At 31.7% G+C, this 43,771-nt stretch carries 32 protein-coding genes and 1 pseudogene; 5 read left to right on the forward strand and 28 right to left on the reverse strand.

The genetic code is table 11. From position 1 onward, the window contains the following. Positions 1–196, reverse strand: a pseudogene (locus tag RBH29_RS12145) (glycoside hydrolase family 11 protein); the annotation flags it as partial. 754 nt (positions 197–950) lie between these two features. On the opposite strand from RBH29_RS12145, the gene arfA reads away from it, so the two are divergent. The 3 genes from arfA (at position 951) to RBH29_RS12160 (ending at position 4,853) form a co-directional block, all read left to right on the forward strand. Next, positions 951–2,453: an arabinosylfuranosidase ArfA gene (gene arfA, locus RBH29_RS12150; RefSeq protein ID WP_306697138.1), complete on the forward strand. Its 1,503-nt coding sequence runs from the start codon at positions 951–953 to the stop codon at positions 2,451–2,453. An 89-nt stretch (positions 2,454–2,542) separates the two neighbouring features. Next, entirely contained in the window at positions 2,543–4,162 is a 1,620-nt protein-coding gene (locus tag RBH29_RS12155) for a xylulokinase (protein WP_306697140.1), read from the forward strand. Further along, positions 4,155–4,853, forward strand: coding sequence for an L-ribulose-5-phosphate 4-epimerase (locus RBH29_RS12160; protein ID WP_306697142.1), 699 nt, complete (start codon positions 4,155–4,157; stop codon positions 4,851–4,853). The genes RBH29_RS12155 and RBH29_RS12160 overlap by 8 nt, the downstream gene beginning before the upstream one ends. A 169-nt stretch (positions 4,854–5,022) precedes the next feature. Here the strand turns inward: RBH29_RS12160 and RBH29_RS12165 are convergent, their stop codons facing one another. The 3 genes from RBH29_RS12165 to RBH29_RS12175 all read right to left on the reverse strand — a co-directional run bounded on the left by RBH29_RS12165 (position 5,023) and on the right by RBH29_RS12175 (position 8,859). Continuing rightward, on the reverse strand, positions 5,023–5,796 hold the full coding sequence (locus RBH29_RS12165; protein WP_306697143.1) for a helix-turn-helix transcriptional regulator: 774 nt from the start codon (positions 5,794–5,796) through the stop codon (positions 5,023–5,025). A 243-nt stretch (positions 5,797–6,039) separates the two neighbouring features. Next, a complete protein-coding gene (locus RBH29_RS12170; protein WP_306697144.1) occupies positions 6,040–8,043 on the reverse strand; it encodes a glycoside hydrolase family 11 protein in 2,004 nt (667 codons plus the stop codon). A 267-nt stretch (positions 8,044–8,310) separates the two neighbouring features. Further along, positions 8,311–8,859 (reverse strand): host-nuclease inhibitor Gam family protein, encoded by a 549-nt coding sequence (locus RBH29_RS12175; RefSeq protein ID WP_306697145.1) that lies wholly within the window; start codon positions 8,857–8,859, stop codon positions 8,311–8,313. A gap of 279 nt (positions 8,860–9,138) precedes the next feature. Between RBH29_RS12175 and RBH29_RS12180 the strand changes: the two genes are divergently transcribed. Next, the gene (locus tag RBH29_RS12180) at positions 9,139–10,527 is read left to right on the forward strand and encodes an MATE family efflux transporter (protein WP_306697146.1); all 1,389 of its coding nucleotides are present in this window, start codon (positions 9,139–9,141) and stop codon (positions 10,525–10,527) included. Positions 10,528–10,699: 172 nt separating this feature from the next. On the opposite strand, the gene RBH29_RS12185 is transcribed toward RBH29_RS12180, so the two are convergent. The 16 genes from RBH29_RS12185 to RBH29_RS12260 form a co-directional block, all read right to left on the reverse strand. Continuing rightward, positions 10,700–12,250, reverse strand: a complete 1,551-nt coding sequence (locus RBH29_RS12185) for a response regulator (protein ID WP_306697147.1) — start codon at positions 12,248–12,250, stop codon at positions 10,700–10,702. Positions 12,251–12,252: 2 nt separating this feature from the next. Continuing rightward, on the reverse strand, positions 12,253–14,385 hold the full coding sequence (locus tag RBH29_RS12190; protein ID WP_306697148.1) for a substrate-binding domain-containing protein: 2,133 nt from the start codon (positions 14,383–14,385) through the stop codon (positions 12,253–12,255). A 104-nt stretch (positions 14,386–14,489) separates the two neighbouring features. After that, positions 14,490–17,273: a VWA domain-containing protein gene (locus RBH29_RS12195; RefSeq protein WP_306697150.1), complete on the reverse strand. Its 2,784-nt coding sequence runs from the start codon at positions 17,271–17,273 to the stop codon at positions 14,490–14,492. After that, positions 17,263–19,074, reverse strand: coding sequence for a vWA domain-containing protein (locus tag RBH29_RS12200; protein ID WP_306697151.1), 1,812 nt, complete (start codon positions 19,072–19,074; stop codon positions 17,263–17,265). Before RBH29_RS12200 ends, RBH29_RS12195 begins: the two co-directional genes overlap by 11 nt. Next, positions 19,071–19,934, reverse strand: coding sequence for a DUF58 domain-containing protein (locus RBH29_RS12205; protein ID WP_306697152.1), 864 nt, complete (start codon positions 19,932–19,934; stop codon positions 19,071–19,073). The genes RBH29_RS12200 and RBH29_RS12205 overlap by 4 nt, the downstream gene beginning before the upstream one ends. Before the next feature lie 26 nt (positions 19,935–19,960). Continuing rightward, on the reverse strand, positions 19,961–20,944 hold the full coding sequence (locus RBH29_RS12210) for an AAA family ATPase (RefSeq protein ID WP_306697153.1): 984 nt from the start codon (positions 20,942–20,944) through the stop codon (positions 19,961–19,963). A gap of 9 nt (positions 20,945–20,953) precedes the next feature. After that, positions 20,954–22,609 carry a hypothetical protein gene (locus RBH29_RS12215; protein WP_306697154.1) on the reverse strand — a complete coding sequence of 552 codons (1,656 nt, stop codon included), beginning with the start codon at positions 22,607–22,609 and terminating at the stop codon, positions 20,954–20,956. 51 nt (positions 22,610–22,660) lie between these two features. Further along, complete coding sequence (locus tag RBH29_RS12220) at positions 22,661–23,509, reverse strand: ABC transporter permease (protein WP_306697155.1); 849 nt, start codon at positions 23,507–23,509, stop codon at positions 22,661–22,663. Next, positions 23,499–24,437 (reverse strand): ABC transporter ATP-binding protein, encoded by a 939-nt coding sequence (locus tag RBH29_RS12225; RefSeq protein ID WP_306697157.1) that lies wholly within the window; start codon positions 24,435–24,437, stop codon positions 23,499–23,501. Before RBH29_RS12225 ends, RBH29_RS12220 begins: the two co-directional genes overlap by 11 nt. Beyond that, the gene (locus RBH29_RS12230; RefSeq protein WP_306697159.1) at positions 24,437–26,944 is read right to left on the reverse strand and encodes a hypothetical protein; all 2,508 of its coding nucleotides are present in this window, start codon (positions 26,942–26,944) and stop codon (positions 24,437–24,439) included. The genes RBH29_RS12225 and RBH29_RS12230 overlap by 1 nt, the downstream gene beginning before the upstream one ends. Positions 26,945–27,143: 199 nt before the next feature. Further along, positions 27,144–29,081, reverse strand: a complete 1,938-nt coding sequence (locus RBH29_RS12235; RefSeq protein ID WP_306697160.1) for a serine hydrolase — start codon at positions 29,079–29,081, stop codon at positions 27,144–27,146. Positions 29,082–29,178: 97 nt separating this feature from the next. After that, a complete protein-coding gene (locus tag RBH29_RS12240; protein ID WP_306697161.1) occupies positions 29,179–30,066 on the reverse strand; it encodes a DUF1848 family protein in 888 nt (295 codons plus the stop codon). Positions 30,067–30,353: 287 nt separating this feature from the next. Further along, positions 30,354–31,094: a GntR family transcriptional regulator gene (locus tag RBH29_RS12245; RefSeq protein WP_306697162.1), complete on the reverse strand. Its 741-nt coding sequence runs from the start codon at positions 31,092–31,094 to the stop codon at positions 30,354–30,356. A gap of 231 nt (positions 31,095–31,325) precedes the next feature. Next, positions 31,326–32,756, reverse strand: coding sequence for an adenylosuccinate lyase (purB, locus tag RBH29_RS12250; RefSeq protein ID WP_306697164.1), 1,431 nt, complete (start codon positions 32,754–32,756; stop codon positions 31,326–31,328). 413 nt (positions 32,757–33,169) lie between these two features. Next, entirely contained in the window at positions 33,170–34,354 is a 1,185-nt protein-coding gene (locus RBH29_RS12255) for a pyridoxal phosphate-dependent aminotransferase (RefSeq protein WP_306697165.1), read from the reverse strand. 710 nt (positions 34,355–35,064) lie between these two features. Further along, positions 35,065–36,000 carry a dipeptidase gene (locus tag RBH29_RS12260; RefSeq protein ID WP_306697167.1) on the reverse strand — a complete coding sequence of 312 codons (936 nt, stop codon included), beginning with the start codon at positions 35,998–36,000 and terminating at the stop codon, positions 35,065–35,067. Between the two features lie 402 nt (positions 36,001–36,402). Here RBH29_RS12260 and RBH29_RS12265 point away from each other — a divergent pair, with 402 nt between their 5' ends. After that, positions 36,403–37,527, forward strand: a complete 1,125-nt coding sequence (locus RBH29_RS12265) for an AI-2E family transporter (RefSeq protein ID WP_306697168.1) — start codon at positions 36,403–36,405, stop codon at positions 37,525–37,527. Here RBH29_RS12265 and radC read toward each other — a convergent pair. From radC to rplS, 8 genes are all read right to left on the reverse strand, one after another. Further along, the gene (radC, locus tag RBH29_RS12270) at positions 37,524–38,195 is read right to left on the reverse strand and encodes a RadC family protein (protein ID WP_306697169.1); all 672 of its coding nucleotides are present in this window, start codon (positions 38,193–38,195) and stop codon (positions 37,524–37,526) included. The two genes, RBH29_RS12265 and radC, sit on opposite strands and share 4 nt — an antisense overlap. Before the next feature lie 14 nt (positions 38,196–38,209). Next, the gene (locus tag RBH29_RS12275; RefSeq protein WP_306697170.1) at positions 38,210–38,581 is read right to left on the reverse strand and encodes a YraN family protein; all 372 of its coding nucleotides are present in this window, start codon (positions 38,579–38,581) and stop codon (positions 38,210–38,212) included. Beyond that, complete coding sequence (locus RBH29_RS12280) at positions 38,578–38,859, reverse strand: EscU/YscU/HrcU family type III secretion system export apparatus switch protein (protein WP_306697171.1); 282 nt, start codon at positions 38,857–38,859, stop codon at positions 38,578–38,580. Before RBH29_RS12280 ends, RBH29_RS12275 begins: the two co-directional genes overlap by 4 nt. 18 nt (positions 38,860–38,877) lie before the next feature. Then, entirely contained in the window at positions 38,878–40,467 is a 1,590-nt protein-coding gene (gene fliK / locus RBH29_RS12285; protein WP_306697172.1) for a flagellar hook-length control protein FliK, read from the reverse strand. 151 nt (positions 40,468–40,618) lie between these two features. Further along, positions 40,619–41,386 carry a ribonuclease HII gene (locus tag RBH29_RS12290; RefSeq protein WP_306697173.1) on the reverse strand — a complete coding sequence of 256 codons (768 nt, stop codon included), beginning with the start codon at positions 41,384–41,386 and terminating at the stop codon, positions 40,619–40,621. Between the two features lie 103 nt (positions 41,387–41,489). Further along, on the reverse strand, positions 41,490–42,344 hold the full coding sequence (ylqF, locus tag RBH29_RS12295; RefSeq protein ID WP_306697174.1) for a ribosome biogenesis GTPase YlqF: 855 nt from the start codon (positions 42,342–42,344) through the stop codon (positions 41,490–41,492). A 19-nt stretch (positions 42,345–42,363) separates the two neighbouring features. Then, positions 42,364–43,047, reverse strand: coding sequence for a signal peptidase I (gene lepB / locus RBH29_RS12300; RefSeq protein WP_306697175.1), 684 nt, complete (start codon positions 43,045–43,047; stop codon positions 42,364–42,366). A gap of 230 nt (positions 43,048–43,277) precedes the next feature. Continuing rightward, positions 43,278–43,646 carry a 50S ribosomal protein L19 gene (rplS, locus tag RBH29_RS12305; protein WP_306697176.1) on the reverse strand — a complete coding sequence of 123 codons (369 nt, stop codon included), beginning with the start codon at positions 43,644–43,646 and terminating at the stop codon, positions 43,278–43,280. Positions 43,647–43,771: the final 125 nt, after the last annotated feature.

Consider the following 43,771-nt stretch of genomic DNA (forward strand, 5'->3'; position numbering starts at 1 on the left):
TTCCGCCATCAGTTAAAGTCATAGTTCCATTTCCTTCGTCTACCCAATACTCAAAGTCATATCCTCCATGGGTGCCAATTTCATTACTGGTTACAGTTCTTGCCTCTACCTCCGTACCTAAAAACATAAAAAATGATAATGTTAGAGCTACTGCCAATAAGCAAATAACTGCTTTCATGGTTCTTACCACATACATAATATGTCCTCCCTTAAAATTATATTATATTTACTAAACACAAAAAATACATTAGAATGTACATTCTGTATAATAGTTCAGTTTCAGTTTTACTTTTAGATTAGTAATGTAACTGTTTTTATAAATTTCACATCTTAATTTTTAAAATAAAAATACACACACGCACATTGACTTGCATTAACTTACATTAATTTGCATTAGTATTTGTTTATTTGCTTGTAATACATGTTAATTATGAAGGGATTTTGAATTTTAATTGTTAAGGAGTTCCGAATTCTAATTTGACGTAAATTACTTGTTTAACTTTTATGGTTTTATAATTATTTTATACAATTTTCTTTTCAATATTTTGAGTTTCATAGGTTTACATATTTATAATATTACTTATGTTAATAAATTTCTATGATTTTTTTTAAATATAAATTGACCTTTCTTATGGTTTGTGTTTCAAATTTATTAACCATTACTTTTGAGTCTCCACCTGAAGCCTCGATGTTTAGCTTTAGCTAAACGAGTTCACTGTTTAAAAAAAGATTTCAGTCTAGAAATTAGCATAAAAAGAATCATGTTTACATTCTTAAAAAAACAACACAAGTATCAAGTATAAAAAAAATCAATTATTGTTCAAAGAAAATCATAGGATTTAATTTTTGACAAAGGTATAATAATGTATGTATATTCGTAAAACAAACTACATTTTATATACACAAAAAATATTTATTTTAAAAATATTGAGGAAAGGAATTAAAATTAAATGAAAAAGTCAAAGCTAATTATTGATAAACATTTTATTATAGACAAAGTTGATAGACATATTTATGGATCCTTTGTTGAGCAATTGGGACGTGCAGTTTATGAAGGCATATATCAACCTGACAGCCCCTTTGCAAATGAACTTGGTTTACGAGAAGATGTTATGAAGTTGGTTTCAGAATTAAACGTTCCCATTGTAAGGTATCCTGGAGGAAATTTTGTCTCTGGCTTTAAATGGGAAGACAGTATTGGTCCTAAAGATCAACGTCCCTATAGAGTAGAAGAAGCTTGGAGTACAATAGAATCTAATCAATTTGGTCTAAATGAATTTATAGAATGGTGTAATAAGGCAAATACAGAACCTATGATGGCTGTAAACCTTGGAACACGAGGTGTGTCAGATGCGAAAAATATACTGGAATACTGTAATTTCAAAGGTGGCACCTACTGGAGTGATTTGAGAAAAAAACACGGTTATGAAAACCCACATGACATAAAGGTATGGTGTTTAGGAAATGAAATGGATGGTGACTGGCAAATTGGCAGTAAGACTGCTTATGAATATGGACGTATTGCAAATGAAACAGCCAAGGTTATGAAAATGATTGATCCAGATCTCCAATTGGTAGCATGCGGAAGTTCTGGACGTGGAATGCCTACTTTTGGGGAATGGGAGATGAAAGTCCTTGAATTAAGTTATGACAATGTAGACTTTATATCCCTTCATTCTTATTACGGAAATCAAGCAAATGATACAGCTGATTTTCTTGCTAATACCATGGATATGGATGATTATATTTCTTCTGTTATAGCAATATGTGATGCTGTAAAGGCAAAGAAAAAGTCTAAAAAACAAATTAAACTTTCTTTTGATGAATGGAATGTATGGTATCACACACTTGAATCTGATGAAAAATTAGAAAAATGGATACATGCCCCTCACCGTTTAGAGGATATATATAATTTTGAAGATGCTTTACTTGTAGGAAGCATGATGATAACTCTTTTAAAACACTGTGATCGTATTAAGATGGCTTGCCTAGCACAGCTTGTTAACGTGATAGCTCCTATCATGACTTCTGATACAGGAGCATGGCGTCAGACAATTTTTTATCCATTTTTCTATACATCAAACTATGCCAATGGAACGGTATTAAACACATTAGTAAAAAGCCCGAAATATGATTCTAAGAATTATACCGATGTCCCTTATTTAGACGCTGTTGTTGTACAAAATGATGAAAAAGATGAAGTTGTTCTTTTGGCTGTAAATAAAGATTTAGAAGAAGATATGGAAGTAACATGTGACATGAGACAATTTGAAGGCTACGATGTCAAAAAACATGTTGTACTATATCATTCTGACCTAAAAGCAGTTAACACTGAAGAAAAACCAAATAATGTTGTACCAGCATTGATATCAGGTGCAAGTATAGATCAGGGAATTTTTAACGTGGTACTCAAGAAACATTCTTGGAATGTAGTAATACTTGGCAAAGTTTAGTGCTAAATTTTAATTTAGCACTTTCAAAATAGACTTTTACAAGGATTCACCCTGTTTTGTCAAAATTATATTACAAGGAAGGTTGAAATATGAGAACTTCAACAAAAGAAATTATTAAAACTGGAAAGGCTGTTCTTGGTATTGAATTCGGTTCAACTAGGATAAAAGCCGTACTGGTAGATCCATCAAATAAACCTATTGCTAAAGGCTTTTTTGAATGGGAAAATCGTTTTGAAAATGGTTTTTGGACTTACCACATCAAAGATGTTTGGAAAGGTTTACAAAGTGCATATCGTTCACTATGTGATGATGTGAAAAACAAATATGGAATAGAAATTAAGAAACTTGCTGCTATAGGATTTTCGGCAATGATGCATGGATATCTTGCATTTGACCGTGAAGATAACCTTCTTGTTCCTTTTAGAACATGGCGCAATACCACAACTGAAAAGGCAGCGAAAATTCTAACATCCAAGTTTTCTTTTAAAATACCACTACGTTGGAGTATAGCTCACCTATATCAGGCAGTTTTAGATGATGAAAAACATGTTAAAGATATTTCTTTTATTACAACATTAGCAGGTTATGTACACTGGCAGTTAACTGGTCAAAAGGTATTGGGCGTAGGTGATGCTTCGGGTATGTTTCCTGTTGACAGCAAGAGTAATTCCTACGATACCAATATGGTTAATATCTTTAATGAGCTTATTTGTGATAAAAACCACCCTTGGGGATTACAGGATATACTGCCTCAAATAAAGCATGCTGGTGAATTTTCTGGAAAATTAACTAAAGACGGAGTTAAGCTGATTGACCCTACAGAAAATTTAGAGCCTGGAATTCCAATCTGTCCTCCAGAAGGAGATGCCGCAACTGGACTTACTGCTACAAATTGTACCTCACCACATACAGGTTGTATTTCTAGTGGAACTTCAATATTTTCAATGGTAGTTTTAGAAAAATCCTCTTCAAACCATCACAATGAATTTGATATGGTTGCAACCCCTACTGGTAATCCTGTTGCAATGGTGCATTGTAATAACTGTACATCTGACTTGAATGCATGGGTAAAATTATTTTGTGAGATTTCTTCTATTTTAGGCGGAGAAACAGATATGAATAAAGTATTTGAAACACTTTATAAAAAAGCTCTTGATGGTAGTAATGACTGCGGAGGTCTTTTATCCTATAATTTTCTTTCAGGTGAACCTGTTTTAAAGATAGATAATGGAATACCTATGTTTATGCGCTTACCTGATTCTAATTTCGATGTTGCAAATTTTATGCGTGCACAGTTATATACATCAATGTCTGCTCTAAAAATAAGTATGGATGCCTTATTTGAAAAAGATGAAACTAAAATAACCCGACTTGTAGGTCATGGTGGTTTGTTTAAAACAAAGGGAGTGGCACAACGTTTTATGGCCGGTGCTTTAAATGCACCAATTTCTGTAATAGAAACCGCCGACGAAGGTGGTGCTTGGGGAATATCTTTGCTTGCATCGTATATGCTAAATAAAGAAAAGTATCAATCTTTAGAAAACTTTCTTTTAAGTGAAGTATTTGACTCATCCCAAATTAGCACTATCCACCCCTGCGAATCTGATACCGATGGTTTTCAAAAGTATTTAGAGACATATAAACAATACTTTGAAGCTGAGACCCAAGTTCTTAAATCATGGAAAAAAGGAGTGGACTCTAATGCTTGAAAAACTTAAACACGAGGTCTTAAATGCTAATTTGCTTTTACCTAAACATAATCTTGTTACATTTACATGGGGCAATGTTTCGGGTATTGACCGTGAAAAAGGTTTGGTTGTAATAAAGCCATCAGGTGTTGAATATGACAAAATGAAAACTGAAGATATGGTTGTAGTTGATTTAAATTCGGGAAAAAAAGTTGAAGGAGATTTTAACCCTTCCTCGGACACACCTACTCATATTGCTTTATATAAAGCTTTTAATCAAATTGGCGGAATTACACATACACATTCACGCTGGGCAACAATATTTGCTCAATCAGGAATGGGCATACCAGCTCTTGGAACAACTCATGCTGATTATTTTTATGGAGAAATTCCATGCACTAAAAAGATGTCAAATGAAATAATTAATGAGTGTTATGAGACTCAAACTGGAAATCTTATTGTTCAAACAATAAAAGAAAAAAATATTTGTGCCAAAGAAGTTCCTGCTTGCCTTGTATACTCTCATGGACCTTTTTCATGGGGAACTGATTCCTTTAATTCTGTACATAATGCCGTTGTACTTGAAGAAATTGCATTTATGGCATGGCATAATCTTATGATTAATCCTAAGATTGAGCCAATTCAAAAAGAACTTCTTGACAAACATTATCTTAGAAAGCATGGAAAAAATGCTTATTACGGTCAAAAGTGAACTCGTTTAGCTAAAGCTATACATCGAGACTTCAATAATGTTTAAATAATAGCCAAGAAATAACATCCAGCTTTCATCGTCTAAAACCCGTTAAACCATAGGGGTTTTGTCCTTGAGAATAGGGCGTTATTTCTAATGCATTTCTAAATTTGTGATTATTTTAAATACTTTAACTAAAAGATTTTCTATACTGTCCTGGAGTTGTTCCAAACTGTTTTTTAAAATGACGTATGAAATGATACTCATTTTCATAGCCAATCATTTTAGCTATTTGATTTATCTTGAGGGAATTATTACTTAATAGATACTTAGCATATTCCATACGTGCTTCTATTAGAGAAGCCTTTGGTGTCTGATGAAATTCCTCCTGATAAATGGAATAAAACTGACTTGTACTCATATGTGCAAGCGATGCCATTTCCTCAGCAGTCCACGGATATTCCAATTTCCCAAGTATCTTATAACGAATTTTTTCAAATTCCTGACGCCTAGTATTTTTAACTACACATGTATCAAAACTTTTAAGGTTTCTAGCAACTTCAATCAGGAGACTCTTTACATATGCATCCTGTTGATGATTATGAAAAAATGTCCTACTAATAAATTCATTTTCAATCCAGCGAAAATATTCTTGTATCTTTGCTGTATTTTCAATATAAAAAACCTTATTTAAGGGTATGGATAATTCCCTAACCAATTTGTCAGCACCACTAAAATGGACAAAACTATTGCCAAATCTTTTTATCGCCTGATACCATTGCTTGTAGTCTGGTGAGTATAATAAAAAACTTTTTGCAGGTACTTTAACAATCTGATTATTAAGTTCTACTTTCATTGGTGTCAAAAAATAAAGAAGTAAATAATCTCCACCCCCATTTGGTCTGTCAATTATATCAAAATCAGCATTATAATAATTATATCCACAATAATTGACTTGAATCATGTTCTTACCCCTTCTCCTTTTAAACTACTTATGTATATTATATAACCCTATTATAATAAACGTCAACTCTTCACTTTTTTATGGGTGCATATATTAAATGTGAACTAGTTTAGCTAAAGCTAAACATCGAGGCTTCAGGTGGAGATTCAACTTCACCTTATAGAAGGTGGAGTTTTAAAATAAGATAAAAAAAAGCAGCTACATTAAAGTAATGCAACTGCTTTTTTTATCTTGTTTTAAGAATTATTGAACTGACGCAGATGGACTTGAGTATGAACCACTGTATGAAATGTTAAGTCCAAATGATACTGAGTCACCTGGCTGTATTGTTCCATTCCAACCAGCGTCACTAACAGTTACAGTAGAACCACTTTGGTCAAAGCTACCATTCCATCCACTTGATACATTTGCATCTCCTGAGAAATCAAGATTTGCTGTCCAGCCGTCAACTGCTGATGAGCCATCATTTGTTATTGTAACATTTACTGTAGCTCCACCACCCCATGTGTTCTCAGAAACTGATACTGAAAGGTCTTCACCTCCACCTGGTTGTGGTTCTGGCTCTGGTTGTGGCTCTGGTTGTGGCTCTGGTTCTGGCTCTGGTTGTGGTTGTTGTGGTGTTCCACTTCCTGTGTCAAATACAAATGAATCTACATTAACAGGACCTGAGAATCTTAGTTGTAAATCATGTACTCCACTAATCTCGTTAATACTAGTAGACATTTCTGTATAATCATCCCATCCACCTGTTGAATCAACTGATAAAGTTCCTAATCTATTACCATTTGCGCTGATTTCAATATCTGTAGATGACATTTCTGTCGCCACTGTTGCACTAAAGCTTGATGCTTCGTCTCCAAAGTCAACATTTCTATATGTTACAGTATTTCCATCTTCAATATAACCAATTCCACTACCACTATCTGTATTGATTATCTCAATATTTGATGCATTTGAGTCATCAAAGTCATTTGCTGAAATACTATTAAATGCACTTCTATCACCTGCTGGAGGCTGTGGTTGTGGATCTGGATCTGGCTGTGGATCTGGGTCTGGCTGTGGCTGCTGAGGAGCCCCACTTGCTCCTTCAAATGAAAAAGAGTCTATATTAGCAGGACCTGAAAAAGTTAATACTACATCATGTACTCCAGTAATATTACTGATAGTTGTAGATAACTCTTCATAAATATCCCAATCTCCTGTGGAATCAACTGATAAAGTACCTAAGTTATTACCATTTGCACTAATTTCAATATCTGTTGGTGATTCAACATCTGACCCAACACTTGCAGTAAATGAAGACGCTCCATCTCCAAAATCAATATTGCTATAAGTTATAGAGTCACCACTTTCTATATATCCAAGACCGTCTCCTCCATCACCTGTGCCTATTACCTCAATAGTTGATGAGCTTAAACTATTGTATTCTTCTGCTTCAATTGTAGTAAATGCACTTCTTGAATCAGGAGCATCACTTGTTGGAGGTGCTGGATCTGAAGGCTCTGAAGGCTCTGAAGGTTCTGAAGGTGGTGCAGATGGTGCTGAACCTCCTATGCTAATTTCATTTCTATAAACGCTAGCAGATCCACTACTTTGCCATCCTTCTATAGTAAATGCAACTTCATACATATTACCCATAGGCAGTCCCATTTCTTCCCATGCAGCAAAGTGTTCACTTACAGATATAGTTCCACTTGTTTTTCTTTCCGTACGCACACTCCAGTACTGTTGGAAAGTTGCTGTTCCTATAATAGAAGGCTGTTCAGTTCTTGTAGTTTCATATATATCATATGTACCACCATCAACAGAAATCTGTCCCATTGACGTTGACCCTGGTGGTCTCCAGTCTCCCCATGCATCCACAATGTAATACTCTACAAGCGGATCAACTGTCCAACCATAAACACACAAATATGAGTTTCCATTTGGATTATAGTCAACACCATAATCTACTGTTATATTTCCAAGTTGCTGATGTGTCTGTGTTTCATCAAATTTTCTACCTTTACGGAATAATATATTATTTATATTACTCCACTCACAACTAAAGTTACCACCCTCTTCTAAAACCATAGTTCCAGTTCCTTCATCTACCCAGTACTCATAGTCATAGCCGTCATGGGTACCGATTTCATTTTGAGTAATAGTTTGTGCCGATGCTTCACTCATCGGGATGGCAAAACATACCAATAGCAAAGCAACTGCCAATACAATACTTCCTACTTTCAGCTTTCTTGTCATGTGCATAATACTTCCTCCTTAAAATAAAATTAATTTATATTACTCAACACAAAAAACATACTAATCCAAATATGTTTTTGCGTGGTAATTACTAAAACTAAAAACCATTGTTTTTGTGTCTAAAAAATATCTTCCCTCGTTTTTATGATTCGTGGACTTTTTATTTTTACGTCGCTTTTTGTCTTTTTTTTTTAATTTTTTTAACTTTAAATTTAAAATCGTCCAACCCCCGTTAAATAATAAGGGTTTTGTCCTTGAGAATATTAATCCTTTCTATATTTCAACTTCAAAAACTGGCGGTTTTTCTATTACTTCAATTCCATCTATTATTTGTCCATCCTCTGACACTGCTCTGTCCCCTGATACTTTAATCTTCCTTTTTAATTCAACCCAATCTGGTTTTTCTTTAACTTTTATAAAATTCAATAATTTATTTTCTTTTAGCCAGTTTATAATCTTTTCTTCATCACGCTTAAACTCTGCCTGTTGATTTTTTAAGCGAAGTGTACCACTTGGCAATTTATAAGTTTTTTGAGTTTTTGTTGACTTATGTTCAACAGATTGAAAATACTGTTGAAGTTTAAATTCAAGATATGATGTCTTTTTACTTAACTTTTCTTCTTCTTTTCTTATCTTTTCTTCATAATCTAATATCATTGATTTGCAAACATTTACATAACGCTGTGCTTCTGCCCTTTCTTCTGCTATTTTTCTCAGTGCCCACTCAGCCTTTTTATCATCATCTATTATAAATTCATCCTTTTCACAATCACCCTGTTGGATAACATCATTTGCTATTTCAAGGTTTATATTTCTTTCCATAATTATATCACCTCGTTTATTTTATAAACTAAAAACTATACTACTATTATAGCATATTATGGTTCAATTATCCAAGCTTATTATAGACCGAGTGTAGGGTATATATATTAAATGTGAAAAACAATATTCCATAAACTAATTTGTATATAAGAAAAATTGTAGGAATATTATTAAAAAATATTAGTTAATTAAGATTATTTAAAAAACGATAGATACAGTACATTTTCAATGATATAATTAATGTGTTATGTAAATTTCGATAATTACAGGAGATTAAACATGCCAAACATTGATTCAAAAAACAAACTAACCGTTGCTGCACTTACATGGCCAATATTTATTGAAATGTTATTTCGAATGTTGCTTGGTAACTTAGACACTATTATGCTGAGCAGATATTCTGACAATGCCGTTGCTGCAGTTGGAGTGGTTAATCAGATTAATCATATTTTAATTATGCTGTACTGGGTTGTTTCTATGGGCACTGCCGTTCTTATATCCCAGCATCTTGGAGCTAAAAATGAAAAAAAAGCTTCTGAAGTCGTGGTTACAGCAACTTCAGGCACTATGATATACGGTGTGGTAATAGGAGCTATTATCTTTTTATTAAGTGAACCTATTTTACTACTTCTTAATGTGCCAGATGAACTGATGAGTAACGCCCTTATATTTCTTAGAATTACAGGCGGCCTTTCATTTACCCAGGCAATGCTTGCTACTCTATCTGCAATTATCAGAAGTTATGGACATACTAGGACAACAATGTATATTACCGCAGGTATGAATATTTTAAATATAATAGGAAACAGCATATTTATCTTTGGGCTTTTTGGAGCACCACGCCTTGGTGTTTTAGGTGTGGCTATTTCAACTGTTACATCTCAGATTCTAGGGTTTTTAGTAATGCTACTTGTAATTATAAGAAACTCTAGAATGAAGCTTAATTTTAAATACTTACGACCTCTGCCTGTCCAGACAATAAAAGAAATATTAAAAATCGGTATTCCTTCAGCAGGTGAAGGGGCTGCATATCATCTATCCCAACTTGCAATTACTCGTATTATAACAGAAATGGGAACTGTAGCTCTTACTACAAAAGTATATACAAATAATATTATGATGTTTATTATGATTTTTGGTATTGCTATGGGTCAGGGAACTCAAATTGTTGTTGGACATTTAGTAGGAGCGGGCAAAAAAGAAGAGGCTTATAAAACCTGTCTTAAAAGTTTAAAAATTGCATTGTCGATAGTTTTTTGCATGTCTATATTGATTTTTATTTTTTCTAAAAACTTTTTAGGAATATTCACAGATGATCATGCAATTATAGAATTAGGCAGTAAGCTTTTACTTCTAGCTATTTTTCTAGAGCCTGGAAGAGTATTTAACGTTGTTATAATAAATTCATTAAGGGCTTCAGGTGATGTTAAGTTTCCTGTAGTGATGGGTGTTTTCTCTATGTGGGGAATTGCTGTATTTTTATCCTTTACCCTTGGGCTGACATTTAGCTTAGGTCTAATTGGCGTGTGGATTGCTCTTGGATGTGATGAGTGGTGCAGAGGACTTATAATGCTTTTTAGGTGGAAATCTCGAGCATGGCAGGATATGTCACTTACCGATAACTCTTCTAAGTCTACAGGTAATGTTAGTGTTGCTCAAACTGATTAATACAGCATATAGTAATCCCGTTAATTCTTCGGGATTTTGCCCTTGAGAATGGAGTTATTTCTAAGGCATTACTTAGTAATGGCTAAGTAATAACATCCGATTCTCGTCGGTCAAAACCCGTTAATTCATCGGGATTTTGTCCTTGAGAATGGAGTTATTTCTAAGGCATTACTTAGTCAGGAAGTGACTCCTTAATAGAAAGAATTTCATTGATATTTTCAAAAAACAAATCTATAAGATAGGGGTCAAAATGCTCCCCTCTCTCTTCTTTAAAGAGCTTTATAATTTTATCTACAGGCCAAGCAGGCTTATAAACCCTTACTGTACCAAGTGCATCAAATACATCAGCAATAGCAGTTATCCTTCCATAAATATGTATATTATCACCTTTAAGACCTTTAGGATATCCTTTACCATTATATTTTTCATGGTGTTCTAGAGCAATTATGCTGGCAATTTTTATTATTTCCTTATTTGAACCTTGAAGCATTTGATGTCCTATAGTTGTATGAGTTTTTATTACATCAAATTCTTCTTTTGTCAGCTTCCCGGGCTTATTTAGTATATCACCTGGAATACCCATCTTTCCTATGTCATGCATTGCAGAAGCTAATGAAATAACTTCTGCTTCTTCTTTTGAAAAACCATATTTTATCGCTAAAAGCTTTGTAAACTCTGCAACTCTTTTAACATGGTTTCCAGTTTCTTTTGAACGTGCTTCTGCAATTTCTCCAAGTGTAAATATTATCTCTTTTTGACTTTCTTGAAGTTTAAAATTTAATGTTGTGTTTTCAAAAGCTGAGGATATGTTGTTGGTAAAAATTTTCAAAAGATTATTGTCTATACAACAAAAATCATTTATGTCATCAATAAATAATATATATTCCATACCACAATTGCTTTTAAAGTGAATTATTAAATGTTCATCGATAGATACAACCCTTTTTTCTTTTAAAGCATTTTGTATTTTAGTATAACTAGTATGAAAAATTATATCTTTCATGTTTTTATTAATATGCTTTTTAAAACGACCGCTACCTGAGGTAACAAAAAAATCTTTTTCTTTCTTAAATGCAATAAATCCTGAAACCTTGCCTTTTTTGGTGTCGGCATTAAGATATAATATAGAAAGCAATTGTTCTAATGCAATTGAAGATAGTTTATTTATAGACTGTACTTCAAAAAGATTATTGGTTGCCTCAGCAATCTTTTCAAGTCCCTTTTTATTTTGGTTTGCCATATGAATACTTTCATATGCTCTCAAAGATGAAACCATTGAAGTAAAAAGCTTTTGAGAAGTTAATTCTGTTTTTTCCTTATAGTCATTAATATCAAAATCAAAAATGACTTTTCTTTCAGGTGCCTGCCCCGGCTGTCCTGTACGTAAAATAATTCTTATCTCCTGGTTTTTAAGCTCGTCTCTTATGTATTCAACCAATTTAAGCCCAGAATCTTCCTCTTCCATAACTACATCCAGTAGAACAACTGCAATGTCGGAATTTTCTGATATTACAGATTTTGCTTCTTTTCCAGAATAAGCACTTAAAAATTGTAGACGTGCATCATTATATGTAAAATCTTTTAACGCTAATTTTGTTATGGTATGAACTTCTTTATCATCATCTACAATCAGTACTTTTAAACTTTTATTAGTATTAATATCGGGTATATTTACTTTTTCTTCATCACAAAAACTTAAATATTCAGAATTAGCGTTTTGCATTTCTACACCTCCCTGATAGGAAATCTAATTAAAAAAGTTGTTCCCTCTCCTAGGTCACTTTTACACTCTATACTTCCTTTAAATTCCTGTACAATTATATTGTAAACAATATTAAGTCCTAAACCTGTTCCTCCCTTGGCACGATTTGTAGTGAAAAATGGATCAAATATATTTTTTATGATTTTTTTATCCATACCCTTTCCATCATCTGAGTAGGTAAAAAACATCTCACTATTTTCCTTTCCTATATCAATAAAAATTCTACCCTCATCTTCTACATCATAAGCATGAATAAGTGAGTTTAATACTAAATTCATTACTATTTGATATAGTGAACTTGGATTACTATAAATTTCAATGTCCTCTTCACATTTAACAGTTACCTTAATATTATTTCTTTTTAATTCTGGATTTAAGCTTAACAATATTTCATCTAAATATTCTTTTATTTTAAACTTTCTTTTTTCTTCTGTAGACTGATCAACAGCCACTTGCTTAAAGCTCTTAATTAAATCTGAAGCTTTTTTTAAATTTATTAATAAAACATTAGTTACTTCATCACATGTTTCTAAGTAATCTTCCATACTAGAACGTTTTATTCTTCCAGTTTCAAATAATCCCCTTAACTCATCTGATTGATCTTTTATATGCGATGCAGCAGTGACACTTACTCCAATTGGAGTATTTATTTCATGGGCAACACCAGCTACAAGACTTCCAAGTGAAACCATCTTCTCCGATTGTACAAGTTGTTCCTGAGTTTTTTCCAAAGTTTTAAGAGTATTTTTTAATTTTAAATTGGCAAGTTCACGATCTATGGCAATTCCAAGCAAATTAAAAAGATTTATTGACGAATCATAGGTAAGTTGTCTGTTTATTTTAGGAAAAGGGGAGATAAAGGATAATATACCCAACTCCATAGAGGATGATGATATAGGAATTATCCAAATAACATCTTCCTTGTTTTTATCAGGCAAAATTTCTTCAAGAGGAAATTTTTCAATTTGAGCTTTAGAGTTTAAATCTAAATCTTTTTTAATTTTTGGATCAATAACTTTTTGAATATAAAGTTCTTTTTTATTATCAATACCTTCCCTCCACAGTCCCAAACACCTCCACGAATAATTATCCACTATATCAGGAATCATTTTTATAATTTGGTCTATATTTGATGTCAAAAGTTTTGAACCAAGTATAAAACTTTTTTCATGATATTCCTCTAAATATTTAATAGCAGATTCTTTTGTCTTGATACTCTTTAGAGTAATTTCTTCTGAATCCATTTTAGCCTTGCAGCCACATGAATTTCTCACAATAAGATTTGATTTTACTTTTATAGTTTCTATGGATTTTATTTCACCTTTAACTAATTTAAGAAGTTTTTGTGCAGCTATTACTGCTTTATCCCTTACATTTTGATTTATTGTTGTAAGAGCTGGAACAACATTAGATGCCTGAATTGTATTGTCATATCCAATAATAGCCACATCTTCTGGTATCTTAAGTCCAACCTTTTTAATCGCTTGCATAGTTCCAAATGCAAGTAAGTCGTTTCCAGCCAAAACTGCGGTAAATTGTATCTTCTTTTTTAAAACATCCTCTAACGCTTGATAAGAACAATGGGCTATAGCTTCTTCTGTCTTTATAACTAAACTTTGGTCAAATTCTATTCCATTGTTTTTTAGAGCCTTTTTATAACCTAAAAACCTTTCATGCATGTCAAACAAATCCAGCCATCCAATAAAAGCAATTTTTTTATGTCCATGGTCAATTAAGTGCTGTGTAGCAATTTCTGCTCCATAAATATTATCTTCCTTAACTGTGTTATATTTTTCATTTTCATGCTCGCTGCTGATTAGAATAACAGGTTTTCCCGTGTTATATATGTATTCTAAATACTTTTTGCTAACACCTTGGGTAAGTATAATCCAGCCATCTATATAATCTGTCGCAAGGGGAAAATAAATAGAATCTCTTTCTTCGTAATCATTAAACCTGTACAACATAAAGGTATTTATAACAACCATATTTGCATCATTATCTTTAAGGACTTCATTTATACCCTCAAGTAAAACACCATAATAGTTGTCTTTTGTAAATCTTGTAATTACTGCTAAATTTAATTTACGATTCATTTATAATCTCCCTTTATACTATAAATGCAATTCGTATATAGTATCGGCAAATTGACTTATAAAAATAATAGCATAAGGATTGCCTTAGAAATATATCAAAAGTTTTACTCTCTTTTTCTCTTGCTTTCTAATAATTTTGAAATGTGAGAGGTATCTTTATTATTTTTGTCAATTTTTTCTCTTTTCTTATCTTCATCAGACTTTTTCATCTCTACTTCAGATTCAACTTTTCCATCCCTAACTCTTACATCTTTACCAATGTCTTTTTTGCCGTCTTTTATTTTTATTCTGTTTTTTATTGGAGCAGCTACAGACCTTCCCTTTTCCAATATTACCTCAAACTTTCTAAAAGATATATTAAGCCTTCTTATGGTAATATCAATCATAAGAAGTATTAATGCCAATAAGAGTAAAGTATCTGTCATATCATTTATATTTTCAATTGGATCTGTATCACCTGAAAACACTTCATTGGAATTTTTTATAATTCTTCCTCCACTTTCATATACAACTCGTTCTAACAACTCTTTTCCATCAATTCTATCTATATTATACTCTGGTGAATATGGTACCACAATTCCATCAATTGTAGTATCTATAGTTTCTCCTTCACTATCAATGCTTACATTTGTAATATATACCCCTGTTTCATCAGCTGAAAATTTCCCTCTGTAAACCCCGGGAGACATTGTCTCTAGATAAGTTTGTTCTTCCTTCCCTGAAGGACTTATCAAGCTTGCCCTAACTTCTCCATCATCAATAACCTCATCTACAGGCATTTCAAATTCAATAAATCCCTTTCCATCTTCAATCCCTCCGGATACAATATAGTCATCCTGTACTTTCTTTTGAACAAGCCAAGATAAAATGTTTTTCCAAAACCGTGAAGACTCTTCCCAGTTCATCCAGTCCTCTGTCCACATTCCCTTTGCATCTGAAGTCCAGGCAGCTGTCCTTCCAAGTCCATAATGCCAGGTTGCCAGAATAGGCTCATCTTCATCACTTGAAAAAATAACTCTTGAAGATGGTTTTTTTGTTGTCCTTATGTACCCATAAAGATCTGGAATAAACTCTATATCATCTAAAATAGGAGAATAACTTCTTAATATTGGAGTAAACTGTCTGTTGTTTATATATGTTTTTGCTGCCATAGTAGTCTCTTTTGCAAATATTTTAGGCATATCAGAAAATTCATCTACATAGTAGTATCTACCATTCCCCCTGTTTGCCAGCATCCTTAAAAGCTCAGTATCAGCCATTTGTCCAAAAGCAACGGTAGAAAGGGTAATCCCTGACTCTTCCATTTCTCTTATTACAGGTTCATATCCACTTCTTTCAGCAATACCATCTGTCAAAAGAATTATATGCTTTAACTTTGCATCTGCATCTTCTTTTAAAGATTTTACAGCTTCTTCTAAAGAAGGAAGAATAGTAGTTCCACCTCCTGCTCTTATAGATGCTATAGCATCCTGTACCTTTTGTAAATCATCAAGTTTTTGTGTATCTACAACCCATTCCACATTATTGTCAAAAGCGATTACTCCTACATAATCATGTTGAGTTAAAACCTCAGTTGAATGTATTGCAGCTTCTTTTGCAAGCTCCATGATTGTTACTCCATAGGAACCTGCAGACATACTTCCTGATTTATCAATCACAAGCAAAAGCCCTAAATTAGGATGTTCTTCCTTTGTTTTTATATCCATTTCTACAGGGAGTACCGTCTCTAAATATGTATCTTTATATCCACCTAAACCATAACTCTCTTCCCCCCCTGTCACTAATAGACCTTTTCCCATGTACCTGATACTTGTTTCAAGGTTTTCTAAAAATGTGTTGCTAAACCTTTCTACCGGTACATTTGAAATAACAAAAGCATCATACCTTTGAAGTTGTTCAAGTGAACTAGGTACAGCCTCTGGTGACACAGCTCTTATATTTACATCTTCTTTAAGTATTTTTTCTATTTCTCTTCCCTCTTCAGCATCTCCCTGTATCATTAAAATATTAGAAATATCATCTACGTGGACAAAAGCAGAACTTTTATTGTTCTGACTTATAGTATCATCCATAGCATCAATTTCTGCACTATAGGTTATCATTCCACCTTCTTCGGCAGTTTGTGGAAAAACAAAATTATTTTCACCCTCCTGTATTTCTACATCTGTCTCAGAAACCAATTGCCTATCTCTGTACAAACTTAGCGTTCCAGTTGTTCTTATATTGCTATCAACTCTTATAAAAGCATCAAAATTTTCATTTAACCTTACAGAGTGAGGAACATCTATTGATGTAAGTTGTACATCCTTTCCCTCTTCACTCTCTAGCATAAAAACATCTAGAGAAATTCCTCTATCATTTAAAATATTTACTGCTGAAAATACATTGCCGGCATTTTCTTCTCCATCACTCATTAAAACAACTCTCTTATTATCATCAGCTGGAATCATAGAAACAACATGATTAAGAGCTCTTTCAATATTGGTAAACCCACTATTTATCTTTGTCTGTAAAGCTTTAAAACGAGGATTTAATGTTGGTGTAAGTTCAGCAGAAACATCTGCACCAAAACGTGCAATACCAACTTTATCATTTTTACCCTTACTATCTATAGAATCCTTTATAAATTCCTCTGCTTTATTATTAGACTCTATTGCACTGTCAGAAGAATCAACTAAAAACACAGTGGTAGTATACCGTGATGCTGTCTTTAGTCCAAAACCTGCAAGACATAATATAAGCAATAACAAAACAGTCATTCTTAAAATAACAATAATCCTTCTTTTTATTTTTGAAAGTCCTGTCATTCCTCTTGATACGTATAATAAATATGCTGCCAGTACTGGAAAAACTAAAAGTATCAAGGGATGGTTAAAATTAAATACCATTTTTGTAAACCCACCATTCTATTAGCAAAACTGTTATAATAATCCACATAAATATAAATTGAATATTTTTCCCTGTTTTAATTATATCTCTTTCTTCAATTCTTTCATCACTTCCATCAACTGTCCCAACAACTTTTTTATTTATATCTGATTCACTTCTTGATGGAACATTTACAGAAAATTTGTACTCAACCTCTCCTTCAAAAGTGTTTTGAACTAATGTATAAATCCCTGGATGATTTGTTTTATCAAAAACTCTTGCTGGAAAAGGAGGGGCAATTTCAATTTCTTCTCCTGTGGGGGTCTTTACAAAAGCTTTTTCTGTCCCTGGATGTAAATTAAACTCTATACTGTCCCCTGAATTTACATTATCAATATTTTCAATGGCAGAAGGCATAAGCCATTCTACAGCATCAGTCATAAAAATAGGAAAAGCAGGTGTCATGGAGATATCTGTCTTAAAAATATCAAATCCCAGCACAAGAACTCTTTGATTATTGTAAACTCCTTTAAAGGCTCCTGAACCTTTATTAAGTTCTATTATTTCTTCTGCCCACAGTGGAACTTCTAATATTTTAGACTCTCCTATTGAAAACTCAAATTCTTTTACGTATTTTAAAATATCTCCTCTAAGTTCTATTATTTGTGGAACTTCAACCTCTTCTCTAACTTGGAACAACTGATTTTCTGGTGGATTAAAAACCATTATACTGCCGTCTTCAGGTATTGTCTCTGGCAAAAAACCATCGAATATATAAAGCTCATATCCGTTAAACTCCCTAGTTTCATCTGGCATTGTCTTATATAAGTCAACCTGATTTGATAGTGCTAAAACCTTTTCAATAAATACATTTCCATTTGAAACTAATAGAGCTTTACCATCTAACCCTTTTCCCACAACATTCCAAAAAGTATTATCAAGTAAAAGTGCATCTTCTTTATCAATTCTTACTTCTATAATATTTGCACTTCTAGGTAAATCCCTCCAATAGACATTTAAACTTTCACCTTTTTTTACATCTACATTTCTAGCATCAAAAACATTTCCATCTATATAAATACTCAATGGAATTTTAGCATCTTCTTTTGAGTAATTTGCTATAGTACTAAGTGCCGTTATCCCATTTTCAGTCACTGTATGAGACAACATGGTAATTGCAAAGTTTTCACCTTCTCTTGATATATCTGAAAACTCCATATCAACACCATCGATAAAAAACTTTTGATCCCCAAATACAGCCACCTTAGTATCTGGGTATTGATTTACAATTGAAGAGATTATACTCTCGGCATCATTTATATTCAATGCACTGTTTGTAACCTCTATTGCATTCAAGCTGTTTATAACATTATTTTTGTTGCTGCTTAAATTTTCTTCAATAATTGTGTTTTTCCCCATGCTTATTAATGTAACGCGGGTATCAGGTCTTAAACTTGTTACATACTCTCTTGCATTGCTTTTTGCATCATCAAATCTGCTTCTGCTCCCTTCTTGTGCCTGCATACTCATTGAAGTATCTATAACCACAATTACATTTTGAGTCTGAGAGTCAAAATTACTCAAAAAAGGCCTAGATAGTGAAAATGCAAATAAAATCACAGCAAGAATTTGAAGAATCATCAATAAGTTTTTTTTAAGTTTTTGCCAAGGGGCATTTGCCTCTAAGTCTTTAATAACCTCTTCCCATAAATAAAGACTTGAAACTTTAAAATCTTCATGTCGCTGTTTTAAAAGGTAGAGTACAATAATTATAGGAACTCCAATTAAGGCTAAAAACCCCCATGGTGAATAAAAGTTCATCCTTTACTCACCACCATCCGTATCAGGGTTTCTATAGGAAGAGATGTATCCATAAGCATATAGTGTACACCCCTTTTAGTACAAATTTCTTCAAGTTCATTTACAAAATTTTGATAAACTCTGTTATACATTTTAAGTAAACTTTTAGAAGCTGTAACTTCCCTATGCATACCTGTTTCTGAGTCTATAAGTCTTAAGCTCTCACCTATATCCGGGGAAATTTCTTGGGGAGATAAAACATGGCAGATATAGACATGCTGTTTTTTAAACTGCAAGTATTTTATCATATCCATCATACTTCCTTCAGAAAAAAAGTCAGAAATAACAACTGAAACTCCTTTTCCAGATTTAAAATGATGTTTTAAAATTGTATCATATATATTGGTCACACCATCATATTTAACATTTTCCAATAAATTTGCCACTTCTTTAAAAGAGTTTTTACCTCTCAATGAAGATTTAAATTCATCTATCTTATCGTTTATACACAAAACCGAAACTTTGTCATAATTTGAAAGTGTGATATAAGAAATAGCAGCAGCAAGTCTTCTAGATGCAATACTTTTATCTGGTTCACCATAATCCATTGATTTACTAACATCTAAAAATATTTGCACCGGTGACTCTCTTTCTTCCATAAAAAGTTTTATAAAAAGCTTTTCAAACCTTCCATAGGCATTCCAATCTATTCTCTTAAAGTCATCCCCTATGGTGTATTCACGATAATCAGAAAATTCAACAGAACTTCCTTTAGCACGTGACTTTCTGTTTCCAGCTCCGCCATCCTGTATCATTATTTTTGACCACAGTTTAAGATTTTCAAGTTTTTTTATAAACTCACTGTCAAAAAGATTCCCCACTTTACAAAATCTCCCTTTCTATTCCCCTATTTTTCAAGCTCTTTTGCTATTTCGAAAATTAAATCATCAGTAGTTACACCTTCTGACATTCCTTCAAAGTTTAAGAAAAATCTATGGCGCAATGCTGGATATGCCACATACTTTATATCCTCAAAAGCCACATTATATCTTCCCTCTAAAAACGCTCTGATTTTTGCAGTTGAAATAATTGCCTGTGCCCCCCTAGGACTTGAGCCAAATCGTATATATTTCTTTGATACTTCTGGTGCATACTCACTTTCTGGATGAGTAGCCAATACAAGCTTTGAAGCAAATTCCATAACAGGCTTTGCAACAGGTACCTCTCTTGTAATAGCTCTTATTGACAATATTTCATCTCCAGTAGTTACATTTTCAAGGTTTTCATCTTCTTTTTCGGTAGTCATTGATACTATATCTATCATTTCATCAAGTGAAGGAAATGGCACTGTGAGCTTAAATAAAAATCTGTCCAATTGTGCTTCTGGCAAAGGATATGTACCTTCCATCTCAAGAGGATTTTGAGTTGCCAAAACAAAAAAAGGCTGGGGCATTTTATATGTGGTATTTCCCACTGTAACAGTTTTCTCCTGCATGGCTTCTAAAAGTGCACTCTGGGTCTTAGGTGTTGCTCTATTTATCTCATCTGCCAAAACAATGTTACTAAATATTGGACCTTTTTGAAAGCTAAATTTACCTTTCCCCTTTTCATTTTGGGTAATTATATTAGTTCCAGATACATCTGCCGGCATCAAATCGGGAGTAAACTGAATTCTTGAAAACTGCAAATCCATAACCTCTCCTAAAGTTTTAACAAGCCTTGTCTTTCCAAGCCCTGGAACCCCTTCTAAAAGAGCATTTCCACCTGCTAGTACAGAAATCAAAACCTGTCTTATTAAATCCTTTTGCCCAATCATATGTTTAGACACTTCACTTTCAATTCTAGCAACAGCATCTATAACCTTTTTTATTTTAACTTCGCTTTTGTCCATAATTTCCTCCTAATCTTTATCATCTAATGTTGAAAAATAATCCCTTACAATATCTTTCATTCCCTGAGGTATCGGTGCATCTTTTAAAGATGACATTCCTTCTTCTCTATATTCACCAATAACCTCATTATAGGGAAGAACCTCTCCTTCTAATATAGGACCGTCAGTTTCAATTACCTGACTTTCACCACTTTCACCAACAGTTCCTGTAACCTGTGAAACATCAGCATCCAACCCAAGCCTTTCAGGAACATATATCTCTTCAAATTCTCTTATCTGGCTGTCTGAACCAATAAGAGCACCTCCACCTCCTGATGCCTCCGAATGGCCAAAGTCCCTATTGGCGGTTGAACTTCCATCTTCACTTTCTCCATCGCCACCTTCTCCTTCACTGCCACCTTCTCCAGAAGCTCCTGAACCTTCTCCATCCCCCTGACCATTATAGTTATTTTCTTCTCCTGACTCAGAACCCTGTCCATTTTGATTGCCAACATTAATGTCTTCTGTATCTATTTCATCAATCCCTGAAAAGTCAAAACTATTGCCGCTCATCTGTGAAATATTACTTATACCACTGTTTAGTATGTTTTCTAGTCCAGAAATCTCCATATTCTCAAGTTCCATTAAATCATTTATATCAATTAACTCTTCCAATAAATCCTCTAATTTATCGAGCATTTCCTGTATATCTTCTTCATCTTTTAACTTTGCTTCTTCTATTAATTCTTCTAACTTTTCTGATAACTTTTCATTCTCTGAAAGTTCTTTTATTGCTTCCTGAAGCTTTTCTAAAAATTCATTTAAGCTTTCATCAGAAATATTTTTTAAATTTTCTTCTAAACCTTCAAGCTCTTCTCTTACACCTTCCATATCACCTTTTTCTAGGGCTTCTCCTAAATCTTTCGAAAGCTGACTTTCTTTAAGTTTATCAGATATCCTCTGCAAGTCCTCTAAATCATCATTTTTCAGTTCATCAAGCTCATTTCTAGCTTTTGAAAGAGCCTTTATAGCCTCTTCCTCATCTTTTATATCTTTAAGCTCTTCTAAAAGGCTATCAACCACTTCATTGACTTTGGCTAATTTTTCCAAAGAAACCTTTTCATCTTTATTTAAGTTTTCTCTCTCTTCTTTGATCTTTTCAATCTGTTCTTTTGTCTCATTTTCCATATCTTCTTTTAACTGAGCCCTCTCTCTAGCTTCTGTAGGTATCATAAAAACCGTCAAAGTTAAACTTAAAAGTAATATTCCTGTTAAAAACTTAGAATAGGGAACATTTATTTTATAAAGAGATTTAAAATCTGTCCTCTTTACAACCTTTAATGCATCATTTCTCTGTATTTTGGCTAAGTCCGATTCATCATCTTTTAATTCATAAGATGTAACAACTCTTTCCTTAAGACCTAAAGAATCAGCTATTTTAGCAATTTTAAAGGGCTTTGGCATTAAAATATACGAAAAAACAAAGGCCAACAAAATAAGTGAAATGTATATAATAAAAATCTTTTGTTCAATAAAAGCTACAGGCACAAACAATGACACAATAGAAAACATAAGAGATAATATTCCCGCACCAATAAAGAAGTAGCAAAAATAGTCTATTACATTATTTAAAAAAATTCTTTTTTTAAGAGGTTTTAATGCATTAAATATATCCTTTACATTCATAATAATCACCCTTTTTAAACTTGTACCTAGACTGTTGTTTATTTGTTTAAATTATTTAAGTCGTCTTATTTTTCTTGCACTAAATAAAATTAATAGACAGGACAAAATAATATTAAATCCAGTATTAATAACCCACGACTTTACAGGTACGCTATTTCTGCCTCCATTGGCCATTTCAACAAAAACACTAAAGAAACCATATCCTGATACAGTATTTTCAATAATAGAACCAAAACCATAAAAAGGATTTGGAAATAAGAAAACCATAAATTGATACCATTCTGGCTCACCTCTATACCCTATTATTAATTCAAACCATATTATTATAAATATAACCGTACCAACTACAAATATCCCCAGTGTAATGTAGGTCATAACTATTGAAATAATGGTCTTTTTAAAAATAGTTGAATAAAATATCCCAATACTTGCAGTCATTATCGCAACAACGATGTAGAAGAAAAACAAAAGAAGAATATCTTTTATTTCCACACCTCCAAATATAAACACTATTCCCAAAATAGGAAGAGATGCCGTTACTAAAAGCATAATATGAGCTATCGATACAAATATTTTTCCAAGAATAATCTTTAAAGTTGAAAAATCTGTACACAATAATAAATCCAGCGTCTGCCTCTCTCTTTCAGAGCTAATTGCTCCTCCTGTTATTATAGGAGTAATAAATAAAATTAAAAGCAACTGAAAAAAAGCAAGAGTATTATATGCATTAACTGCAATTCTAGGAGTTAAATCCCTTCCTACATACATATTATTATTAAAAGCAAAATGCAGGAAAAATACAAACATCAAAAATGCCAAATAAAGCGTTATTAATGCTGGTGCTTTCCAGCCTCTCATTTTTGTTTTCAATTCTTTTTCTATAACAGGATTAACTTGCATTCTTTTCCCCTCCCCCTTTAATTAAATTCATAAATACCGATTCTAAATTTCTGTCAAGTTCATAAAAAGATATTATCGGTATATCCTGTGTTATCGCATCTTTAAGCATTTTAGCCATAATTTCTTTTGAACCTTCAAATTCTGCATCTATATATTCGTTATGTACTTTTGTAGATAAGATAGCTGGCTGTTCTTTTAAAAACTTCTCTAAGGCATCTTTTTTGTCTAAAAACTTTATACGAATAATTCTATTGCCTGAAACCTTTGACATTACATCTTCAACTGTTCCAGAAATAATCTTTTTTCCTCTATCAATTATTCCTATAGCAGTACAGAGTTCTGAAAGTTCAGGCAGTATATGTGAACTTATAAGTATCGTTTTACCCATATTCCCAAGTTCTTTTAACACTTCCTTCATTTCCACTCTCGCCCTAGGATCTAAACCTGATGCAGGCTCATCTAATATTAAAAGATCAGGGTCGTGAATTAAACTTCTTGCAAGACAAAGCCTTTGCTTCATTCCCCTAGAAAGATTATCAACATAGAAATCCTTTTTTTCTCTCAAATTCACCAGCTCAAGCAATTGGTCACAGATTTTATCTCTATCTGTTTTTTCCACTCCATATATCCCTGAATAAAAATTCATGTACTCTGTAACTTTAAGATCATCATATACCCCAAAAAAATCAGGCATATAACCTACCTTTTTTTTATAAATAATAGGATTTTCATGTATATCCATTCCTCCAACGATAACTTTTCCCGAAGTAGCTTTTAAAAGTCCTGCAACGACTTTTATTGTTGTAGTTTTTCCAGCTCCATTTGCACCTACAAAACCATATATTTGACCTTTTTCTATCTCTAATGACAAATCGTCAACTGCTCTAAATTTTCCATAATTTTTAATAAGATTTTTAATAACAAGCATTATTTAACCACCCCACTTACCTGTATTTCGGGTATTACTAAAAAGTCATGCCCATAATGATTTTCAGTAAAAGTAATATCTGCCTTAACTCTTACCTTATTTAATCTGTCTAAATAGTCCTCTATATTTGTATCTACCCTAAATATTGTGTCCATTTCTTCCCATTCGTCAGTAGAATTATTTTTTATGTATAAATCATAGCTGTCCATTTTATTTTCAACAGTTTCATCTGTATAAAAATGATGATATTCTACTTTAGACCAGTCAATCTCAAACTGTTCAACATCTAAGTTTCTCTTAATACTAAAGCTAAATTCCGCTTCTTTATCTTCATGAAATATATATAACATATACTCCTGCCTTATAAAATCTGCTTCATTCTCTAACACAGGTCTTATAGCACCTTTTTGAAGTGTTATATTTTCACCTTTTTCATAAATAACATTTTTAACTGTATAAATAACATTTGTATTATAGGTTTTTGCTGTTTTCTCATTTACTTTTAATTCATAATTTATATTTTCATAGTTTAACGCAAAAAAAGCAATTTGTTTGCCGTCTAGTCTACTTTCTCTTTGAATAAAATCATTATATGCCATTTGAAATATTTCTCTTTTTTCTCTCTGCTTTTGACGTTCATCATTACTCATATTAGAAGGTGTGTTTAAATTACTAGTTCCTGGATAAAGCTCATTCATAAATAAATTAAATTCACTTTTAATTGAACTGTCATTTAAATCAACCTCTAATTTTTTTTCATCTCCTGGATTGATGTCTCCAACACTAATAAATCTACCATCTAAAACTATATAGGAGTCTTTTAATGAAAAGGATGTGTTATTTTTTATTACTCCTGATACTTCACTATCTTCTATATCAATGTCCTTTATTATTTCTCCTTCATACTCTTTGGTCACATTAATGCCTGCATTTACAGACTCCCACAGAGGTACATCATAAATTTCATGTATTTCCGGTTCTCCAAGTAAAACTTTATTTGTCACATCAATATCCTGATCTACTTCATGATGCATATGATGATAATGTTGGTTTGTTAAAAAAACATCTAAGCTATAATTTGAAGGATACTCCAGCTTAAGAGTACCTTTTTTGTTATTATAGATTCCCATAGATGAGTTTACATGCATTTTTTGAGTTTCAGAATCTAGGTTAATTAATGAATAATTATTTATAACAGCAGCCCCATATCTTGTTGAATAACCTCCTACATAAACAATCCCAAGAAATAGAAATGCAAGAGAGGGTATTATAATCCAGCTAAAATCTCTCTTATCCTTGGATTTTAAAATCCAATACAGAATCGGACCTGCTAAGATTATATATATTATTATAATTGTATATAATAAACCAAATGGAAAACCATCTTCTACTGAGAACCTATTAATATAATTTTGGTGATAGTTATAATGATCAATTTTTACACTTGAATCACCCGATACATTATATTCTAAAAGTCTTTCCCACATATCCTTGCTGTAATCCCAATCTGAAATTGAGGTACTTGCAGGATCAAATGCTAAAACAAAAATATTTCCATTTCCATGTTTGTAATTTATGGCAAGAGCATTATCTTCATCTCCAATAATTATATCCCCATTTTCTACACTTCCTGTAGAGACATATATTTGCTCTTCTGGTATAGCTCTCTCGGTAAAATCAGCAAAATCTTCCGGCATCTGAATTCTTTCCTGTCCATCTATCTTAAATGGTCTAAGACTCTCGTCTAAACCTGAATAAACTTTTCTTGTATTTTCTCCTGTTCCAATAACAAGTATATTTCCTTCACTTACCCACTTTTTGAGAGCATCATTTTGAGAACTAGATAAAAGATTAGTATCATAATCAGATATAATAATAATGTCAAATGAACCTAACAACTTTTCATTGTCTGGGAAATTATTATCATCAAGCTCTATTATTTCAGCACTTCTTTTAACGTTATTTGAATCAGGAGTTATACGTGGTGACATCATCTGGCTTTGAAATGACCCATCAAATCTTGTAACCAAATTTTCTGAAAGATTTACATTATATAATGATTCAAAGCCTGCCACATCATCAGTTAAAAGGCCAATAACAGGATTTTCAGGTGCTATTATCTTTTCAAACTGATACTCTGTACTAATTAATGTCTCATTTTCACTTATAATTTTTACTTCTACATCTTTTTCTACAGTATTTATTGGTACATTCATTACAAATTCTTTTCTAGAGCCTTCTGGAAGGTCAAAAGGAATTGCATAATTAACCTTTGTCCTTCGATCTAAACTTCTATGAATTTGAATTTCTCCTTCAATATCCTCTCCATTATTTTCTATTTCAAAATAAAAGGGACATTCAGAGTATATTCTAGCCACATCATTAAAACCTGCCCTTATGGATATTTCAAGATCCTCATCAGGACTTGCATGTGAAATAGTAGAAATTGCAAACACAAATACCAATAAAATAATACTAAATAAATCTTTAACCCTTAAATTAATCATAAAATCACCTCACTGTGAGACAAAACAGACAAGGGGACGGTTCTCTTGTCTCATTTATCTTATTTTAATTTTAAAACTCTACCCCTTAGTAGAGTTTTTTTAATAATCTTCAGTTGGAGTAGAATCTCCATCTGAACCCCTTTGTGTTTAGCTTTAACTAAATAAGTTTACTTGCATTTAAAATTACGGATACAAATACTTATCTTATGCTAACTGCATTTAAAGGAAATCTCCTTAATAGATAGGAATATTCTGTGTTTTCTGCAAAACAATCTAAAGAAATATATTTTTCACCTCCAATTACAACACTTTCTTTTGGAAATTCTCCCAAGAATTCATGATACTTTATAAAAGGCCTTTTGTCAATAAAACGAAGACCTGCATTTTTATCAATGCGATCTCCATTAATGTATAAAGAAGGCATTGAATCCAAGCTAAAATAATCAATAATTTCCCCTGACAGGTTTCCTATTATATCATTTACCTCTTCAGTCTTAATAGACCTGCGGTATTTATCCTCAACAAAAACCGTCAAAGCAATAGGCTCTCTGTTTTCAAAATATATAATAGCCATATCTCCTGATAAACGCTGTAAAAATCCTATTTTATTTGCTACAGTTACATTATCAGGGGCATAACGGGCTATTCTGTCTTTATTATATGTCTCTTTCATAAACTCAATGCCAAGACTGGATAAGTCATCATTTACTACAAGTCTATTTTCAAGTAAAATAAGCATTTTGTTTAAGTCAACAGTTGTACTATGATTTACAGCTTTTGACACATTCATTTCATAAAATTTTCTATAAATTATTGTATCTTCAAGTTCAAACCTTTTGCTAAAAGAGTTGATTTTATCAATCCCCAATATATCTATAGTTATATTTGCAGCTACATTGTCACTCGAACTTACCATCCTGTTTAATATACTTCTATATGTATATTCAGTCCCCTCATCTTCAAATCGAAGATTACCAGCACCAATCACTTCGGAATCATTTACAAATTTATCACTTTCCTCTAGTTTGTATATGCTTTCTAAATCAAGATTTCCTGCCTGTACTTCTTCAAGAAAACACAATAAATTTAATGTCTTTGTCAAACTTGCAGGATAGAACTTTTCAGTCCCATTATAGCTTATTGATAAATCTTTTGAAAAGTCATAAACTGAAGCTCTTATATTGTGCTCATCTTTAATATCCTTAATATTTTTATTTATAATATTTAATATATCTTCTTCCACATTATTTTTATCTTTATAATTAAAATCAGGATTATCTATAAATACATCTACAAAATTTTCCAGTGTTTTGTTTAGCTCATCAAATGATAAGTTATAATAAGCATCAAAATCCCCGGATTCAACTTTTACTAAGTCTAAAAACACAGCTAAATGGGCATGATAATATACCTCTTGTGGAATGTCTTTATGATCTGGAAAATAATTAAATTCTATAGATGGGATGGTTTTATCATGAAAATAGACAATATGATCTATTAACCTCTTTGATAATTTCCATTTTTCCATGGAATTTTCATCTTCTCTAAATTCCTGAAGCTTCTTAATTTTAACAAACTCTGAGTAAAGTTTTGACAATTGCTCTATTTCATATTGTTCTATTGAAGTATCAGATTGGGACACCATTATCATTCTCTTTTTATAGGAGACATTGTTATCAAATACTTCACTAACTGCTCGTAAAGGTACATATAATCTGTCGTTAATTATCATAGATGGCACATCTAAAGATATCCTTTTTTCATTGACATAAATCTCATAACTGTCTGTTTTGCAGCTTATAGATATATCATCTTTTGACATAACTGCCCTACGCTCTTTTGAATCCCATGAAACATCAAACCCTAAATTTTCAGAAATAAATCTCACAGGAACTAATGTTCTGTCATTTTTTATAACAGGGGTCACATCCATATTATCAGGATCTAACAAAACAAAATCCTCTTCTGCTTTTGCATAGGGATTATCAATTTTAAAAAGTAAAATATCCTCATACTCTAAAATTGGTTGCTCTTGTAAAAATACTTCTTCTTCAATATTTATCTCTAAATCTTGATATGCATTACCCATCAAAAACACACTTAATACGACAAAAAATACAGAAATAACCTTTTTCATTTTATCCCCCACCAAATATGTAAAACTTCAACTGAATTATATCATAAAAATAATAATAATGACATAAAATCCTAAAATTTTTATATAAATTTTCAAATTAGCTTTCTACATCCTCTTCATAATATGATGAATTTGCATAACAATACTGACATCCTGTAAAACACCTTTTAGGAGGCCACCCTCCTATATCAATAGAATGAGTACAACCACACAATTTTCTTTTTCTAGGTTCATCTTTTATTATATACTTATTCTCAGTATGTAACTCCTCTAATAAATAGCCATCTATGCATCTTGACTCCTCTAATCCAGACACAGAACAGGAATATACTCTTCCTCCATACTCTTCTACCATGCTTTTTATTCTTTCTTGAAAGTTTTGTTTTTGTTTTATTGTAAAATTTTCAATAGACCAACCTATTTTCTTAAATCTATTATCTACTTTCTTATGAATATTTCTTTGCAAAAAACTAATACTATATGATTTAATTCCGGCCTTTGCTGAGCTCTCAATAATAGATTTTACACAATCAAAATTTGAAAATGTTTCATCTGTGTCATTTTTCTTTATTTTAACTAATGGATCAATTCTAAGCCTTACTCTCAAGGGATCACGAAATAAATCCACTATTTTAGGCAAACTTGACAGTGCATCACGTGTTTTAGGTGCATTAGGCTCTATGTAAAGGTTATCCTTTCCAATACTCCTGCCTCCCATGCCAGTTATAGTACAATGAATATAACACTGTATTCCTAAACTAAAGAGATTGTTTACAAGTTCAATCATAGTTCTTGTCAACATTGCATCTGGATGTTTTGTCCAAAACACAACAGTATGTATATCCATCCCCTTTTCTATTCTTGTCATTACCTCTTTCATAAGTACATCAGGATAGTATTTTGGCATGTCAGTCATTCTTGAGGCACTCAATATAACAGCCTTATTTTTTTTCTTTTCATCTTCAAATAAAGATATCTGTTCCATAAACATCCCCATCATATTACATTTTTTTCTTTACAAATTACTATTTTATCAGACAAGCACCAATAATTGCAATTACAATTCTGTTAAAAATTGAAATAGCAAATGTTTTATGTCTTTTTTCCCTTACTGTCTAAAAATATTAAATAACCTGTATCGTGAAATCCTTTAATTTGGGCTAAACATTGTATGTTTAAGTGAAATTTCTACTCTTGCTAAAGCTCACGAGGTGGACTCCACTTAGAAGGTGGAGTCATAAAATAAGATAACTATGCAGGTTTTTAATATCTCTATAATTTAGCATTATCAAATGCCAATTTACATTTATCAGACCTATACTTTGATATAATATGTTCAACTACCTGTCCACTTTTTGAAGTTAGAGTATTTGTTATCTCCAAAAGAGCATGTCCCGGCTGCACCATCAAATACTGTGCTTCTTTAGGGTCAGTAAAAATAACTTCTAAAGAGCTTTTACTTTTTACAGGGATAAGGGGATATTTCCCCCTCAATATATCATAAGATGCTTTCTTTTTATCAATATCACCTATAATATCAGGAAATAAACTCAAAGGTATAAAAGATGTATTAAAAGAAAAAACATCATCACCATGCCTAGTTCTGAAAATAACTTTAGCAAACTCTATATTTTGATTAGAACTCACCTTAAAAATTTCCGATACTTTTTTTAAATCTTTACTCTGCAAAGTTTCTATACAAAGTATCTCCCGCTCATCTGTAAGTTCATTATCTAAAATTGAATCTGTAAAGCCTGTATATGTTCTAACATCAATAGAGGCCTTAGGTCTTGATACAAAAGTTCCTTTTCCTTTTTCTTTATACAAATAACCATTGTTAGTTAATTCACTTATAGCCTGTCTTATAGTTGGACGGCTTATACTATAAAGTTCACAAAATTCCTGTTCTGAAGGAATTTTAGAATCAGGAGGATAATTACCATCCTCTATTTTATCTATAATCAAATTTTTTAGCTGAACATAAAGAGGTACATCACTATACTTATTAATCACAAAGCTCCCCTCCGAACTTAAATTATAATTTTTCTCCCTTTGTACACGCAACAAAACATCCTTACATCTTATCTAATTTTACTACATGAACATTTAAATTTCAACAATATTTATATATTATAATGTACATATTAAATGCGAAGAAAACATTCTAGAAGTTAAAGTTTCCCAATGTTAACTCTATATTTTCAACATTCACCTATATATTGAGGTGTCTTTAATATATGTCACCTATACATTTAATTCAATGTTGTTTAAATGGTTTTCATCATTATTTACAAGAATAGGCTTTATACACTCATTTATAAACTCTTCCACCTGCTCTTTAGACCTTCCAATATAGTTTTTTGCATCTAGTACCTGTTTAAGCTGAGAAATATCAAGTCCAAAAGCTTTATCCTCTGTAATTCTTTCTATAAGATCGTTTTCTTTTCCTTTTTCCTTTACTTCTTTTGCTGCTTCCATTGAGTGAACTCTTATTCTTTCATGTAGCTTTTGACGATCTCCTCCTTTTTTTACAGCTTCCATCAATATGTTTTCAGTTGCCATAAAGGGAAGTTCGTCCTGTATATGTTTTTCAATAACTTTAGGATATACAACTAAGCCATCTGAAACATTTATATATATATTTAAAATAGAATCAATTGCTAAAAATCCTTCTGGAATACTTATACGCCTGTTAGCAGAATCATCAAGACTTCTTTCAAACCATTGAGTAGACGCTGTTATCGCAGGGTTTAGAGCGTTAACTATAACATGCCTTGCCAGTGCAGAAATTCTTTCCGACCTCATTGGATTTCTCTTATATGCCATGGCAGATGAACCAATTTGTTTTTTACCAAAAGGCTCTTCAATCTCTTTCAAACTCTGTAAAAGCCTCATATCATTACTAAACTTATATGCACTTTGAGCAATACTTCCTAGCACACTAAGCACTCTGGCATCAAGTTTTCTCGTATAAGTCTGTCCTGATACAGGAAATACACTGTCAAATCCCATTTTTTTTGCTATAAGGCTGTCCAATTTCTTAACCTTTTCATGATCTTTTTCAAAAAGATTTAAAAAACTAGCTTGGGTACCTGTCGTACCTTTTGAGCCTAACAATTTCATATTTGAAATAATATAATCTATATCTTCCAAATCAATTAACAAATCCTGAATCCAAAGACAAGCTCTTTTTCCAACTGTAACAAGCTGAGCCGGCTGATAATGAGTAAACCCTAATGTTGGCATATCTTTATACTCTAAAGCAAATTCTGATAGTTTTTCAATGGTAGCCAAAAGTTTTTTTCTAACTAATTTTAACCCTTCAGTCATAACAATAATATCTGTGTTGTCGCCAACATAACAGGATGTTGCACCTAAATGGATAATCCCTTTAGCATTGGAACATTGCTCTCCATATGCATGTATATGAGCCATAACGTCATGTCGAAATTCTTTTTCTTTTTTTTCTGCAACGTCATAATTTATGTCATCTTTATACTTTTTTAGCTCTTCAATCTGCTGTTCTTTTATATCAAGCCCAAGCTCTTTTTCTGCTTCTGCAAGAGCTATCCAAAGTCTTCTCCATGTTTTAAATTTCATGTCTGGGGAAAATAACTCCTGCATTTCTTTGCTCGCATATCTTGTATTTAAAGGATTCTCATATGTATTTTTCAAATTCTCCAACCTCCAAATTTTTTTTTACTTTATTAAGACAATTTTTTAGGTCTATAAATTCTTTATCAATAATTATATTGACACCGAATGTTATATTCCAAAATAATTATACATTGTTCTTTAATTTAAATCCAGTTATTATGACAAAAAAATACGGGATTATAAAAATATATCCCGCTTAAGTTATTTATAAATATGAGATTGATTTGTTAGCAACTAAATTTAGACGCTAACTACCTTGACATTCTACTCTTCCTAAAAAGAAAGAAAGATTCTTGCTTCACAAAGTTACTTGATGCAAACTCTCCACAAGCATTGTCGGTATGCCCTACCGATTTTTTTTAAACCTTGCCTCATATCACCTTCCTTAAGGAAGGCATCTTACAGCAAAACATATAATATAAATTATATTACTATTTTAAGAACTTTTCAATTCTATTTAAACCTTCTGTTATATTTTCAAATGAAGTTGCATATGAAAGCCTTACATGAATATCCGTTCCAAAACCAGAACCTGGAACTAAAGCAACCTTTGCTTTTTCTAAAAGAACATTTGCAAAAACATCTGAATTTGTAATTTTAACACCTTCAATTTCTTTTCCAATTAGTTTTGAAATATTCATCATTACGTAAAAGGCACCATTTGGCTTAATACACGAAATTCCTTCAATAGAATTTATTCTGTAAACCATGTAATCTCTTCTTTTAATAAACTCTGTAACCATAGTATCTATTATATCATTAGTTCCATCTAATGCTGCCAAAGCAGCCTTTTGTGCTATTGAATTAGGGTTTGAAGTGGCATGGCTTTGCATATTAGCCATAATACTAGCTATTTTTTCATTTGACGCAGTATAACCTATTCTCCATCCAGTCATGGAATATGATTTCGAAACCCCATTTACTACAATAGTCAAATCTTTTATCTCATCATTAAAAGACCCAATGCTTACATGCTTTAGATTATCATATATTAGCTTCTCATATATTTCATCAGAAATAATATATATTTTTCTATCAACAGCTATTTGGGCTATTTTTCTTAACTGCTCTTCAGTATATACCATACCTGTTGGATTGTTTGGACTATTTAATACTATTGCTTTTGTCTTTTCTGTAACAGCACTTGAAATCTTTTCAATAGAAGGTTTAAACCCCTCTTCTTCAGTAGCTTTTAATGTAACAGGCTGCCCATTTGCAATCTTAATCATTTCAGGATAGCTGACCCAGCAAGGTGTAGGTACAATAACCTCATCCCCTGGATTACATATAGCCTGAAAAGTATTTACAAGAGAATGTTTTGCACCATTACTTATTACAATATTTTTAGGAGTATACTCCAAACCATTGTCCTTTTTAAATTTTCTACACACTGCTTCTTTAAGCTCTAACATTCCTGAAGCTGGAGTGTATTTTGTAAATCCTTCATTTATTGCCTTAACTGCCGCTTCTTTAATATACCCGGGGGTATCAAAATCCGGCTCTCCTGCTCCAAATCCAATTACGTCAATACCTTCTGATTTCATCTTTTTAGCTTTTGCATCAATTGCAAGGGTAGAAGATGGACTAATTGAAAGAGCCCTTTTTGAAAGTTTCATTTCTAATCCTCCAAATAAAATCATATTATGTACCATTTATTAAATTTATAATTAGCATATACCATTAAAAATATGCTGATTAAATAAAATTTAAGAAATGGGGGAATTCTCCTGACTATAATTTTAATATAATTAGATACTTTTTGCAAGATAATGATATGTAAAATGCAAATTTTTTTATTAGCTTTAGCTAAACGAGTTCACTTTTAACACTGGTACATATCTTTTTTTATTTTGTTGTATATTTTTTTTTATATCGGCAATAATATTTAGTACAAGGGTTCGTGATGGTTGAACCAAGAGTTCTATAAGGTTATTAAGCTTTGTAGAATTCGGCCAAAGATTAATATCAGGTTTCGTCCATAGTTGACGCTAAAGCTTGTTATTAGTCGGCGGGAAGAACTATATATATCCGTATTATATACTGACATATATAGTTCGAGTTAAGATTATTACAGGTGCAACTAGAATTACTTTGAGTATTTTTATGAAGTATTATATGAAGTATTGTATGAAGTATTTATATGAAGTATTGTATGAAGTATTTATATGAAGTATTGTATGAAGTATTATATGAAGTATCATTACTCAAAGTTTCTATATTACCCTTTAAAGTGGGTTGTTTGTTCTTGTAATAGTCGAGCAAAGGCTTCTATTGATTTTCTTTTAGAAAATTGATATTGAGCTAGAGCGAAGATCATCACGAGCTCTTACAAAACCTCTTTTATCACTCGTAAAAAGTTCTTTCCTAAAAATTTTTCTACATTTTCATTTGAATAATTAAGCTTTAAAAGTTCATCTGCTATCTTATAAATATCTTCTACACCATTTATACCTTTTGGCAATGCATCAATACCGTCAAAATCCGCCCCTAAACCTATATGATCAAATCCAGTCAAACCAGCTATATATTCAATATGTTTCACAATATCTTTTAAACCTGCATTTCCACCATCTTTCAAAAAATCAGGGCATAAATTTATTCCTATTACTCCTCTATTTTCTTTTATAGCTATTATTTGTTCATCAGTAAGATTTCTAATATGGGAACATATCTTTTTTGCATTTGAATGGGATGCAATAATGGGCTGTTTGGTCAGTTTCATTACGTCCCAAAATCCATTTTCAGATATATGAGACAAATCTATAAGCATTCCTAAAGAATTCATCTCTTTAACAAGTTCTTTTCCAAATAGAGTAAGTCCTCCTCTAGTTTCTGATTCACCAACTCCATCTGCTATTTCATTTCTATAGTTCCATGTAAGACATATACTTCTTACTCCAAGCCTGTAAAATATCCTCAATGCACTAACATCCCCTTGGAGTGCTTCTCCTCCTTCAATAGAAAGGATTGCAGCGACTTTTTCATCTTTAAAAGACTTTTCAATGTCATTGTAATTACAACATAATGTTATAACATCTTTATAAGCTTCTACCCCTTGATAAAAGGCATCTATTATTTCTACAGCCCTTTTTAATGTCTGTGAATGATAAATAGACTGGTCTACAAAAGCTGCAAAAAATTGAACAAACTTTTTATTTTTTTTAAGCCTTTGCAAATCCACATTACAATTATTTTTATATAAATTTGAATTAGTCTCCATTATTTTAGTTATTGTATCACAGTGAGCATCTACAACAATCATCTTGACACATCCTTTTCTGCTCTTTTTTTAATACTTCACATCTCTATTATCTTATCATATTTTAAAGATGCTACAAATATGTGCTAGATATAATTTACACCTTCATAACATTGGGTGTATTATATTTAATGTGAAGAATAATATTCCAGAAACTAAAGTTACGCAGTTTAGAGCCTGTAAATACTCCTCGGAGCCTTAGCAAATCTCGCTATCGCTCAAACAATGCTCTCCCTTTCCTCGTCGTATTAACACGCTCTACAACTTGCTCCACAATGTTTCTTTCATATTTTCATTCACATAAATAACATGCACCTTCATAACATTCTTATGATTGCACCTCTCACAGCTATATGATATAATTTATCTTGTAGCTTTTCAGTAAGAAAAAGGAGTTGTCTTTGATTGTTTTTTAAAGGAAAAAAAATACCTCATTCGGATTATATTCCTCTAATAGTTATTGGATTATTGTTATATAAGTTAATAAATAACCCTTCTGTTTTTTTGTCTGAAATACAGGGTGGTTTAGGATACATATTATCTCTTTTTAGTTATATAATCTGGGGATTTGCAATTGCTTATTTTTTAAATCCATTAATGGTACTAATAGAAAAAAAATTTAAAATACGAAGAGCTTTTAGTGTTTTAATAATATATGTGGTTTTCGTAGCCATTTTAGTTTTTGCAATAACAATTATTACACCAGCTCTAACCAACAGTGTAAAACAGCTTACTAACGATATTCCAAAATATATAAGCAGTACTGAAGTTCATATAAATGAACTTATTGAAAAATTACAAAGTTATGATAATTATGGCATAGAAACTTATATACGAAACAATTTAGAAAAGTTTACTTCTAGAGCAAATGAACTTGTAGATATACCAATAGATTTTTTGTTTTCAACAACAGTGAGTTTTACTTCTAATATCCTTAAATTTATATTTGGATTGATAATATCTATATATATCTTAGCTGATAAAGAAAAAATAATGCGTGGGTCTAAAAAGTTGACATACGCAGTATTAAGCAAGAAAAATGCATTTAGTTTTATTTCTACTTTGAAAAAATCACATTTAGTATTCTCAAAATATATGTTTGGAAAAGCTTTGGACTCTCTAATTTTGGCAATACTCTGTTTTATAATACTTTTTATTTTTAGAATAGACTTTGCACTTTTAATCAGTATAATTATTGGAATAACCAATATGATTCCATATGTAGGCCCTTTTATAGGTGCTGTTCCTGCAGTAATTATAACTCTTTTTATAAACCCTGTTCAAGCCATATGGGTAGCTGTAATAATACTTTTATTGCAACAGTTTGATGGATGGTACTTAGGTCCTAAAATTATTGGAGACCATGTAGGAATTAGCCCTCTTCTTATAATAACTGCCATAATTGTAGGAGGAGCTACATTTGGAATTTTGGGAATGTTTTTAGGAGTACCTGTATTTGCTGTAATTAAAACATTTATTGACGAATATGTAGATAAAAAACTTAAATCCAAAGGTATTAGCTCTGACTAAAAATCTAAAAGACCTCTTTCAGCAAAACTTATATATTTTTCGCCACATACTATTATGTGATCAACAACTTTTATTGAAATAGATTCTAGAGCATTTTTTATAACTTTAGTTGCTTCAATATCACCTCTAGACGGATTAAGACTTCCCCCTGGATGATTGTGAGCGAGTATTACACTATTTGCCTTATGCCGAAGAGCTCTTTCAACTATAACTCTTGGATAAATTGGTGCTTCATTTATCGTTCCCTCATGCACTAAATCTGCATAATTTACCCTATTTTGTGCATCAAGACAAATTACATAAAATACTTCATACGACCTTCCCTCAAAAAGTGAAACTGTATATTGACCTGCCTTTGTAGAACTATTTAATTCCGGCTTTTTTCTCCACCTGTCATTTGAATACCTTCTTGAAAGCTGAGGAATCATTGAAATTAAAAAAGCTGAGTTTTCACCTATTCCCTCTACTTTTACCAGTTCTTTTAAGTCGGCATCTAAAACTCCTGACAGTGAACCAAATCTTTTTAAAAGTCTATGTGCTATTTCATTTGTATCTCTTCTGGGAATAGAAAAAAACAAAAGAAGTTCTAAAATTTGATGTGATTCAAAACTGTCCAATCCTTCCTCTAAAAATCTGTTTTTAAGCCTCTTTCTGTGACCTTCATGCATGAAAAACCACCCCTTTAAAAGGCATTTTTTATTAATTTCACTTCCTTTAATTCAATTTTATCCTGATGTTTTTCTATATAAACTTCAACAACATCAAACCTTATAATTTTATCGTGCATATTATGTCTATTAATGTATATTTGTGCAAGTTTCCTGATGTTTTCCCGCTTTTTAAAATTTACTGATTCTCTTGGAAGCCCATATTTCAAAGTACTTCTGGTCTTAACTTCAATAAAGCAAATATTGTCACTTTCCCAGGAAATTATGTCAATTTCCCCTAACCTTTTATACCTGAAATTTTTCTCTAAAATTTTGTAATTATTTTTTTTGAGATAATCTATAGCCATTTCCTCTCCAATTGAACCAACTAATCTTTTATTATTCATTTTCTTTCTCCATACTTTTTATCTAAAGATTTAATAAAAGAAAATATTCCAGCCACAACTTCATATAGTTCCGGTGGTATTTCATCACCAATATTAAATGTATTTAAAGTAGTAGCAAGTTCTTCATTTTCGTATAAAGGCACATCACTTTGATTTGCTTTTTCAATAATTTTTTCAGCTATTTCACCTTTTCCCAAACCTATAATTTCCGGTGCATCATTTTTATCAGGGGAATACTTTAATGCTGCAACCTGTTTTATTTTTTTCTTTTCTTTCATTATTTAAAATCACCCTTTTTAAATCTTATAGTCAAACTTTTGTCTTTTAGTATTTATTTCTTCGATATCATTTACATTTAATATATCAACCTTTTCTTCAATCATTCTATACTTTATATCCACCAGTTTGTATCCTTTTTTTAAAAGAACATTATAAAGATCTGTGTAATTTTTTTTAATAAAATTTATAACCTTTTTGCTCTCTGCTCTTATATTTACACTTACATTTTTTTTGTTTACATTTACTAAAGAGTCTACTTGACCTAAATTTTGAGTATTTAAAGATAAAAACAAACTCACATCATCCATATCGATACTTTTTTTACTAGGCTTTTTCTTTAATATATACAGCTCTCCTGTGTGATTTTTATCAAAAACATTAAGTGGAATCTGAATATAAGTGTTATGATTATTAAGTTCATTTAAAAATCTCAAATTACTTTGCAAATTGTCAATATTCTCAAAAACATCACCTTTACCTGAAAACTCTGCTTGTTCTAACACCTGTTTTATTGATTCAATTTCTCTATATATTTCTCTATAAATATTCTTCATATTTAACTCTTCTTTAGTAAGAGAATCATTCATTTTAACACAAAATTTATCAAAGACTTTCTCTAAAGCCTCTCTTTTATCATTTTCTGTTAATATCTTTGTGCTCTCTTTAATAACAGGTGTATCTTTTTTTTCAAAATTTATTTTCTCAAAAATTCCTTTTATAATCTTATCCATGCTTTCTTTTTCAGCATTTATAAAACCCTTTTCTGTAAAATCTATATTTTTTAAAAATTCTGCAAATTGTTTTGGATCTTTAGAATTTAGATTTTCATTTTTAAAAAATTCAATCACTTTTTCTTTTATAGCATTTTGAACTTTAGGTGAAATTTTATTGTTTTTCAACTCTTCACCTAGTTTTTCTAAAATCAATTGGGGTTTTACTTCAACATTTGCTTTTTCATTCGAAGCTTCTGTTTTTATCCCTAAATTTTTAGTTAAAAAAGTTTTAAGTAAATTGTTAGTATTCTCATCTTTTATAGACACAAGATTATCAAAGAGTTTATTTAATTCATCACCTATTTTATATTTTTCATCTACAATTTGATTTAAGCACGATATATTTTTTTCTAGTGGAATTATATTTTTAGATAAAAGATATACTGCCTTCTCTATTGATACACCCTTATATGTTTCAACAGTCTCCATAACTTTATTAAAAACTTCCTTTTCTAAAGGAAGTTTACTTTCTTTAATTTGCCTTGCAATTTCCACACCTTTTTTATCAGACTTTGCACCAATATCCATAAGTTCATTTTTAATTTCACTTTCCAGTTGAATGTTTTTTTGTTCGAGGGTCTTTACAGTTTCAAGAAAAACTTTATCAGCTAAAGTATCCTTTACTACAAGTTCTACCTGCTCGCCCTTTTTAACATTAATAGAATTCATAAGTGCAGCACTTATAGTATTGCCATCAGATAATTTAAGTAAAAGTTTATCTGCTGCAACTTCCAATACTTTTGCCCTTACAACATCACCTTTATTAAGTTTTGACAATATTTCAGCCTTAGAATATACATTAAGCTGTTCTCCAAAAAATTCCGCTATTCTCAATATTCATCCCTCACCAATTTATGGAATAAATTGATTAATCTTATTCTAAGACTCCACCTTCTATAAGGTAGAGTTGCTCTTATAAATCTTCAGGTGGAGTTGAGTATCCATCTGAAGCCTCGATGTTTAGCTTTAGCTAAACAAGTTCACTTTACAAAGCAAACTTTTTAGTAAAGCTTATTCTATGTATCGGACAAATACCATATTTCTTTATAGCATTAATATGTTCTTTGGTTCCATATCCCTTGTGATTTAAAAAACCATATTGAGGATACTCTTTATCCATTTCTTTCATCAATCGATCCCTAGTGACTTTTGCAATTATAGAAGCAGCTGCAATAGATATGCTAAGGGTATCCCCTCTTGTTATAGAAATTTGTTCTACTCCTGGATTTTCAAGTTTTTCAGCATCAACCAACAAAAGATCAGGAGTTCTGCTGAGGTTGTTTAAAGCTAGTCCCATAGACTTTTTAGCTGCATTTAGTATATTTATTTCATCAATTTCATTTTCATCCACCATTCCAATGCCAACATCTAAAACCTCATTTTTTATAATGTCAAAAAGTTCTTCTCTCTTTTTCTCACTAAGTTTTTTAGAATCATTAAGCCCCTGTATAAAAATGCCTTCCGGGAGCACTACTGCTGCTGCAACAACAGGACCTGCTAATGGACCTCTCCCAGCTTCATCTGTTCCTGCAATCAGTGAAATCCCCCTTTTATAAGCATCTTTTTCGTACTTACACATGACTTCATATCTAAGTACTTCCAAATCATATTTATTCTTTTTCTTTTCATATTTTTCTATTAATTTCAAAACCTTATCTCCACACTCTTCTCTTAATAAGTACAGTTTTTCTAAGGCTTTATTATAACTTAAATCTTTTATAGACTCTTCAATTGATTTTATTGTATATTTCATTTTTATACCCCATTTATAAATAATTATAGTATTTCTAAAATTCATTATAACAACTTTTTTACTTTAAGAAAATACAACTTTCACATAAAGGGTATATATTAGTTTAATTATCTTCTGGTTTTTCTAAAGATATTTTACCTATTTTAGCACCTCTAAATTCATCTAGTACTATAGCAGATATTCTCATCATATCAATTTCTCCCCCTGATATAATACACCCTCTTTTTTTACCTGCTTCTTTTAAAATATCCAATCCACTTTTATCTTCAATTTCACCTAATTTATATCTTTTAGTAAGATACTCCGGATAATCTTTAGATAGTATCTCAAATAAAGCCGAAGCCAACTCAGTAATATCTAATATATTATCCTTTATCGCCCCAGTTATGGCAAGGTTTATACCAACTCTCTCATCTTCAAATTTGGGCCAGAGAATACCCGGAGTGTCCAGTAACTGAATTTCATTATTTACATTTATCCACTGCTTCCCTCGGGTTACCCCAGGTCTGTCCCCTGTTGAAGTTCTTCCTTTACCTGCAATTTTATTTATTAAGGATGACTTTCCTACATTAGGAACCCCTACAATCATAGCCTTTACAGGCCTAAATATTCTTCCACGCTCTCTGTCCTTTTTTATCCTATCCTTCATAATATCTCGCATTTTGCTTTTAAGCTGTTTTATTCCTGAGCCATTAATGGAATTAACAAAAATACTGGTATAGCCCTTAGAGCTATACCATTTCTTCCAAATATCAGAAACTTTTTCATCAGCCAAATCAGATTTGTTTAACACTATTATTTTAGGCTTATTGTTAACTATATTATCAATTTCAGGATTTTTACTGCTCACAGGTATTCTAGCGTCTAAAAGTTCAATAACCACATCTACCATTTTTAAATTTTCCGAAAGCAATCTCTTGGTCTTGCTCATATGCCCCGGGAACCACTGTATATTCATTTTTTATCCTCCAAAACCATTAATCTAAATTCTCATAAATACTTCCAAAATCCTCAATAGGGTAAAGTCTAAATGCTGCTTTTCCCTTTATTCTATCATAGTCAATAAAACCCAACTGTCTGCTGTCCTCACTATTCTCTCTATTATCACCTAAAAGGAGTAAACTATCAGCAGGAACTTGTTGTGGAAATTGTAAATTTTTTGGATAAGTAAAACCTTTTGCATATGGCTCATTTAATAAAACATCGTTTATATAAACATGTCCACCTCTTATATCAACAACATCTCCCGGCACCCCAATCACTCTTTTAACATAGTTTTGTTCATTTTTAGGTGGTAAAAGAATAGTTAAAAAGGGAAAGTATTCAACATAGGGCAGGTACTCCCAATCCCCTTCTTTATATTGCATTATTACTATGTCTCCTCTTTTAGGTTCAGAATATATATATCCTAATTTGTTGACAAACAAAACCTGATCATTAGACAAAGACTCTTCCATTGACTGACCTCTTACAACTACCCATTCAAAAGCAAAATTCCTTAAAATAAGTGCTATAATAACAGCCAGAACTAAAACAATGCACCAGTTAACAAGTTCTTTCAAATAGTTTGGTTTTGCTATTCTCAAGTCTATTCCGTATTTTTCTTCTAATTTTTCTTTTTGTATTTTATCAAGATTTAAAGGATCTTTATTATACTCCATATTGTTTTTTGCCCTTATAATAATTTATTTTTTAAAAACCTAATTATCATTATTATTATACCATTCTTTTTTTATTATTAAAAGAGTCTTAATAAATAAAAAACTAGGAGATCTTGACCTTTCTACATCAGTTTTTTTATAAGTTTATGAAATTAACATTTTAGGCTATCCAAGCCTTTCGATATGAAGTCTTCCACTTGGTTCTAACTCTTTATATAAAACAAAAGGGACTATTTAGTCCCTTCTGCTTTATTCTTAACTAATTTTGTTTTTACTCTTGCAGCTTTACCTACTCTGTCACGTAAATAAAATAATTTTGCTCTTCTGATTTTTCCTTTTCTCACAATTTCAACCTTTTCAATCTTTGGAGAATGTACAGGAAACACTCTTTCAACGCCTACGCCATATGTTATCCTTCTAACTGTAAAGGTTTCCTTTATTCCAGAACCTCTTCTTCCAATTACAGTCCCTTCAAAAACCTGTATTCTTTCCCTGTTTCCTTCTTTAATCTTAACATGTACTTTAACGTAATCACCAACTTGAAAATTGACTAAATCGGTTTTTAATTGTTCCTGCTCAATTGCTCTAATTACATCCATTGTTCTTATCCTCCTTCCTTCATAGACGTTCATGTATTTATAACAGCGGACCGCCCGTACTCAACAAGCAATAATTATACCACAGCTTTATTTAAATGTAAATATCTTTTTAGAAATTATGCATA

Source organism: Herbivorax alkaliphila, assembly GCF_030848475.1.
Lineage (GTDB): Bacteria > Bacillota > Clostridia > Acetivibrionales > Acetivibrionaceae > Herbivorax.

Bases quoted from the DNA above. Each gene is read 5' to 3' on its own strand.
- arfA (WP_306697138.1), top strand. From the start codon at position 951: ATGAAAAAGTCAAAGCTAATTATTGATAAACATTTTATTATAGACAAA.
- RBH29_RS12155 (WP_306697140.1), top strand. From the start codon at position 2,543: ATGAGAACTTCAACAAAAGAAATTATTAAAACTGGAAAGGCTGTTCTT.
- RBH29_RS12160 (WP_306697142.1), top strand. From the start codon at position 4,155: ATGCTTGAAAAACTTAAACACGAGGTCTTAAATGCTAATTTGCTTTTA.
- RBH29_RS12165 (WP_306697143.1), bottom strand. From the start codon at position 5,796: ATGATTCAAGTCAATTATTGTGGATATAATTATTATAATGCTGATTTT.
- RBH29_RS12170 (WP_306697144.1), bottom strand. From the start codon at position 8,043: ATGCACATGACAAGAAAGCTGAAAGTAGGAAGTATTGTATTGGCAGTT.
- RBH29_RS12175 (WP_306697145.1), bottom strand. From the start codon at position 8,859: ATGGAAAGAAATATAAACCTTGAAATAGCAAATGATGTTATCCAACAG.
- RBH29_RS12180 (WP_306697146.1), top strand. From the start codon at position 9,139: ATGCCAAACATTGATTCAAAAAACAAACTAACCGTTGCTGCACTTACA.
- RBH29_RS12185 (WP_306697147.1), bottom strand. From the start codon at position 12,250: ATGCAAAACGCTAATTCTGAATATTTAAGTTTTTGTGATGAAGAAAAA.
- RBH29_RS12190 (WP_306697148.1), bottom strand. From the start codon at position 14,385: ATGAATCGTAAATTAAATTTAGCAGTAATTACAAGATTTACAAAAGAC.
- RBH29_RS12195 (WP_306697150.1), bottom strand. From the start codon at position 17,273: ATGGTATTTAATTTTAACCATCCCTTGATACTTTTAGTTTTTCCAGTA.
- RBH29_RS12200 (WP_306697151.1), bottom strand. From the start codon at position 19,074: ATGAACTTTTATTCACCATGGGGGTTTTTAGCCTTAATTGGAGTTCCT.
- RBH29_RS12210 (WP_306697153.1), bottom strand. From the start codon at position 20,944: ATGGACAAAAGCGAAGTTAAAATAAAAAAGGTTATAGATGCTGTTGCT.
- RBH29_RS12215 (WP_306697154.1), bottom strand. From the start codon at position 22,609: ATGAATGTAAAGGATATATTTAATGCATTAAAACCTCTTAAAAAAAGA.
- RBH29_RS12220 (WP_306697155.1), bottom strand. From the start codon at position 23,509: ATGCAAGTTAATCCTGTTATAGAAAAAGAATTGAAAACAAAAATGAGA.
- RBH29_RS12225 (WP_306697157.1), bottom strand. From the start codon at position 24,437: ATGCTTGTTATTAAAAATCTTATTAAAAATTATGGAAAATTTAGAGCA.
- RBH29_RS12230 (WP_306697159.1), bottom strand. From the start codon at position 26,944: ATGATTAATTTAAGGGTTAAAGATTTATTTAGTATTATTTTATTGGTA.
- RBH29_RS12235 (WP_306697160.1), bottom strand. From the start codon at position 29,081: ATGAAAAAGGTTATTTCTGTATTTTTTGTCGTATTAAGTGTGTTTTTG.
- RBH29_RS12240 (WP_306697161.1), bottom strand. From the start codon at position 30,066: ATGGAACAGATATCTTTATTTGAAGATGAAAAGAAAAAAAATAAGGCT.
- RBH29_RS12255 (WP_306697165.1), bottom strand. From the start codon at position 34,354: ATGAAACTTTCAAAAAGGGCTCTTTCAATTAGTCCATCTTCTACCCTT.
- RBH29_RS12260 (WP_306697167.1), bottom strand. From the start codon at position 36,000: ATGATTGTTGTAGATGCTCACTGTGATACAATAACTAAAATAATGGAG.
- radC (WP_306697169.1), bottom strand. From the start codon at position 38,195: ATGCATGAAGGTCACAGAAAGAGGCTTAAAAACAGATTTTTAGAGGAA.
- RBH29_RS12275 (WP_306697170.1), bottom strand. From the start codon at position 38,581: ATGAATAATAAAAGATTAGTTGGTTCAATTGGAGAGGAAATGGCTATA.
- RBH29_RS12280 (WP_306697171.1), bottom strand. From the start codon at position 38,859: ATGAAAGAAAAGAAAAAAATAAAACAGGTTGCAGCATTAAAGTATTCC.
- RBH29_RS12290 (WP_306697173.1), bottom strand. From the start codon at position 41,386: ATGAAATATACAATAAAATCAATTGAAGAGTCTATAAAAGATTTAAGT.
- ylqF (WP_306697174.1), bottom strand. From the start codon at position 42,344: ATGAATATACAGTGGTTCCCGGGGCATATGAGCAAGACCAAGAGATTG.
- lepB (WP_306697175.1), bottom strand. From the start codon at position 43,047: ATGGAGTATAATAAAGATCCTTTAAATCTTGATAAAATACAAAAAGAA.
- rplS (WP_306697176.1), bottom strand. From the start codon at position 43,646: ATGGATGTAATTAGAGCAATTGAGCAGGAACAATTAAAAACCGATTTA.